Annotated in this window: 62 protein-coding genes (2 of these 62 cut by a window edge); 33 read left to right on the forward strand and 29 right to left on the reverse strand. The window is 69.9% G+C overall.

Annotated features, from left to right (window positions below; all coding sequences use genetic code 11):
* The 4 genes from ABD333_RS43055 to ABD333_RS43070 all read right to left on the reverse strand — a co-directional run.
* Positions 1-26 carry the 5' portion of an LLM class flavin-dependent oxidoreductase gene (locus ABD333_RS43055; protein ID WP_344548446.1) on the reverse strand. 970 nt of this gene lie to the left of the window's left edge, so the window shows 26 of its 996 coding nt (coding positions 1-26); it begins with the start codon at positions 24-26; the stop codon falls past the left edge of the window.
* Positions 27-237: 211 nt separating this feature from the next.
* Entirely contained in the window at positions 238-1,014 is a 777-nt protein-coding gene (locus ABD333_RS43060; RefSeq protein ID WP_344548447.1) for an ABC transporter permease, read from the reverse strand.
* Positions 1,014-1,949, reverse strand: a complete 936-nt coding sequence (locus ABD333_RS43065; protein WP_344548448.1) for an ATP-binding cassette domain-containing protein — start codon at positions 1,947-1,949, stop codon at positions 1,014-1,016. The genes ABD333_RS43060 and ABD333_RS43065 overlap by 1 nt, the downstream gene beginning before the upstream one ends.
* 37 nt (positions 1,950-1,986) lie before the next feature.
* A complete protein-coding gene (locus ABD333_RS43070) occupies positions 1,987-2,646 on the reverse strand; it encodes a DUF4097 family beta strand repeat-containing protein (RefSeq protein ID WP_344548449.1) in 660 nt (219 codons plus the stop codon).
* A 218-nt stretch (positions 2,647-2,864) separates the two neighbouring features.
* Between ABD333_RS43070 and ABD333_RS43075 the strand changes: the two genes are divergently transcribed.
* Complete coding sequence (locus ABD333_RS43075; RefSeq protein WP_344548450.1) at positions 2,865-3,605, forward strand: GbsR/MarR family transcriptional regulator; 741 nt, start codon at positions 2,865-2,867, stop codon at positions 3,603-3,605.
* Positions 3,606-3,776: 171 nt separating this feature from the next.
* Entirely contained in the window at positions 3,777-3,977 is a 201-nt protein-coding gene (locus ABD333_RS43080) for a hypothetical protein (protein ID WP_344548451.1), read from the forward strand.
* Positions 3,978-4,082: 105 nt separating this feature from the next.
* Here the strand turns inward: ABD333_RS43080 and ABD333_RS43085 are convergent, their stop codons facing one another.
* The 3 genes from ABD333_RS43085 to ABD333_RS43095 form a co-directional block, all read right to left on the reverse strand.
* On the reverse strand, positions 4,083-5,696 hold the full coding sequence (locus ABD333_RS43085; protein WP_344548452.1) for a hypothetical protein: 1,614 nt from the start codon (positions 5,694-5,696) through the stop codon (positions 4,083-4,085).
* Positions 5,697-5,767: 71 nt separating this feature from the next.
* The gene (locus ABD333_RS43090; RefSeq protein ID WP_344548453.1) at positions 5,768-7,180 is read right to left on the reverse strand and encodes an aldehyde dehydrogenase family protein; all 1,413 of its coding nucleotides are present in this window, start codon (positions 7,178-7,180) and stop codon (positions 5,768-5,770) included.
* 42 nt (positions 7,181-7,222) lie between these two features.
* On the reverse strand, positions 7,223-8,389 hold the full coding sequence (locus tag ABD333_RS43095) for an MFS transporter (protein WP_344548454.1): 1,167 nt from the start codon (positions 8,387-8,389) through the stop codon (positions 7,223-7,225).
* 113 nt (positions 8,390-8,502) lie between these two features.
* Here ABD333_RS43095 and ABD333_RS43100 point away from each other — a divergent pair, with 113 nt between their 5' ends.
* The 5 genes from ABD333_RS43100 to ABD333_RS43120 all read left to right on the forward strand — a co-directional run bounded on the left by ABD333_RS43100 (position 8,503) and on the right by ABD333_RS43120 (position 12,198).
* Positions 8,503-8,841 (forward strand): ArsR/SmtB family transcription factor, encoded by a 339-nt coding sequence (locus ABD333_RS43100; RefSeq protein WP_344548455.1) that lies wholly within the window; start codon positions 8,503-8,505, stop codon positions 8,839-8,841.
* Between the two features lie 117 nt (positions 8,842-8,958).
* Entirely contained in the window at positions 8,959-9,492 is a 534-nt protein-coding gene (locus ABD333_RS43105; protein WP_344548456.1) for a toxin-antitoxin system HicB family antitoxin, read from the forward strand.
* A 71-nt stretch (positions 9,493-9,563) separates the two neighbouring features.
* On the forward strand, positions 9,564-10,409 hold the full coding sequence (locus ABD333_RS43110) for a DUF4097 family beta strand repeat-containing protein (RefSeq protein WP_344548457.1): 846 nt from the start codon (positions 9,564-9,566) through the stop codon (positions 10,407-10,409).
* Positions 10,410-10,426: 17 nt separating this feature from the next.
* Entirely contained in the window at positions 10,427-11,392 is a 966-nt protein-coding gene (locus tag ABD333_RS43115) for an ATP-binding cassette domain-containing protein (protein WP_344548458.1), read from the forward strand.
* Entirely contained in the window at positions 11,389-12,198 is an 810-nt protein-coding gene (locus tag ABD333_RS43120; RefSeq protein WP_344548459.1) for an ABC transporter permease, read from the forward strand. Before ABD333_RS43115 ends, ABD333_RS43120 begins: the two co-directional genes overlap by 4 nt.
* Positions 12,199-12,347: 149 nt before the next feature.
* Here the strand turns inward: ABD333_RS43120 and ABD333_RS43125 are convergent, their stop codons facing one another.
* From ABD333_RS43125 to ABD333_RS43150, 6 genes are all read right to left on the reverse strand, one after another.
* Positions 12,348-13,298, reverse strand: coding sequence for a hypothetical protein (locus ABD333_RS43125; protein ID WP_344548460.1), 951 nt, complete (start codon positions 13,296-13,298; stop codon positions 12,348-12,350).
* Complete coding sequence (locus ABD333_RS43130; RefSeq protein ID WP_344548461.1) at positions 13,295-13,777, reverse strand: SigE family RNA polymerase sigma factor; 483 nt, start codon at positions 13,775-13,777, stop codon at positions 13,295-13,297. Before ABD333_RS43130 ends, ABD333_RS43125 begins: the two co-directional genes overlap by 4 nt.
* A 171-nt stretch (positions 13,778-13,948) precedes the next feature.
* Positions 13,949-15,127 carry an ABC transporter permease gene (locus tag ABD333_RS43135; RefSeq protein ID WP_344548462.1) on the reverse strand — a complete coding sequence of 393 codons (1,179 nt, stop codon included), beginning with the start codon at positions 15,125-15,127 and terminating at the stop codon, positions 13,949-13,951.
* Positions 15,124-15,831 carry an ABC transporter ATP-binding protein gene (locus ABD333_RS43140; RefSeq protein WP_344548463.1) on the reverse strand — a complete coding sequence of 236 codons (708 nt, stop codon included), beginning with the start codon at positions 15,829-15,831 and terminating at the stop codon, positions 15,124-15,126. The genes ABD333_RS43135 and ABD333_RS43140 overlap by 4 nt, the downstream gene beginning before the upstream one ends.
* Positions 15,828-16,808 (reverse strand): peptidoglycan-binding protein, encoded by a 981-nt coding sequence (locus tag ABD333_RS43145; RefSeq protein WP_344548464.1) that lies wholly within the window; start codon positions 16,806-16,808, stop codon positions 15,828-15,830. Before ABD333_RS43145 ends, ABD333_RS43140 begins: the two co-directional genes overlap by 4 nt.
* Before the next feature lie 506 nt (positions 16,809-17,314).
* The gene (locus tag ABD333_RS43150; protein ID WP_344548465.1) at positions 17,315-17,839 is read right to left on the reverse strand and encodes a hypothetical protein; all 525 of its coding nucleotides are present in this window, start codon (positions 17,837-17,839) and stop codon (positions 17,315-17,317) included.
* A gap of 152 nt (positions 17,840-17,991) precedes the next feature.
* Here ABD333_RS43150 and ABD333_RS43155 point away from each other — a divergent pair, with 152 nt between their 5' ends.
* The 8 genes from ABD333_RS43155 (at position 17,992) to ABD333_RS43190 (ending at position 26,772) form a co-directional block, all read left to right on the forward strand.
* Complete coding sequence (locus tag ABD333_RS43155) at positions 17,992-19,329, forward strand: sensor histidine kinase (RefSeq protein WP_344548466.1); 1,338 nt, start codon at positions 17,992-17,994, stop codon at positions 19,327-19,329.
* A complete protein-coding gene (locus ABD333_RS43160) occupies positions 19,326-19,985 on the forward strand; it encodes a response regulator transcription factor (protein WP_344548467.1) in 660 nt (219 codons plus the stop codon). Before ABD333_RS43155 ends, ABD333_RS43160 begins: the two co-directional genes overlap by 4 nt.
* A gap of 490 nt (positions 19,986-20,475) precedes the next feature.
* Positions 20,476-21,378: an ABC transporter ATP-binding protein gene (locus ABD333_RS43165; RefSeq protein ID WP_344548468.1), complete on the forward strand. Its 903-nt coding sequence runs from the start codon at positions 20,476-20,478 to the stop codon at positions 21,376-21,378.
* Positions 21,375-22,094, forward strand: coding sequence for a hypothetical protein (locus ABD333_RS43170; protein ID WP_344548469.1), 720 nt, complete (start codon positions 21,375-21,377; stop codon positions 22,092-22,094). Before ABD333_RS43165 ends, ABD333_RS43170 begins: the two co-directional genes overlap by 4 nt.
* Positions 22,091-23,206 (forward strand): sensor histidine kinase, encoded by a 1,116-nt coding sequence (locus tag ABD333_RS43175; RefSeq protein ID WP_344548470.1) that lies wholly within the window; start codon positions 22,091-22,093, stop codon positions 23,204-23,206. The genes ABD333_RS43170 and ABD333_RS43175 overlap by 4 nt, the downstream gene beginning before the upstream one ends.
* A 7-nt stretch (positions 23,207-23,213) precedes the next feature.
* Positions 23,214-23,882 (forward strand): response regulator, encoded by a 669-nt coding sequence (locus ABD333_RS43180; protein ID WP_344548471.1) that lies wholly within the window; start codon positions 23,214-23,216, stop codon positions 23,880-23,882.
* A 749-nt stretch (positions 23,883-24,631) separates the two neighbouring features.
* Positions 24,632-25,078, forward strand: coding sequence for a BP74-related protein (locus ABD333_RS43185; protein ID WP_344548472.1), 447 nt, complete (start codon positions 24,632-24,634; stop codon positions 25,076-25,078).
* A 1,232-nt stretch (positions 25,079-26,310) separates the two neighbouring features.
* Positions 26,311-26,772 (forward strand): hypothetical protein, encoded by a 462-nt coding sequence (locus ABD333_RS43190; protein WP_344548473.1) that lies wholly within the window; start codon positions 26,311-26,313, stop codon positions 26,770-26,772.
* Positions 26,773-26,878: 106 nt separating this feature from the next.
* On the opposite strand, the gene ABD333_RS43195 is transcribed toward ABD333_RS43190, so the two are convergent.
* Both ABD333_RS43195 and ABD333_RS43200 read right to left on the reverse strand, forming a co-directional pair.
* Positions 26,879-27,247 carry a dihydrodipicolinate synthase family protein gene (locus tag ABD333_RS43195; protein WP_344548474.1) on the reverse strand — a complete coding sequence of 123 codons (369 nt, stop codon included), beginning with the start codon at positions 27,245-27,247 and terminating at the stop codon, positions 26,879-26,881.
* 135 nt (positions 27,248-27,382) lie between these two features.
* Positions 27,383-27,598 carry a hypothetical protein gene (locus ABD333_RS43200; RefSeq protein ID WP_344548475.1) on the reverse strand — a complete coding sequence of 72 codons (216 nt, stop codon included), beginning with the start codon at positions 27,596-27,598 and terminating at the stop codon, positions 27,383-27,385.
* 662 nt (positions 27,599-28,260) lie between these two features.
* Between ABD333_RS43200 and ABD333_RS43205 the strand changes: the two genes are divergently transcribed.
* Complete coding sequence (locus tag ABD333_RS43205) at positions 28,261-28,752, forward strand: hypothetical protein (RefSeq protein WP_344548476.1); 492 nt, start codon at positions 28,261-28,263, stop codon at positions 28,750-28,752.
* Positions 28,753-29,557: 805 nt separating this feature from the next.
* On the opposite strand, the gene ABD333_RS43210 is transcribed toward ABD333_RS43205, so the two are convergent.
* Positions 29,558-30,457, reverse strand: coding sequence for a hypothetical protein (locus tag ABD333_RS43210; protein WP_344548477.1), 900 nt, complete (start codon positions 30,455-30,457; stop codon positions 29,558-29,560).
* Positions 30,458-30,468: 11 nt separating this feature from the next.
* Here ABD333_RS43210 and ABD333_RS43215 point away from each other — a divergent pair, with 11 nt between their 5' ends.
* Positions 30,469-30,672, forward strand: coding sequence for a hypothetical protein (locus ABD333_RS43215; protein WP_344548478.1), 204 nt, complete (start codon positions 30,469-30,471; stop codon positions 30,670-30,672).
* Positions 30,673-30,850: 178 nt separating this feature from the next.
* Here the strand turns inward: ABD333_RS43215 and ABD333_RS43220 are convergent, their stop codons facing one another.
* Positions 30,851-31,795: a TIGR03620 family F420-dependent LLM class oxidoreductase gene (locus tag ABD333_RS43220; protein WP_344548479.1), complete on the reverse strand. Its 945-nt coding sequence runs from the start codon at positions 31,793-31,795 to the stop codon at positions 30,851-30,853.
* A 76-nt stretch (positions 31,796-31,871) separates the two neighbouring features.
* Here ABD333_RS43220 and ABD333_RS43225 point away from each other — a divergent pair, with 76 nt between their 5' ends.
* On the forward strand, positions 31,872-32,462 hold the full coding sequence (locus ABD333_RS43225; RefSeq protein ID WP_344548480.1) for a TetR/AcrR family transcriptional regulator: 591 nt from the start codon (positions 31,872-31,874) through the stop codon (positions 32,460-32,462).
* 14 nt (positions 32,463-32,476) lie between these two features.
* On the opposite strand, the gene ABD333_RS43230 is transcribed toward ABD333_RS43225, so the two are convergent.
* The 3 genes from ABD333_RS43230 to ABD333_RS43240 form a co-directional block, all read right to left on the reverse strand.
* Positions 32,477-32,779, reverse strand: coding sequence for a hypothetical protein (locus ABD333_RS43230; RefSeq protein ID WP_344548481.1), 303 nt, complete (start codon positions 32,777-32,779; stop codon positions 32,477-32,479).
* Positions 32,780-32,966: 187 nt separating this feature from the next.
* A complete protein-coding gene (locus ABD333_RS43235; protein WP_344548482.1) occupies positions 32,967-33,251 on the reverse strand; it encodes a hypothetical protein in 285 nt (94 codons plus the stop codon).
* A gap of 544 nt (positions 33,252-33,795) precedes the next feature.
* Positions 33,796-35,127, reverse strand: a complete 1,332-nt coding sequence (locus tag ABD333_RS43240) for a hypothetical protein (protein ID WP_344548483.1) — start codon at positions 35,125-35,127, stop codon at positions 33,796-33,798.
* Between the two features lie 327 nt (positions 35,128-35,454).
* On the opposite strand from ABD333_RS43240, the gene ABD333_RS43245 reads away from it, so the two are divergent.
* The 3 genes from ABD333_RS43245 (at position 35,455) to ABD333_RS43255 (ending at position 36,813) form a co-directional block, all read left to right on the forward strand.
* Positions 35,455-35,670 carry a hypothetical protein gene (locus ABD333_RS43245; protein WP_344548484.1) on the forward strand — a complete coding sequence of 72 codons (216 nt, stop codon included), beginning with the start codon at positions 35,455-35,457 and terminating at the stop codon, positions 35,668-35,670.
* Between the two features lie 428 nt (positions 35,671-36,098).
* Positions 36,099-36,626: a hypothetical protein gene (locus ABD333_RS43250; protein ID WP_344548485.1), complete on the forward strand. Its 528-nt coding sequence runs from the start codon at positions 36,099-36,101 to the stop codon at positions 36,624-36,626.
* A 25-nt stretch (positions 36,627-36,651) separates the two neighbouring features.
* A complete protein-coding gene (locus ABD333_RS43255; protein WP_344548486.1) occupies positions 36,652-36,813 on the forward strand; it encodes a hypothetical protein in 162 nt (53 codons plus the stop codon).
* Between the two features lie 651 nt (positions 36,814-37,464).
* On the opposite strand, the gene ABD333_RS43260 is transcribed toward ABD333_RS43255, so the two are convergent.
* The gene (locus ABD333_RS43260) at positions 37,465-38,073 is read right to left on the reverse strand and encodes a hypothetical protein (RefSeq protein WP_344548487.1); all 609 of its coding nucleotides are present in this window, start codon (positions 38,071-38,073) and stop codon (positions 37,465-37,467) included.
* On the opposite strand from ABD333_RS43260, the gene ABD333_RS47730 reads away from it, so the two are divergent.
* The 3 genes from ABD333_RS47730 to rox all read left to right on the forward strand — a co-directional run bounded on the left by ABD333_RS47730 (position 38,044) and on the right by rox (position 40,770).
* Positions 38,044-38,139, forward strand: coding sequence for a hypothetical protein (locus tag ABD333_RS47730; RefSeq protein ID WP_410556348.1), 96 nt, complete (start codon positions 38,044-38,046; stop codon positions 38,137-38,139). The two genes, ABD333_RS43260 and ABD333_RS47730, sit on opposite strands and share 30 nt — an antisense overlap.
* Before the next feature lie 10 nt (positions 38,140-38,149).
* Entirely contained in the window at positions 38,150-39,031 is an 882-nt protein-coding gene (locus ABD333_RS43265; protein WP_425546965.1) for a GNAT family N-acetyltransferase, read from the forward strand.
* Positions 39,032-39,306: 275 nt separating this feature from the next.
* The gene (gene rox, locus ABD333_RS43270) at positions 39,307-40,770 is read left to right on the forward strand and encodes a rifampin monooxygenase (protein WP_344548490.1); all 1,464 of its coding nucleotides are present in this window, start codon (positions 39,307-39,309) and stop codon (positions 40,768-40,770) included.
* Here the strand turns inward: rox and ABD333_RS43275 are convergent.
* On the reverse strand, positions 40,760-41,386 hold the full coding sequence (locus tag ABD333_RS43275; RefSeq protein WP_344548491.1) for a TetR/AcrR family transcriptional regulator: 627 nt from the start codon (positions 41,384-41,386) through the stop codon (positions 40,760-40,762). The genes rox and ABD333_RS43275 overlap by 11 nt on opposite strands.
* Before the next feature lie 60 nt (positions 41,387-41,446).
* Here ABD333_RS43275 and ABD333_RS43280 point away from each other — a divergent pair, with 60 nt between their 5' ends.
* Together ABD333_RS43280 and ABD333_RS43285 are read left to right on the forward strand one after the other, a co-directional pair.
* Complete coding sequence (locus ABD333_RS43280) at positions 41,447-42,307, forward strand: hypothetical protein (protein ID WP_344548492.1); 861 nt, start codon at positions 41,447-41,449, stop codon at positions 42,305-42,307.
* 3 nt (positions 42,308-42,310) lie between these two features.
* Positions 42,311-42,946: a DUF2867 domain-containing protein gene (locus tag ABD333_RS43285; RefSeq protein ID WP_344548493.1), complete on the forward strand. Its 636-nt coding sequence runs from the start codon at positions 42,311-42,313 to the stop codon at positions 42,944-42,946.
* Between the two features lie 179 nt (positions 42,947-43,125).
* Here ABD333_RS43285 and ABD333_RS43290 read toward each other — a convergent pair whose 3' ends face one another.
* From ABD333_RS43290 to ABD333_RS43305, 4 genes are all read right to left on the reverse strand, one after another.
* Complete coding sequence (locus ABD333_RS43290; protein WP_344548494.1) at positions 43,126-43,386, reverse strand: hypothetical protein; 261 nt, start codon at positions 43,384-43,386, stop codon at positions 43,126-43,128.
* Positions 43,386-43,538, reverse strand: coding sequence for a hypothetical protein (locus ABD333_RS43295; protein WP_344548495.1), 153 nt, complete (start codon positions 43,536-43,538; stop codon positions 43,386-43,388). Before ABD333_RS43295 ends, ABD333_RS43290 begins: the two co-directional genes overlap by 1 nt.
* Positions 43,539-43,706: 168 nt before the next feature.
* Entirely contained in the window at positions 43,707-43,919 is a 213-nt protein-coding gene (locus ABD333_RS43300) for a hypothetical protein (RefSeq protein WP_344548496.1), read from the reverse strand.
* 55 nt (positions 43,920-43,974) lie between these two features.
* Positions 43,975-45,192 (reverse strand): helix-turn-helix domain-containing protein, encoded by a 1,218-nt coding sequence (locus ABD333_RS43305; RefSeq protein WP_344548497.1) that lies wholly within the window; start codon positions 45,190-45,192, stop codon positions 43,975-43,977.
* Between the two features lie 464 nt (positions 45,193-45,656).
* Between ABD333_RS43305 and cutA the strand changes: the two genes are divergently transcribed.
* Positions 45,657-45,986, forward strand: coding sequence for a divalent-cation tolerance protein CutA (gene cutA / locus ABD333_RS43310; RefSeq protein ID WP_344548498.1), 330 nt, complete (start codon positions 45,657-45,659; stop codon positions 45,984-45,986).
* Between the two features lie 22 nt (positions 45,987-46,008).
* Entirely contained in the window at positions 46,009-46,275 is a 267-nt protein-coding gene (locus ABD333_RS43315; RefSeq protein WP_344548499.1) for a hypothetical protein, read from the forward strand.
* 135 nt (positions 46,276-46,410) lie between these two features.
* Here ABD333_RS43315 and ABD333_RS43320 read toward each other — a convergent pair whose 3' ends face one another.
* Positions 46,411-46,758: an ASCH domain-containing protein gene (locus ABD333_RS43320; RefSeq protein WP_344548500.1), complete on the reverse strand. Its 348-nt coding sequence runs from the start codon at positions 46,756-46,758 to the stop codon at positions 46,411-46,413.
* A gap of 5 nt (positions 46,759-46,763) precedes the next feature.
* A complete protein-coding gene (locus tag ABD333_RS43325) occupies positions 46,764-48,179 on the reverse strand; it encodes an NsdA family TPR-like regulatory protein (RefSeq protein WP_344548501.1) in 1,416 nt (471 codons plus the stop codon).
* A gap of 144 nt (positions 48,180-48,323) precedes the next feature.
* Between ABD333_RS43325 and ABD333_RS43330 the strand changes: the two genes are divergently transcribed.
* From ABD333_RS43330 to ABD333_RS43345, 4 genes are read left to right on the forward strand one after another with little or no spacing between them, the layout of a single operon-like run.
* On the forward strand, positions 48,324-48,542 hold the full coding sequence (locus tag ABD333_RS43330; RefSeq protein WP_344548502.1) for a hypothetical protein: 219 nt from the start codon (positions 48,324-48,326) through the stop codon (positions 48,540-48,542).
* Positions 48,539-48,940: a hypothetical protein gene (locus ABD333_RS43335; RefSeq protein ID WP_344548503.1), complete on the forward strand. Its 402-nt coding sequence runs from the start codon at positions 48,539-48,541 to the stop codon at positions 48,938-48,940. The genes ABD333_RS43330 and ABD333_RS43335 overlap by 4 nt, the downstream gene beginning before the upstream one ends.
* Entirely contained in the window at positions 48,937-49,239 is a 303-nt protein-coding gene (locus ABD333_RS43340; RefSeq protein WP_344548504.1) for a hypothetical protein, read from the forward strand. The genes ABD333_RS43335 and ABD333_RS43340 overlap by 4 nt, the downstream gene beginning before the upstream one ends.
* Complete coding sequence (locus ABD333_RS43345) at positions 49,229-49,711, forward strand: hypothetical protein (RefSeq protein ID WP_344548505.1); 483 nt, start codon at positions 49,229-49,231, stop codon at positions 49,709-49,711. The genes ABD333_RS43340 and ABD333_RS43345 overlap by 11 nt, the downstream gene beginning before the upstream one ends.
* A 239-nt stretch (positions 49,712-49,950) precedes the next feature.
* Here the strand turns inward: ABD333_RS43345 and ABD333_RS43350 are convergent, their stop codons facing one another.
* On the reverse strand, positions 49,951-50,100 hold the full coding sequence (locus ABD333_RS43350; RefSeq protein ID WP_344548506.1) for a hypothetical protein: 150 nt from the start codon (positions 50,098-50,100) through the stop codon (positions 49,951-49,953).
* A gap of 293 nt (positions 50,101-50,393) precedes the next feature.
* Between ABD333_RS43350 and ABD333_RS43355 the strand changes: the two genes are divergently transcribed.
* A protein-coding gene (locus tag ABD333_RS43355; RefSeq protein WP_344548523.1) for a WD40 repeat domain-containing serine/threonine protein kinase crosses the window boundary here: on the forward strand, positions 50,394-53,774 show its 5' portion. The gene runs 180 nt beyond the window's last position; 3,381 of the gene's 3,561 nt are visible here — the first part of the coding sequence; its start codon is at positions 50,394-50,396; its stop codon lies off the right edge, out of view.

Consider the following 53,774-nt stretch of genomic DNA (forward strand, 5'->3'; position numbering starts at 1 on the left):
GCCAGCATGCGCAGCTCACCGGTCATCGGACCGCGAATCCGTCAGGCCGAGCATGTACCTCGCCGCCACATGACTGGACGGAAACAACTTCCCACTTCCGAGATTGTCGCACCGGCCGACCCTGCCCTGGGCGTGCCGAGCGGGTGAGAAGCCGGTCGGGCGTTCGGTGTGGTGGGCGGAAATGGTTCAGGGCCGTCAGACCGGGTGGTCTGACGGCCCTGGACGGCCCGTTCATGGTCAGGCCTTGTTGAAGGTGTGCTTGGCCCACAGGTAGGAGGCGACGGCGATGCCGGCGCACCAGGCGGTGGCGGTGGCCCCGCTGTTGCCGATGGGGGTGCCGAGCAGGAGGCCTCGGATGGTTTCCATGACCGGGGTGAAGGGCTGGTATTCGGCGAACCAGCGCAGGACGGTGGGCATGGAGTCGGTGGGGACGAAGCCGCTACCCAGAAAGGGCAGCAGGATCAGGGGCATGGGGGCGTTGCTGGCGGACTCGGGGGTGGGGGACTTCATGCCGAGGGCGACCGCCAGCCAGGTGATGGCCACGATGAACAGGGTGAGCAGGCCGGTGAAGGCGAGCCATTCGACGGCGGTGGCGTTGGGGCGGAAGCCGAGCGCGAAGGCGATGCCGATGACGGCGGCCATGCCGAGCAGCTGCTGGATGACGCTGCCGACGACGTGGCCGGTCAGGACCGAGGCGCGGGAGATGCGCATGGTGCGGAAGCGGGCGATGATGCCCTCGGTCATGTCGGTGGCGACCATGACCGCGGTGCCGGTCGCGGCGGTGGCCACGGCCATGAGCAGGATGCCGGGGACGACGTAGTTGACGTAGGCGTCGCGGCCGCCGCCGCCGAGTCCTTGCCCGAGGGCGCCGCCGAAGACGTAGACGAACACGATCAGGATGACGACGGGGGTCGCGATCAGCTGCACGGTCATGGACGGGTAGCGCAGCAGGCGCTTGAGCTGACGGCGGATCATGGTGGAGTTGTCGCGCATGGCGAGGGTGAGGGTGCTCATCAGGCTGCGTCCTTGGGGTTGCCGGTGAGGGTGAGGAAGACGTCGTCGAGATCGGGGGTGTGCACCGACATCTCCTCGACGTCGATGGCCTGGTCGTCCAGGCGGGTGAGCAGCTGCCGCAGTGATCGGACGCTGCCGTCGCTGGGGACCTGCAGGCTGAGCGCGTCGCCGTTCAGGAAGCCCGTGCCGAGTGCGCGCAGCGCGGCCTGGACGGCGTGTTCGTCGGCGAACCGCAGGGTGACGTGGCCGCCGGGGATGAGCCGCTTGAGTTCTTCGGCGGTGCCCTCGGCGATCAGGCGTCCGTGGTCGAGGACGGCGATGCGGTCGGCGAGTTCGTCGGCTTCTTCGAGGTACTGGGTGGTGAGGAAGATGGTGACGCCGCCGGCGACGAGTTCGCGGACGATCTGCCACATGGAGCGGCGGCTGCGCGGGTCCAGGCCGGTGGTCGGCTCGTCCAGGAAGATCAAGCGCGGGTCGCCCACCAGGGTCATCGCCAGGTCGAGCCGGCGCTGCATGCCGCCCGAGTAGGTCTGGGCGGGCTTGCGGGCGGCGTCGACCAGGTCGAAGCGTTCCAGCAGTTCGGCGGCCTTGCGCTTGCCGTCGCGGCGGGACAGGTGCTTCAGGTCGGCCATGAGGAGCAGGTTCTCCTCGCCGGTGAGCAGCTTGTCGACGGCCGAGTACTGCCCGGTGACGCCGATCGCGCCGCGCACGTCGTCGGGCTTGCGGGCCAGGTCATGGCCGGCGACCTGGACCGTGCCCGCGTCGGCGCCGATCAGGGTGGACAGGATCTGGACGGTGGTGGTCTTGCCCGCCCCGTTCGGGCCGAGCAGGGAGAAGATCGTTGCTTCGGGGACGGCCAGGTCGACGCCGTCGAGCACGACCTTGTCGCCGTAGGACTTGCGCAGCCCGTTCGCTGCGATGGCAAGGGTGGTCATGGTGGGGGCTCCTTGGCAGGGGGTCAGAGGATGCGGGTCAGAGGCTGCGGGCGGCGATGTCGCCGTGCGAGGTGGTGGCCTGGATGTCGAGCTCGGCGGCCCCGTCGTTCTTGAGGTCGTTGGTGATGCGGCCGTAGGAGGTGCCGGCGTCCAGGGAGGCCGAGACACCGGAGGCGGCGGCGACCGAGATGTCGCCGGACAGGGTGCTGAGCACGACCGTGCCGCGCCTGGCCTCGGCGATGCGGATGTCGCCCCGCTGGGTGCTGATCTCCGCGGGACCGCCCAGGCGGCCGATCTCGACATCGCCGTCGGTCGCGGTGAGGCGGACGCTCGCGACCTCGTCCAGCTTGATCTGGCGGTACGCACCGTCGAAGGCGACGTCGCCGAGGCGGCCGACGCCCCGCAGTTCGGCGGCGGCGGCCTTGGCCTCGACCGTCGAGCCGGCGGGCAGCTTGACGGTCACCTCGACCGATCCCGACGGGCCGAAGATCTGGCCGGCCGGGGCCGCGATCCGCAGCACGCCGTCGGCGTACTCGACCGTGGTCTGCTCGGCGGTCTTGACGTCGCGGCCCTTGGAGGCGTTGGCGGGCAGGACCTCCACCACGGTGTCGGCCCGGTCGGCGGCCAGGAACTGCACCCGCCCCGCGGGGATGTCCAGGACGGCGGCGATCGGGGCGGGGGTGTCGAACTTCTGCATCGTGCTCTCCTTGCGTTGTTTCGAACACTGGAAAAGCTACGTTGCATTCCAAATCTTGACAACCCGATCTTTGCGTAAGCTGACCATCGTCCCAGCTCAGAGTGCATAAATCATTGCAACGGCCTTGACGTTTAACGCAACAACCGGCACCTGATCGTTGCAACGTGATGAACGTTAACGCTATGGTGAAGGCAACACCGACAGAAAGGGGGCCCGCGATGCCGGGAGGCAGGCTCACCCAGTCCGAACGCCAGCAGATCGCGGCGGGACTGGCCGACGGACTGGCCTACGCCGAGATCGCCCGCCGCCTGGAACGTCCGACCTCAACGATCACGCGTGAGGTGATGCGCAACGGCGGCCCCACCGGCTACCGCGCCGACCTGGCCCACCGCGCCACCCAGCAGCGCACCCACCGCCGCAGGCAGAGCACACCCCAAGGCTCACAGACGCCCGCGCAGGTGGACGGACGCGACGCCCAGGTCGTCCACGACTACCAGGAGACCCTCACCACCGTCTTCATGACCTCGGGCCTGCCCAAGATGATGGCCCGCGTCCTCGGCTGCCTCTACACCACCGATTCCGGCAGCCTCACCGCCGCCGAACTCGCCCAGCGCCTCCAGGTCAGCCCGGCGACCATCTCCAAGGCCACCACCGCCCTGGAAAGCCTGGAACTCATCCGCCGCGAACGCGCCGAACGCCGCCGCGACCGCTACGTCGTCGACGACGACCTCTGGTACCAGTCGATGCTCCGCAGCGCCCGAGACAACGCCCTGCTCGTCGAAGCCGCGAAACAAGGCGTCACCATCCTCGGCCCCGGCACCCCCGCCGCCACCCGCCTGGAGAACATCGCCCGCTACCTCGACTTCGTCACCGAGTCGATCACCCGCGCCGCCGAACAAGCCCGCGAAATCCTCTACTCCAAACCCGACCCGGACGACCGCGCGCGTCCTCACGCCTAGGCCGCCGAAGTCGCCGGCCTCGGCGAGTGACACCGAGCGTCGGCGATCGGCCGTGGCCCCGTTCTGTCGAGTTCCGTCCCGGCACGTCTTGGTGAGCGGTATTGGTGCGGTTGGCCTCCCTCGTCGTGGGCAATGTGTAATCGACCGAATGCATACCGTGAAGGAGCGTTCATGCACACCCCCCGTACGGTGGTCCGGGCCGCAGCCACCACCACGGCTGCTGCCGCGCTGGCCCTGGCCGCTCTTACCGGCTCGGCCCACGCCAGCCCGGCCGCCCTGGCTGAACAGTCCCAAGCCCAACCCCCAGGGCCCAGCGAAGGCAAGAAGAAGGGCGGCCTGCTAGGCGGCGCTCTCATTCCCGGCCTCCTGTAGAGCTGTCGGCGCCACGACGAGCCCGGCGACGGCCCCACTCGCTCACGCGAGCGGGTGGGGCGCCGGTGCACCAGACGTGGCTCTGTCCGGTCCCTGCTGGGCGAATCAGTCGGCGTACGGGTTGACGAAGAGATGGATGTGCTTGCGGTGGCCGCCGAAGGCGTTCACCGCGGTCATCAGGGCTCGCCAGCCGTCCGGCGTCGCGGGGTACCGGTCGTTGACGAACGAGAATTCGACTTCGCCCCTGCTGTTCACGGACGCGTCGAAGTACGCGCCGATGCCGTGCTCATCGCGGACGTCCCAGTGGTACCCGGGGGTTTCCCGCACCTCGTACGACATATCGTCGTCGATCCGGTGATGCAGCTCGGTGTAAAGGCGGTCTTGGACCGTCTTGATGAACGCGGGCTTCGGCAGTTCACCGCCGGGGATCCCCAGTACGGCACCGGCGTCGCGGAGGGCCGCGGCCAGCCGGGCATCGGCGTCTCCCTCGGGGTCGGGGACGCGGCCTCGCTCCCATTCCTGGATGGAGTACGGCACGGGGCCGAGGTCACGGCCTACGCGGAGGTCGTACAGCGTGCTCATCAGCAGGTCGATCGAGCGCAGCTTCGGATCGTTCGCACGGTCCCGCTGGAGTGCCGCCAGCCGTTCGGCCGCCCGGGGGTCTGCTCCGGCGGCGCGGACGCGGAGGAGGGCGAGCGCCCTGTCGATGTCGCCGGCGTCGACGGCCCGGTCGACCATGGCGGCGGCCTCGTCGGGAGACGCGCGGACGATCTCGATGCGGTCCGGCCGGGACTCGAGGTCGGCGAGGTGTTCCGCCGCCCACCGTTCGGGACGGCGGCGCAGGACCGACAGGGCGTCGTCCAGCGCGCCGTCCCGGACGATCATCAGCTCGACCAGGCAGGACGTGGTGAACTGGTCGGCCGCGTTGGGGTGGTCCCGGAGAACGCGCATGGCGTCGTCCATCCGGCCGTTCTCGAGGAACAGGCCGATCAGGTGGCGCACGCCGTAGTCGCTCAGCGTCCCGGACTGCAGGCGGTACGCCTCGGCGGCCCCGGCGGCGTCACCCTGTCTGCGGCAGAGGTCCACGAGCCGGTGCGCCGCGCCGGGGCTCCGCTCGGCGAAGGCGCGAAGCAAGGCGATCGCCTCTCCGTAGCGGCCCTGACGTTCCATCTCCGCGACCAGGGGTTCGGCCGAGGCGTAGCCGACCTGGTCCGGATGTTTCCGGACGGCGAGGTCGGCCAGCTTCCGGTATCCCTTGTGGCGCAGGGCGAGGATGATCCGGTCCGACACGTAGACGCCGCCGGACAACACGTGGGCGCGCAGGTCGGTGCCGCGGTCCCGTTCGAGCAGCCACATGACCAGCCGCTCGGCCGCGTCCGGACCACCGGCCGTGGCTCGTTCCCGCAGCTCGTCGGTCCTGCCGTGCTCGGCCAGCACGTACGCCAGCGAGCGGGCGGCCAGGGTCCGTTCCGCGGGCGACTCCGCTCTTTCGGCGCAGTCGCGGAGCACGGCGATCGCGTCGTCCACCCGGTCGCGGGCGAGGAGCAGGTCGGCCACCTGCGCGGCCGCGGCCGCCTCGGCGATCCCGTGGTCGCGGAGGAGGGCCAGCGCGGCCGCGGGGTCATCACGTTCGACGTGCTCGGCGGCCAGGCCGTCGACACGACGGCGGGCGTCGCCCGGCCGGAGTCTCGTACGGAGCCACTGCCACGAAACGGCCACAACCAGCGCCTCGCCTCACATAGGTCCCGGCAATGACGCCATGGTACGAGCCGTACACATCCGGCACCGGCTCACGCGACCCGCGCCGGGGCGGTGAGGACTTGGATTTCGGTAAAGCGGTGAAGGCCCCAGGGTCCGTTGGTCACGCCGATCCCGCTCTGCTTGTGGCCTCCGAACGGAAGGTCTGGGCGCAGGCCGTTCCCGTGGGCGTTTACCGTGACCTGACCGCACTCCAGCCGCGACGCCACGTCCGCCGCTCTTGCGATGTCGTTCGTCCATACCGACGCGGTCAGGCCGTAGGGGGTGTCGTTGGCCCGGTCGATGACGTCGTCCAGGTCGCGGTAGGCGATGACGGGCAGGGCGGGTCCGAACTGCTCCTCGTCCACGATGCGGATGCCGTCCGCCACACCGGTCAAGATGGTGGGTGCGAAGAAGTATCCGGGACGGTCCAGTGCCCGTCCTCCGGCTGCGGCGACCGCCCCGTGTGCGACGGCGTCGGTGACCAGCTCGGAAACCCGGTCGAACTGCGGGCGATTGGCGATCGGGCCCAGCTGAACGTCGTCGAACCCGTTCCCGACACGCGCCGTCCTCGCGCGTTCCGCGAGAGCCTCCACCAGCTCGGCGTGGCGTCGCTCGTGCACGTAGACCCGTTTGATCACCATGCAGTTCTGGCCGTTGTTCATGAACGCGCCTGTGAAGACGTCGTCGGCGATCCGTCCAGGGTCGGCGTCTTCGAGCACGATGGCGGGATCGTTGCCGCCCAGCTCCAGGGTGACGCGCTTGAGGTCCCTGGCCGCGGCGGCGGCGACCTTCATCCCGGTCGCGACCGAGCCGGTGAAGCTGATCTTCCACGGGGTGGAGTGCGCCGTCATCCAGGCGCCGAGCGGGTCCTGCCCGCTGATGATGTTCAGCACGCCGGGCGGGAAGACCTCGCGCAGCATCTCTCCCATCGCCAGGGTGGCCAGCGGTGTGAACGGCGAGGGCTTGAGCACCACGGTGTTGCCCGCCAGCAGCGCGGGCGCGAACTTCCAGACCGCGAGGATGATCGGCAGGTTCCACGGAACGATCGCGGCCACGACGCCGGCCGGGCGGCGTACCACTTCGGCGAAGCCGCTCCGGTCGTCCTGGACGATCTCGCGCGGGAGCTCCAGGCCGGCGTAGTAGCGCAGCCACGCGGTGGCCCAGCCGATCTCCGCGTGCGCTTCGGGAAGGGGCCTGCCCTGCTCGGACGTGAGCAGCCGTGCGAGCCGTTCGATGTTGGACTCCAGAACGACGGCGGTGTCGAGGAGGGTGCGCCGCCGCGCCCTGTCGTCGAGTTTCCAGTGGCGGTAGGCCCTGGCCGCGGCGTTCATCGCGGCGTCCAGTTGATCTCTCCCGGAGTCCGGGGCCTGCGCGAAGACCTCGCCTGTGGCGGGATCGACGACGTCGAACGTTCCGTCGCCCGTCGCCGCCGCGCCGCTGATGGTCATGGTGAACCCGGTCATTGCCGTTCCTTACCTGTGACTGTTGAGGTGGGGGAGCCCGCGTCAGGCTCGTTCAATGGACTGATGCCGCTGCTCGGCCACCGGCCGGCGGGTCGTCGCCAGGGTGAGGGCGAACGCCAGTGCGGTGATCGCCGCGGCCGGCGGCCCGAGCCGGGCCGGAGCGATCCAGTTCTGGGCGAGCCCGCCCAGGCCGCCGCCGGCCGCGATGCCGACGTACACCGCCGCGGAGTTGAGGCCGAGCAGGACCGGCGAGGCGGCCGGCGCGTGGGCGACCAGGCGGTGCTGTTGCGGTATGACGGGAATGCCGATGCAAAGACCCCAGAGCGCGGCCCACGCCACGGCGGACGCCAGGTCGGCCATCATGACCGGGCTGACCGCCAGCACCACCGTCGCCGCGAGCAGCGCCACGGCCAGCACACGTTCGGGACGGTGTCGATCGGTGAGCGGTCCCGCGATGAGGGTTCCGGTCAGCGTGCCCAGTCCCCAGGCGAGCAGCAGCACGGTGAGCGTCGTCGCCGAGCCGCCGGTCAGGCCCTCCGTCGCGGCGGCCACGTACGGGTAGAGCATGTACGACCCGGCGAGCGCCGTCATGGTGACGACCAGGATGCCCAAGACCCAGGGTTCCTTGATGGGAGCGAGCCGGGCGCGGAACCCGGCGGCGGGCAGCGAGAGCTTGGGCAGGCCAACGGCGATGCCCAAGGCGGCGACGAGCCCCACTCCGGCGACGGCCCACAGGGTGAGACGCCAGTTGGTGCCACCGATGAGCGTGCCGATGGGAAGGCCGAGCGCGGTCGAGGCGCTCAGGCCGCCCATGACCAGCGCCAGCGCGCCTCCTCGCCGTTCGGAAGGCACCAAGGCCACGGCTGAGCTGGACGCCGCGGACGTGATGATGCCCGCGCCGGCCGCGGTCACGATGCGGGCGGCCAGAACGAACGTGTAGCTCGTGCCCAGCGCCGTGGCGGCGTTGCCGGCGACGAAGACGGCCAGGGCCAGCAGCAACGCGGCGCGCCGGTCCATGCCGCTCGTGGCCGCTCCGAGGACCGGGGCCGAGATCGCGAAGGTCAGGGCGAACACGGTCACCAGCTGGCCGACGACGGGAACCGTGACACCGAGATCCTCCGCCATCGCCGGCAACAGCCCGGCGATGACGAAGTTGTCGGTGCCCACCGCGAACGTGGCCAGTGCCAGGGGAAGCAGCCGCACGTACACGGTCGCCCCTTTCGTTTGACTGTTGGGCGATCATCAAACTAACGGTCCGTTTGATGATTGTCCAACTATCAAATGAACGCTACCGTGGACCCGTCGAACGGACGGAGGAGCCGATGCGCGAACTACCGCACCCGCCGGCGGGCGACATCACGCTGGCGCAGCTCATGCACGCGCTGTCCGACCCCGCGCGGCTGGAGATCGTCGCCCGGCTCGCCGACGGCGACGAGACCTGCCTGCCCCTCGGCACCGGCCTCGAACTGCACAAGTCCACGCTGTCGCACCACTACCGCGTGCTCCGCGAGGCAGGACTCACGCGCACCACCGTGGACGGACGGACGCGGCTGATCAGACTGCGGCGCGACGATCTGGACAAGCTGTTCCCAGGCCTGCTCGACGCCGTACTCCACGCCTTGACGTCACAGGCCGCCAGACGAGCCTCCGCCGCAAGCTGACAACCCACGCGATGTTGGGCCGTTCGCGCTGGTAGGGCGGTTGCGACGTCGGGGGCGAGGCAGGGTGACGTCATCTTGCGCTTGACGTGACGTCGTCGTGGCGTCATTGTTGGTGGCATGGACCTGATGCCGTACGTGGAGAACCTCCGTCGCGAGCTCGCCGTCGCTGCCGAGGCCGGCGGCCCGGACGCCCGCGCGCTGGCGGAGCGCCTCACCGGTGCCCTGGAGTCGGCCGCCAGGCTGACCTTGCTGGAGGCGCTGTCGGCGGCGGCGGACGAGATCACCCGTGATCTCGCCCCGGGTTCGGTCGACGTACGGCTGCGCGGCGGCGATCCGGCGTTCGTGGTGACGCCACCGCAGGCCGGGCCGTCCCTGGAGTACGCGTCTGACGGCGGCGCGGAAACCGCACGGGACGCCCCGCAGGCCGCGCCGCCGGTCTCGGAGGAGGGGGGCACCGCGCGGATGACCCTGCGGCTGCCCGAACACCTCAAGGTGCGCGTGGAGGAGGCGGCCGGGCGGCAGGGGATCTCGGTCAACGCCTGGCTGGTTCGTGCGATCTCCGCCGCGTTCGAGCCCGGCGGCGGGAGCGCTCCCCCCGACCGGCCGCAGCAGCCCCAGACCGGGCGCAGTTACACCGGCTGGGTGCGTTAACCGCCCCGCCACCACTCATTGCCCGGCCCGACGCCGGGATTTCGCACCGGACCCATGAGGAGGGCTTCGCCATGCCTGCTTTCGACACCCCCGAACCGATCACCGCCGATATCCAGATCTACATCGGCCAGGTCCGCGTCCACGCCGGCGACCGCGCCGACACCGTGGTGGAGGTGCGCCCCAGCGACCCGTCCACCGAGGCGAGCGTGCAGGCCGCCGAGCAGACGATCGTCGAGTTCTCCGGCGGACGGCTGCTGGTCAAGGGCCCCAAGCCCAAGGTTCTGGGCTACCTGCTGCCGTGGCGCGGCTCCATCGACGTGATCGTCGAGCTGCCGTCCGGGTCCCGTCTTGAGGCCGAGGGTGCCGCGGACTTCATCGCCACCGGCCCGCTCGGCCAGACCGTCCTGCACAGCTCCAACGGCGACCTGCGCCTGGAGGAGACCGGTCCGCTGGAGGCCAAGGCGTCCAACGGCGGCATCTTCGTCGACCGGGTGACCGGCGCCGTCGAGGCGACCTCCTCCGTCGGAACGATCCGGATCGGGGCCGTCAACGGCCACGGCACGATCAAGTCCTCCACCGGGTCCATCAGCGTCGGCGAGGCGAACGGCGACCTGCAACTGAAGACCGGCACCGGTGACATCAGCGTCGACCGCGTGGTGGCCGGCCTCTCCGCCAGGAGCGCGCACGGCCGGATCCGGATCAGCGCGGCGGTGAGCGGCGTCCTCCATCTGGAGAACGGCCACGGCAAGGTCGGCGTCGGCATCGCCGAGGGCACGGCCGCCTGGCTGAACCTGCACTCCAAGAACGGCGTGGTGCGCAACGCCGTGACCGCCGCCGAAGGCCCCGAGACCACCGACACGGTCGTCGAGGTGCACGCGAACACCAACTACGGCGACATCGAAATCCACCGGTCCTGAGCAGCTAGGAGCCCCCCATGAGCGACGCGATCACGGCCGAAGGACTGGTCAAGAGATACGGCGAGGTGGCCGCCCTGGACGGGTTGAGCTTCTCCGTCCCGACCGGGACGGTGCTCGCCCTGCTCGGCCCGAACGGCGCCGGAAAGACCACGACGGTACGGGTCCTGACCACACTGCTGGCCCCCGACGCCGGCCGCGCCACCGTCGCCGGATGCGACGTCGTCCGCGACGCCCCGCTGCTGCGCGCGCAGATCGGGCTGTCCGGCCAGTACGCCGCCGTCGACGAGCACCTCACCGGCGCCGAGAACCTGGAGATGGTCGGGCGTCTCTACCACCTGGGCGCCAAGCGCAGCAAGGCCCGCGCCCGCGAGCTGCTCGAACGCTTCGAGCTCACCGGCGCCGCGGACCGTCCGGTCAAGGGCTACTCCGGCGGCATGCGCCGTCGCATCGACCTCGCCGGCGCGCTGGTCGCCGACCCGCCGGTGCTGTTCCTGGACGAACCCACCACAGGCCTGGACCCGCGCGCCCGCGCCGCGCTGTGGGACACCATCTCCGAACTCGTCGCGGGCGGAAGCACGCTCCTGCTGACCACCCAGTACATGGAGGAGGCCGACCGCCTCGCCGACCAGATCATGGTCGTCGACCACGGCCGCGCCATCGCCCGCGGCACCGCCGACGAGCTCAAGGACCAGGTCGGCGGCAACCGCATCGAACTGACCGTGACCGACGCCGCCGAGCTGGAGACCGCCCGGCAGACCCTCGCCTGGCTCGCCGTCGGCGCGATGCGGACCGTCCCGGAATCACTCCAGATCACCGTTCCGGTCACCGACGGCCCCGAGTCGCTCCGCCAGATCCTCGGCGACCTCGCCGACGCCGGCGTCCGGGTGCGGGACGCCGGGCTGCGGCGGCCCACCCTCGACGACGTCTACCTCACCCTGACCGGGCACCGGACGTCCGGCACCGACCGGGAGGCCACCCGATGAACGCGCTCACCCTGCCCATCGTCGACGGCTGGACCATCGCCAAGCGCAACGCCCTGAAGATCAGGCGGTCACCGGACCTGCTCACCAGCACCATCATGCTGCCGAGCGTCCTCATCCTGCTGTTCGCCTACGTCTTCGGGAGCGTCATCGAGGTCCCGGGGATGTCGTACCGGGAGTTCCTGCTCCCCGGCATCTTCGTCCAAGCCGTGATCATCAGCGCGCAGACCACCGGCTACACGCTGACCCTGGACCTGCAGAAGGGCATCTTCGACCGGTTCCGTTCACTGCCCATGGCGCCGTCCGCGGTGCTGATCGGCCAGACCGTCAGCGACCTGCTCATGAACCTCGCCAGCCTGGTGGTCATGGCGGGGATGGGACTCGCCGTCGGCTGGCGGGTGCACAGCTCGCCCTACGAGGCCGTCCTCGGCTTCGGGCTGCTGCTGCTGTTCGCCTACGCGTTCTCCTGGTTCACCGCGACCGTCGCGCTGGCCCTGCGCACCCCGGAAAGCTTCAACAACGTCGCGACCATGGTCTCGTTCCCGCTGATGTTCGTCTCCAACGCCTTCCTCGACAGCTCCAAACTCCCCACACCGCTCCGCGTCTTCGCCGACTGGAACCCCATCTCCGCCTTCACCCAGGCCGCCCGCGAACTCTTCGGCAACACCAGCACGGCGATGAAGACCTCGGACGCCTGGCCCATCCAGCACGCCGTCCCGGCCTCCCTCCTCTGGATCGCCATCATCCTGATCGTGTTCATCCCCCTGGCGACCCGCCTCTACAAAAAGGCAGTCAGCGCCGGGGGTTGAGCAGCAACCGAACCATCAGTGGCGTTAGCGCACCGTCGGGGCGCAGGCCGAGCCGCGTGCCCCCGCGGAAGCGCTTGGAGCGGCCTGTCCCAGGCGCGGCGATACGGGGAACTGCCCGCGCTTGCAGTTCCCCGGTACCGCGCTGGTGGTCAGGGTGTTTTGACGGATTCGATCCGCAGTCCGCTCTTGACCTGCTTGATCCAGTCCTCGTCGCTCTCGCGGCCGGCGACGTGGACCGCTGCGCCGTCCTTGCACACCATGAGGCTGCTCAGTTCACCTTCTCGATCCCGATCGGCGCCGATGCAGTCGCTCACTCGCCGGATGAACAGGGTCTTGCTCTCCGAGCCCTGGACGGCCAGTTCCGCAACGGGCCCCCTCTCGCCGGAGTCGTTGGCGCTGCCCGGCTTGACCTTGGCCACCGGGTCCCCGGAGACCCTGAGGACACCCCGGGGGTCGATGAAGAAGGTCACCCGGCGCAGCTCGGGGAACGACGGGTCGGGGTCAGTCTCGCTGACCACCTCGTCCAGGGTGACGAACCAGTTGCCGACCCGCACCGAGTAGACCTCGACGTCACTCTCGCTGCCCGGCTCCTTGGGTTCCCTCCACAACTCCAGTTGCTGCCCGCTCGCGTCGGTCACGTTCCGGACGTACCGGGAACCAGTTTTGATGACGGTGGCGGCGTTCAGGCCGACGTTCAGGTCGGTGCCGTTGAATCCGGTCTCCATCTTGGAGAACCGCAGGCCCAGGCCGGAGGGGTAGCTGAACCGGACCTCGGTGCCGTCCTGGAGGACCACAGGCACGGTCGTGCGGCCGCCGCCATGGGTGGCGGGTGGCACGAACGGCTTCATGTTCGGCAGGACAGGCGTGGTGGCCGAGGCGGTAGGAGTGACCATCGGGTCGGCCTTGTCGTCTGTGGAGGTCGTTCCGCCGAAGGAGGCGAAGCCCAAGAGCACGGCCGCGGCGAGGCCGCCGGCGACGCCGGTGGCCAAGGCCTGGCGGCGGCGCTTGATCCTGCGGGAGGTGGCGTAGGCACGGTCCAGTAGATCGGCTGGGGCGGCATGGTCGGCCAGGGAGTGCAGTTCGTCACGCAGATCGTTCATCGGGTGAACACCTCCTCCACCGCCGTGAGGCGGCGCAGCCGGGCGAGGGCCTTGGCGGTCTGGCTCTTGACGGTGCCGACGGAGATGTCGAGGAGCCGGGCCGTCTCGGCCTCGGTGCGGTCCTCGAAGAAGCGCAGCACGATCACGGCGCGCTGGCGTGGGGGGAGTCGCAGCAGCGCCCGCTGAAGATCGAGCCGGACGGTGTGATCCACGGACGGACCGACGGGATCGGTACCCTCAAGCGGGCCTTCCCGGAACCGGCGACGTTGCCACCAGTCGACCTGCAGGTGGTACAGGACTTTGCGGGTGTAGGCCTCGGCGTTCCCCACCCGGTGGAGCTTGGCCCACGATCTGTGCGTACGGGCCAACGCCGACTGCACCAGATCCTCGGCCAGCTGCTGATCACCGGTCAGCAGATAGGCCGAGCGAAGCAGCGCCGGAGTCCGTGTTCGGACGAACTCCTCGAACTCTATGCTCATAGGGCGACCTCCTGCCCCCTAGATAGGTGCACCGCCCTCAATGGTTGCCCATCACTTCGAGGTTCCCTCTCGTACAGCGAGTGGTCGAGCCGGCGGCGGTCGTGGTGCTCCTCAACGCGCGGCTGACGGCCAGTGAGCGCTCCGCCCGCCCAAGACCCGACGGCGCGGGGGTCAGGTTGTGCGGAGGGCTTCGGTCGGGGGTAGGCGGGCCGCTCTCAGCGCGGGGAGCAGGCCGGCGACGGTGCCGATGGCGATGGCGGCGCCCAGGCCGCCGCCCCAGGCGAGTGCCGGGACGACCGTCGACCAGCCCTTCGTCGTGGCGTAGACGACCGTGGCGGACACGCCCAGCGCCACGCCGGCGGCGCCGCCGAAAGCGGAGAGCAGGACCGCCTCGGACAGGAACTGCAGCCGGATGAGGCCCCGGGTGGCGCCCAGCGCCCGGCGGAGGCCGATCTCCGATCGGCGTTCCAGCACGGAGATGACCATGGTGTTGGCCACCCCGATGCCGCCGACGAGCAGCGCCACCGCGCCGAGCCCGAGGAACAGCCCGTTCAGCGCCGACTCGGCCGCGGCCCGCGCTACCAGGGCCGCGGAGGGACGGCTGACGCGCACCTCGCCGGCGTTGCGGGGGTTGGCCGTCGGGCCGAGCAGCCGGTGGACCTCGGCTTCGTGGCCGGTACGGGCCCGTACGTAGATCATCGAGGGGTGCCCGTCGAAGTCGAGATACCGGCGGGCGGCCGGGTAGCCGACCAGCACCGAGGAGTCGATCTCGGGTGACAGGGTCGCCGGGGCGAGGACGCCGCTGACGTAGAACCACTGGCCGCCCACCCAGATGCGCATCCCCGGGTGGATCCGGGCGATGCCGAGCCGCTTGGCCGCCGCCGAGCCGAGCACGGCCACCGGCTGGGTGGCGGTGGCGGCGTTCAGATAGCGGCCCTGGGCGACGGTGGTGCGCACCGCGGCGGGCAGGTCCAGGCTCGCCGCGTTCACCGTCAGCCCGTTGGTCTGCAGGCCCGGGATGAGCGGGCTGCGGAAGGCGTCGGCCTTGGTGTCGCCGGTGCTCTGCACGGCCTCCACCGCGGGGATCCGCCCGATCATCCCGGGTGCCCGGAGCGGCAGCTTGGCGTCGTTGCCGGTCATCGACTGGCCCGGGGCGACGGTGAGCAGGTTGGTGCCGAGCTTGTCGATCTCGGCCAGGAGCCCGGCCTGGGACGAGGCCGACAGCCCGAGGACCGCCACCATCGCGGCCACGCCGATGGCGATGCCCAGTGCCGAGAGGGCGGCACGAGTACGGCGGGTACGCAGGCCGACGGCGGCGACCCGTGCGAGGTCGGCGGGATGCAGCCTCATGGGGACCGCCTTCCGGTGAGCTGGGGCCGCCGGGTGACGTCGGCGACGATGCGGCCGTCGAGCACCTCGATGCGGCGCGGGAGCCGGGCGGCCAGCTCCCGGTCGTGGGTGATCATGATGATGGTGGCGCCCTCGGCGTTGAGCTCGGTCAGCAGGTCGTGGACGGCGGCGCCGGAGACGCTGTCGAGGTTGCCGGTGGGTTCGTCGGCCAGCACGATCGCCGGGTCACCGACCAGCGCCCGGGCGATCGCGACGCGCTGCCGTTCGCCGCCCGACAGCTGCGGCGGCCGGTGGCCGAGCCGGTGGCCGAGTCCGACGCGTTCCAGCGCGGCCGTCGCGGCGTTCATGCGCTGCCGGTGGCGGACGCCCGCGTACAGCAGCCCGTCCGCGACGTTCTCCACCGCCGTGGCGTGCTCGGCCAGGAAGAACTGCTGGAAGACGAATCCGATCCGCTCGGCCCGTAGGCCCGCGAGGGCGCGGTCGGACATCGCCGCGGCGTCGTCACCGAGGATGCGCACCGTTCCCGAGGTGGGCCGGTCGAGTGTCCCCATCACCTGCAGCAGGGTCGACTTGCCCGACCCCGACGGCCCGACGATCGCGACCAGGTCGCCGCGGTGAACGGTGAAGCTCGCCTCTTCCAGCGCGATCACCGGCACCGCACCCGGATAGACCTTGCCGACGCGGTCCAGTTGAAGCACGGTCATGAGGCCGGCACCACCACGTTCTGCCCGGCCGCCAGACCATCGCCGCTGACCTGGACCGTACCCGCGCCGTCGTCGAACAGCCCGGTCGTCACGGGGACCAGCCGGTGCGCGCCGTCGCTCCCGACGACTTCGACCGCGTAGCCGCCGCCCGCCCGCGCCAGCAACGCGTTCACCGGCACCGACAGAACGTCCTTGGCCGTGTCGGTCACGATCGCGACCTCGACCGGCGCCTGGTCGAGCATGCCGGTCTCCCTCGGCTTGGACGGTCTGATCCGCACGTCGACGGTCGTGCTCTTGTCGCCCTTGGTGGCGACCCTGCCGACGGAGGAGACCACACCGGGGGTGTTCCTGCCGCTGGGCAACGAGATGGTCACCTTGTCGCCGACCGCCACCTCGCCCTGCCGCCCGGCATGCATCGAGATCGTGATCTGCCGCCGGGTCGAGGAGGCCCGGAGGATCACCGCGCCCCGCGCCGCCGCACCGCCGCGCACTGCGGTGATCTTGGTGATGCGCAGTTCGTTCTCCGGCGCGAAGAAGGCTTGGCCGCGGGTCAGGACCCCGGTCTCGGTCAGGCCCACCTTGTCCTGCAACTTCCGCAGGGCGTAGTACGTGCCGCTCCCGAAGTAGTCCGGGTCGATCTCGGCCTCGGTGGCGTACCCGAGGGCGACGAGCGCCGCGTTCAACTGCCGGACGTCGGCGCCCTCACTGCCCCGCACCAGGTCCCGGTAGACCGGAACGGCGCCGCGCAGCAGGACCACCGGCTCGCCGTCCACCCGGTACAGCACCCTGCCCTGGCGGATCACCTGCCCCACGGCGGGCAGCCTGGTAAAAGTGCCGGCGGCCTGATTGACGACCTCGTAGTCGCCCGCGTAACCGAGCGTCCCACTTTCCTGCGTACGGGCCGACAGGGTCTCCCTGGAAACCGGGGCCAGGCCAGTGGACCCGGCTCCCCGCAGCGGCGGATCGTCGTGTCGCATGCCGAACGGATCGGCGACAACGACCCCAGCCCCCGCCGCGACCAGGGCACCCGCGCACACAAGGACCACCGCCCCCCTCACCCGCCGCCGACGCCCCCACCCACCCCCAGACACAAGCGCAGCGTCAGACACAGGCTCTCGCTCGGGCGCCGCCGCGGGCTCTGGCCTGGCGTCAGACGCGGCGTCTGGTACGGACGTGGGCACGGGCGCGGGCTCTCGCTCGGGCGCCGCCGCGGAGCCTGGCGCGGACGCAGCATCAGGCCCGGCCTCAGACGCAGACGCGGGCGCGGGCCCGCGCCCGGGCTCTCGCTCGGACGCAGACGCAGACGCGGGTGCGGGCCCTGGCCCGGGCTCTCGCTCGGGCGCGGGCTCTGGCGCGGGCGCAGCGTCAAGCACGGCGTCAGACGCGGACGCGGGCCCTCGCGCGGGGGCGGGTGCTGGTGTGGGCTTGGGCGGGGCGGGTGCCGTGTGCTGGTCGGCGTTCGTGGTGTCGTGGTTGGTGGACATCAGTTCTCAACACGCATCGGGCCCTTGAAGCCGGTCTGCTTCTGGCACTTCTCCATCGCGGTGCGGTACCGCGGCGCCTCGCGGTCGACGTCCTTGAGGTGGAACGTGCCTGTGCCGTCAGGGTCAGGGAAGTTGGAAACGCCGTTGGACCGCATGCACGCGGCGAGCTTGACGGCGGCTTCGCGTGCCTGCGGGTCGATCTCGCCGGGTTGCGCCGGCAGCAGCGTCTTGCATTTGCCATCGGCGGCCTTGTACTTGGGGTCGTCGGGGTCCAGAGTGCTCGAAATCCCAACGCCCTTCCCGCCTGGGTCGGCCTCGGGGTCGGGGAAGTCCTTGAGTCCGTTGGCGCGCATGCACTTCGAGTATTCGACGTGCTTGGCCAACAGCTCCGTCTGAGAACCGGTCGCGGCTGGGCCGCCGCCCTTCTCCTTCTCGCCGCCGGAGCAGGCGGCGCCGGTGATGACGAGGCCGAAGAGCGCCGTCGTCACCGCCGCGATGCGTATCGCCGTATATGTGGCTGCCATGTGTTTTCCTCACTGCTCGGGCCACTGGTGTTGCCAGAAGCCGTTCTACGCAGGAGGCGCTAACACGGGCTCAACACGAGCCGTTATATCGCTGTTAGGCCTGATGAGGCATGCTTGGCCCCGTGTTCCACCTGCCACGACGTACCGTCCGGATGCGTCTCGCGCTCCTGTACTTCGGGGTCTTCCTCGCCTCGGGCGCGATCTTGCTGCTCGTCATGATCGCTCTGTACCAGGGCAGCTCGGCCTCGTCCCCGGTCGACCCGGGGACCGTCCCCGGCACGCCGAGGACTCCCGAGCCGTTCAACGAGGGCGGGGAGGAGTCGGAGTTGCGCCGGCTCGTGGTCGCCGCGGGTTTCGCGCTGGCGTTCATGGCGGCGGTGTCGCTGGTGCTCGGCTGGCTGGTGCCGGGCCGGTTCCTGCGGACGCTCCGCACGATCACCGCCGGCGCCCGCCGGATCTCGGCCACGAGCCTGCATGAACGGCTCAACCTGTCCGGCCCCGACGACGAGCTGAAGGAGCTGGGCGACACGTTCGACGACCTGCTGGCCCGGCTTGAGCGCTCGTTCGAGTTCGAGCGGCGGTTCGTGGCCAACGCCTCGCACGAGCTGCGTACACCGCTGGCGACGATGCGGGCGTCGCTGGACGTCGCGATGGCCAAGCCGGCCCCGCTGCACCCGCAGACCGTCACGCTCGCGGACCGGATCAGGCACGAGCTCGACCACGTCGACCGGCTGCTGGAGAGTTTCCTGACGCTCGCGCGCGCCCAGCACGCTCCCGTCGCCGACGAGACGTCGGTGGCGCTCGGCGCCGCCGCCACGGCCGCGCTCGAACGCCGGGAAGCCGCCATCACCGACCTGCGGCTCCGGGTGGAACACGAGACCAGCCCGCAGGCGCGGGTGCGGGGCAGCGAGACCCTGCTGTCCCGGCTGGTCGAAAACGTGATCGACAACGCCGTGACCCACAACCGGCCCGGCGGCTGGATCCGAGTCCGGACCGCGGCAGCCGGAGCCGTCGCCCAGCTGATCGTGGAGAACGGCGGGCCCGTCCTCGCTCAGGACGACCTCGCCGAGCTCACCCGCCCGTTCCGCCGCCTGGGCGCCGACCGCACCGGCTCCGACCGGGGCAGCGGCCTCGGATTGTCGATCGTCGAAGCCATCGCCGAAGTCCACGGCGGCACGGTCGCCCTCGAAGCCCTGCCCGGCGGCGGCCTGCGAGCGACCATCACCCTGCCGCTAGCGCCCACACCCAACACCACGCTCAACACCACGTCCGACGCCACCCCCAACACCACGCCCAGTGCCGCGTCCGGTGCCGCACCCAACGCCACCTCCGACGCTGCGCCCAACGCCACGTCCAGCGCCACGCCTAACGCCACGCCCAGTGCCGCGCCCGACGCTGCGCCTAGCGCCGCGCCCAGTGCCGGTGCAGGGCCAGATGCCGCGTCCGACGCCGTGTCGAGCGTCGGGCCGGTTGCTGGAGGGGGCGCATGAGGGTGCTGGTCGTCGAGGACTCACGCACGTTGGCCGATGTGGTGGCCGAGGGCCTCCGCGACCAGGGGATGGCCGTGGACGTGGCGTACGACGGTCTCGACGCGGCCACCAAGCTCGACGTGCCCTATGACGTGGTCGTGCTCGACCGTGACCTGCCCGGACTGCACGGCGACATTCTCTGCAGGATGATCACCGAGGCGGAGCGGCCGGTCATGGTGCTGATGCTGACCGCGGCGGGCTCTCCCGGTGACCGGGTCAGCGGCCTGAGCCTGGGAGCCGACGACTACCTGGCCAAGCCGTTCCACTTCCCCGAACTGGTGCTGCGGGTCCGGGCGCTGGCGCGCCGCCGTCCCGCCGCCCGCGCCAGGATCCTGCGCGCGGCGGGGATCGAGCTCGACCCCTTGCGGCGCACGGTCATTCGAGACGGGCGAACGCTCGGCCTGTCGGTCAAGGAGTTCGGTGTCCTGGAGGCGCTGCTGCGTGCCGCACCCGCGTTCCTCAGCGCCGAGGACCTGCTGGAACAGGTCTGGGACGAGCACGCCGACCCGTTCACCAACACCGTCCCGGTGACGATCGGCCGGCTGCGGCGCAAGCTCGGTGACCCGCCGGTCATCATGACCACCCCCGGCGTCGGCTACCGCGTCACCGACTTGTAGGCGGTCGCGACCGCCTGGACGCCGTCATGGCGTTGTTCGGGAGACCGTCACGGGGTGTCAGTAAGAGTCCTGCAACCAGGTGCAGGCGCTTTAGTTCCGGAGCGGCAGGTCGACCGGGTCCGGGCCGAGCTGCCGGCGCGCCTGCGGGAGAGCGGATCGAGCCGCCCGCGTTCGGCCACTGACCTCCCTTGTGGGCCGGCATCATCGCCACACCGATCGAGTCCTGCCACATCCTGTGGAGCGATCAAGAACACGGCCCTGCGAGCCAGATCCCCGAGGCCGTTCAGCTGCGGACCGCCACAGGTCAGGTCTGGATCGCCGACCTCGAACGCGCCCCGCTGGACGGCGACACTCGCCGCGCCTACGGCTCCCGGGTCCGGACTTTCCTCGCCTTGCACCTCTCCTCCTTGGGTGGGTCCGACTGGGGGGTGAGGTTGGGATTCGACTGGGGGCTGAGGACTGGGAGAAGGCGGCGGCTGATGCTTTCGGTATGCCGAAACGTGTGACGGCCGCGATCGCGGTCGAGAAGATGACGAAGGGCTACGGGCGGACAGTCGTGGTCGACGACTTGTCGTTCACGGCCAGGGCGGGCGCGGTGACGGGGTTCTTCGGGCCCAATGGCGCGGGCAAGACGACCGCGCTGAAGGTCGTCGTCGGGCTGGCCCGGGCGGACGCGGGCGGCGTACTGATCAATGGAGCACCGCCCGGACGTCTCGACGCGCGGACGGTCGGGGTGGCCATCGAACCGTGCGGGGCGCATCCGGGCCGCAGTGGCCGGGCGCATCTGCGGTCCCTCGCGGCGCTCGCCGGGCTGCCGATGCGGCGGGTCGCGGAGGTGCTGGAGATCGTGGCATTGGAGGGGGCCGCCCGGCGGCGCGTCGGCGCGTACTCGATGGGGATGCGGCAGCGCCTCGGCCTGGCCGCCGCGTTGCTCGGCGATCCCGACATCCTGGTCCTGGACGAACCGGCGAACGGCTTGGACCCGCAGGGCATCCGCTGGCTGCGGACGCTCGTACGGGAACGGGCCGCGTCCGGCCGTACGGTCCTGCTGTCCAGCCATCTGCTGAGCGAGGCCGCGAGCACTGTGGACGATGTCGTGGTGATCGACCGGGGACGGCTCGTACACTCCGGGCCGTTGGACGAGCTGGAACGGGCGGCCGGGCGCGGGGTGTCGGTGTTGTCGCCCGAGCCCGACCGGTTGGCCGCCGTGCTCGACGCGGCGGGTGGCACAAGTGAACGGCAGGCCGATGGGACCTTGCTCGTCGAGGGTTTGGACGAGGCTCGGATCGCCGATCTGGCCGGTCGGGACCGTATCCCGGTGCATCGCCTCACGCCCTGTACGGCTTCGCTGGAGGACGTGTTCCTCGACCTCACCGAAGGGAGCAGGGCATGATCGGGCTGCTCAGAGGTGAGCTCATCAAGACGATGACGACGCGTACGGTGTTCGGCTTCGCGCTTGGCGGGATCGCGTTCACTGTGCTCAACGTGCTGATCGTCGCGAAGGCATCGGGACCGCTCGACGAGCTGCCCGAGAAGAAGGAGGCCCTGTCGGCTCTGCCGATCCTGCTGCTGCTCTGGGGGCTGGTCGGCGCGGCGGGGGAGTACAAGCACCGTACGGCCGCGCCGGCGGCGCTGGTCGGCGGGCACGGCAGGGCGGTGACGTTGCTCGCGAGGATCGTCGCCTACGCGCTGACCGCGCTGGTCCTGGGCGGGCTGATGGTCGCGGTGTCGCTCGGCCTGGGGCTCCCGCTCCTCGCCGGGCACCCAGGCCCGGATCTGGGGGCGGCCGATGTCACCGCGGTCGCGACGGGGAATTTCGTCGCCTTCGTCCTTTCGGCGGTCATGGGTGCGGCGATCGGGGCCCTGTTGCGCAGCCCGGTGCTGGGGGTGGTACTGCTATTGATCGTGAACTTCGCCGTGATTCCGCTGGTCGCGGGCTCGCATGAGGCGCTGACCAACCTGACGCCGTTTGGCGCGGCCGCAGTCCTGGCCCGCATGTCGCACAACACGACCCTGTCGGTCGCCTCGGCGGGCTGGGTGCTGCTGGCCTGGACGGCGCTGCTGGTGGCGGTGGCGCTCGCCTGCGAACAGCGGCGCGACCTGGCGTGAGAATCCCCGAAGCGTTCGGTACGGCGCGCCGCCTGGTGGTGGCACGCCGTACCGTCCTGTTCGACATCGCGCTGGCCGTGGTCACCACGACCGTGGAGCTCGACCGGGTCGACACGCTGCGGATCCTGCCGATCGCCCTCACGCTGGCGGCGGGTGCGGTACTGCTGGCGCGCAGGCGCTTCCCGCTGCAGGTTCTGGTGGTCACAGCCGTTCTGGTGTGGGGCGTGGCGGCGGTCGGCGAATACCCGGGCGGCGCACCCGTCCTGGTCGCCCTCGCCTCCGTCGCCGAGACACGGGACAGGCGCATGTCGGTGGCGGTCGGCATCCCGACCGCGTTCTTCCTGCAGCTGGCCAGCATCTGCTCGCCGCCGCTCACCGTCGGGGCATGGGCGGTCGGCGCGTACGTACGGACCCGCCGGCAGTACGTGGCGGCCCTGGAGGAACGGGCGGCGCAGCTGGAACGTGAGCGAGAACAGCTCGACCGGATCGCCGCGCAGAACGAGCGCACGGTCATCGCCCGGGAACTCCACGATATCGTCGCCCACTCCGTCACGGTCATGTTGCTGGGCGTACGCGGCGCACGGGACGTCCTGCCGACCGCCCCGGACGTCGCGGCCGACACGCTGGGGCGGGTCGAGGAGACCGCCGAGGACAGCCTCGCCGAGCTGCGCCGTATGCTCACGCTGCTGCGCGACCCCGGCGGGACGCCCCAGCTGCGGCCCCAGCCGTCCCTGTCCCAGCTCGACGGCCTGGTCGGCGGCTACCGTGACGCCGGGATGCCCGTGACCCTGGCCGAGTCGGGCGAACGGCGTCCGCTGCCTGGGGGCGTCGAGCTGTCGGTCTACCGGATCATCGAGGAGGCACTGACCAACGTGCTGAAACACGCCGAGCCGACGCGGGTGGAGGTGCTGCTCGCGTTCGCCGCCGACCGGCTGACCGTGACCGTTCACGACGACGGCCGCCCGCCACGTACGGCGGCCGGTTCCGGTGGTCACGGGCTGACCGGCATGCGCGAACGCGTCACGGTCCTCGGCGGCGACCTGACCGCCGGACCGCAGCCGGGCGGCGGCTTCACCGTGACCGCCCGCCTTCCGATCGGAGACGCTCGGTGACCTGCTCATGACCATCCGGCTGCTGCTCGTTGATGACCAGGAACTCATCCGTACCGGCCTGCGGCTGTTCCTCGGCACCCAGGACGGGCTGGAGGTCGTCGGCGAAGCGGCCGACGGCGACGAGGCCCTGGACGTCGCCGCCGCCACCCGCCCCGACGTGGTCCTCATGGACGTCCGGATGCCCCGCGTCGACGGCGTCGAGGCCACCGCACGGCTGACCTCGGCCCCGCTCGACCCCCCGCCGCGCGTGCTGGTCCTGACCACGTTCGACCTGGACGAATACGTCTTCGGCGCGCTGCGGGCGGGCGCTGCGGGCTTCCTGCTCAAGGACGCCTCGCGTGAACGGCTCGTCGAGGCCATCCGGGTGGTCCACGCGGGCGACGCCCTGCTGTCCCCGTCCATCACCCGCCGACTCATCGAGGACTTCGCCTCCCGTACGTCCCCGCTCCGCCCCCCGGAAGCCCTCCTGGCGGCTCTCACCCCCCGCGAACGCGAGGCCCTCATCCTCGTCGCCCGAGGACTGTCCAACACCGAGATCGCCGCCCACCTGGTCGTCACCGAGGCGACGGTCAAGAGCCACGTCGGCAGCGTCTTCGCCAAGCTCCATCTTCGCGACCGCGTCCAGGCCGTCGTCTTCGCGTACGAACACGGCCTGGTCAGCCCCGGCACCCGCTGAATTCGGCCGGGCGTGCGACGTCGTTCGCGAAAAATGATCGTTACGTGCCGATAATTCGGCTTCGCCGCAGATCGCCATCGGCGGGACCGTACAGGACGAAGGTGAGCTCACCGCCGCGAAGCGGCGCAGGCGCTCAAGGAATGGCATCCCGTCACCACATCGCGGCCCGCGCCGGAACGGGGGCGGCGACGTCGAAGAGGCGGAGGGCCGCCCGGCGGTCTGAGCTGTCGCGTTCCCTCCCTGCTCCTCGACCGCCGCGGCGGGCGTCTGTCGACCCGGGCTGTCGACCAGCTCATGGACGAACTCGCCACCGACGCCGACATCGACGACGCGGGTGCCCTCGCCCTGTCCGCCCACACCCTCGCGACCAACCGCGTCGAGGCTTGGTGTCGGTGACGGCGGTGTGCGGCTAAGGCACGTACGCCGCCTGCCACCGCTGATCGCGCGCACGCCGCCCGGCGCCACGGTGGCGCGTGCCGTCGAACCTCGCTGCCGTCGCGTTGCGCGGCCGGAGCGGGGACCCTTCATCCGCCTGCTACAACGGGGCCGTCACACGTTGCAGCCCGTCGGTGACAAGTCTGTCGGCGTTGCGGCCAATGCGGGGGTCATGTCCTTCGGGATACCTATTGTGACTGTCCATGTGCGATGCGTTGCATTGCTCGTGTCGCCGCTCTGCTCCGGCCCGCGCAGGCCTTCAAGGCGCCGATGGCGTGCGTGCAGGTCGAGCTCGACAGTCACCGGAGGTATCCATGCGACGTGGCCTTCTCAAAACCGCCGCGCTGACGGCAGCCGCGATGCTCACCCTCACCATGACCCAGCCGGCGCACGCTCATGGGACGGCGCACCACGCCGTCGCCGATGAAGCCCTTTTCGAGATCACCGACATCACCCGCGAGCGCTTCGTCATCAAGCTCACCGATCCCGCTGAGATCAAGCACGCGAGAGACCTGGTGAACGGCGAGACCACAGATCGACCCCACGTCGTCGGGCGCATCATCAAACGCAGCGCCCCCTACAACCCTCGATGGAGCTATCACTTCAACCCGGCCACCATCGACTTCTTCGATATGGCCATCGAGGTCTGCGACGCGACGATCCCCTACGTCGAAGACCACCTGGACGAGACGGGCGGCGCGTTCCTGCCCGGCTTGGTGTGGTGCCCGTGGACATCGCGCCTGGTACGAGAGATCAGATGAGCGGTTGTCACCACCCGCAGGCCAGGTGACCTGGCTGCCAGTCTCCTGGCCCTCCGTCCCGGCCAGGCGCCGGGACGGTGTCGGGGTGACATGCCGTAACCGCGGCCGCAAGACCACCGACTACGAATCGGACAAGACCTTTCGCGGTGCCCATCGCCGGCGAACGGATCGAGTGGGGTCACCGCCCACCTGCTCCAGAGGGGGCGACAAGATCGGTAACCTGCGGGTCACCGTCGTGGGCGCCGATCCAGGCACCCGGTGCGCTCTTGGACGAAGACGAGCCGCTCGCCCCCCGAGCGGGTTGGCTGCCCTCAGTTGGTCGTTGAGACGTGACCGAGGCGTTCGGCACGTCCGGGTGATCGTCTTCGGCCACCAGGTATCGGCGGTCTGCAAAGTGAGCGCGCCAGGGGAAGGTGATGACACCCTGACCGTCCGCCAGGGCAGAACGCCACCATCAACAGTGATGCCCGAACGGCCGATCGCCACCTCACCGAAGGTCAGGGTGCGTCCGGCTCGGTAGTCGTCGACGAGCGGCGACTCCACGGCGCGTTCGGTACGTTCCGCCAGCTCGTGCAGTGCCGACTCGCGATACCGTCGGGCGCTGACCGACGTCCCGTCCCGGCCGTTGAACACCAGCGCGTCCATCTCAGGGGTGCCCTCCGCGTCGCGGAACGTGGCCGCCACGGACTCGACCTGCGCCCACGACAGGACTTGAGGGGCGACTGGTCGGTGATCCCTCGCGGGTAGCAGAACAGCTGCCCGGAGAACGGAGACTCGATCCGCATCACGATCATGGAAAGCAGCAAGCCCACCACGAGACCGCCGAGCACCACGAGCGTTCCGCTGATGGGATCGAATTCGGTCAACACGACGCCGGTCGGGACGATGACGGCGGTCGGCAGCCATGGCAGAACGTTCAGCAGACCGTCCTCGTAGGCCGTCATACCAGATCGGGGTGTCGGTAAGACTCGTGCAACCAGGTACACGCGATTGAGTTCGCCCAGGTCAGCAGCACGCTATTGATCGGTAGGGAAGCGTCCGACGGCGTCTTCGAGGTCGGCGTGGGTGGGCAGGGTGTACCGACGGGTGGTGTCGAGGCGGGCATGGCCGAGTAGGCCTTCGGCACTACAATGCCGAGCTTTCGGTTAGTGCTCCGGCTTCTTGGCTGTCCACTCCCCGTCGGCTCTAATCGTGACCGTATCCGGCATGATCAGAGAGGGCAGGTTCGGGACATGCGCAGAAGGATTCTTCCCATCGCACTCGCCGCGGGCGTGGCGGTGTCCGCTTTGCCGGCGCAGCAATCCGCCGGCGCCGCCTCGACGGATTCCGCGCGGGTCGACGCGTCATCGTCCGGTCCGGCCGAGACGCTGGGGAACGGTTGCCGCCGGGTCTACCCCGGGAACTCGCCGAGCAGCGGTGCCTACGCGCCCGTCCGCATCTGTGTGAGCGGCACCAGCTTCCTGGTCACCGGCTGGGTCTACGACCGGAAGTCGGACAAGCGCCGGGCATGTGCCAGCCTCAAGTACGAACGCAAGTCCCACGCGGGCTGGAAGAAGCAGACCGTCTACATCGGCTGCGCCAACGGCAAGGGCAAGCGCAAGAAGATCCACTGGGATCACGCGAGCGCCCGGAAGCCGATGGTGGCCGCTTGCACTGCCAACATGAACGGCCGATCCTGCACTCGATACCTCTAGCGGACAGCGACACGGCCGCGTCTTGCAGCCGATCTTCGCCCCTGGTGGCGGAACCTGACCCGGAGGCCGGTCCGGTGCGGTGCGTATCGGACCGGCCTTCGGCTCGTCATGGGGTCGGTGGTCTCTCTTCTGCCATCGGGCGCAGCTGCGGCAGGAGGGAGTCGAGCCTGGCGCACAACGCGGCGTCCGGCCGCAGCGTGGGCAGGCGGTGCTCGTTGTCGTGCAGGAGGCCCAGCCGCTTCATGAAGTATTTGATCGGTATGGGGTTGGTGTCCCAGAACACCGCCCGGTTGAGGGTGAACAGCGCGTAGTGCAGCCGTCGCGCCGTGGCGAGGTCGTCCGCGGCGACGGCTTCACAGAGCCGGTTAACGGGGGTGGGCGCCAGGTTGCCGACGGCGTTCATGAGGCCGGCGCCGCCAATGGCGAGCATCGGAAAGGACAGCTCCTCGCGACGCGCTCGACAGCCTGCTGTCACCTGGCGTCGGCATTGATATCGGCCGTCGCGGCAAGGGCTACACCAACGGCCAGCACCGCGCTCAGGCGCTTCTGGACGCTGGCGTACGCCGCACCTTGGTCATCCTCTGGGACCCCCCGACTGCCTCTTGAGCGCCTAAGGCGGAGCTGGTGGGGCGGGCTCGGCGTACCGCCGCTGGATGTGCGGGGCGAGGAACTCGGTAAAGAACTCCTCGGGGTTATTGAACGCTCGCGTGCGCTCTTCTTCGTCCTCCGCCGGGGGCTCGTCCTGCGGACCGCCATCCTCAAGCAGGTCGTCGTCGGGTTCGTCGCCGAGCTCGGGCGGCGTCCAGCTGTCGAGGTCGGCGCTCATCGGTGGCGCTCACCCTCGGGCTTCATCGTCGGGGACCTCCTGCAACTGGTGACGGGCCATCTCGGTGGGCGGGGCGCCAGCACCCGGCGATCGACGAAAGATCCCTTAGCGCTCCATCAGCGGCACCGCTGACGTGGGCGGACTCACCCGGGTGTACCTGGTTGCACGAGTCTTACCGACACCCCAGATCGCTCGGCATGCCGAACCCGTGTTCGTCCGCGAGCCGATCGGCCCGCCGACGATTCTCCGACTCCGCACGCCGCCTCTTGGCCTTCCGCATGCCCGCTATCGTCCATGAGTCGCTCAGGCCGCGCCAGTGCACTGCATATGGTGCCGCCCGGTCCGGGCTCCGCCGCGAAATCCACATGGGGCCATTCGCCGCGCCACAACTCCCGCAACCGCCATGGCAGCCGAACGACGACGGAGGGCCGAAAGCCGAGGTCGGCAGCGGTGTAGGAACGTGGCGACGACGCGTTGCTCAACCCAGTGCTGTACGGCCGTACCGCACTGGTTGCACCTCCCGGAATTTCTATCGGCCAATCGCGGTAGCGCGATTCAACCGCTCGTTCGATGTGCCGACCGGAGCCTGGCCCATAGCTTTTACCTGCAGCACCTGTTCGATCGTGACGAATTCGTTCGCGACGATAGATAGGAGCATCGAAATGAAGACCAGGCAGACGACCCTCCCCGACGCCAACCCGAAGGCAACGGTCATGCGGAAGACGCTCGCGGCAGCGGTCATTGCGACGGCGGCGGCCGGTGTGATGGCATCTTCTCCGGCGGCTCACGCCGCGGCCGGCACGGCCGCGTCCACGCAATCGGCCACCCAGACCGTCAGCGCCACGCCAGGCGACCAGGTATCCGCACCCGCGAAGAAGCGCTACCGGGTAACCATTCGGCAAGCGCGCTCCGAAGGGGTGGTGGGTCTGACGCGAGGCGGGGTGGTCATCACGGGGATCACCACCGACCACTCGTGCCGGGACGGGGCCTCGTACACCAAGGTCACCGCCGGGCGCAAGGTAGTGCGGCTCGGGTATGCCTGTGGTTCCCGGACGGGATTCCAGCGCAAGCTCCCGGTCCGTGCGCTCAAGATCCAGGTGTGTACCGTCCGTCCTGGAAAGTGCTCCGCGCCGGTGTCGATCCGCTTTCGGTAGCCAAGCTCCAGTAACCAACACACGACGCTGACCGCATGGACCGCCGAGCGCAGGCGGCCTCGATCACGCTGACGCCATCGGCCGGCCCAAACACCATGGGCCGGCCGATGCGCCTTCTGCCGAGATCGCGCCATCCGCGAAGACCCACGCCTCCGGACCGTAGGTTTCCTCAACCACGACCGTGTCCACCGCCCGCCGCCCGCACGACGGAAGCGAACAAGAACGAGAACGTCGAATGCTTAGCCGCTAATCAGCGGCACTTGAACCGGCGTTGGGAGCCGTACGTGTGGTTGCCGGCCGGCCACGTCGCCATGTAGGCGCGGTAGGTGTAGGTAGAGCCTTTCTTGCATCCCTTGCTCAGGGATGCGGCTCCGCTGCCCCAGCACTTACTGGTGGTGAGTGTCTGCCACCCGTACCAGCGCTTGCGCTGGAGCACGCCCGTGTATTGCGTTGAACGCTTGCAGCCGGATGATGACCAGACGGTGACGTGCACGGTACGACCGCTGAGGTACGTAGGGTTGGGTCCCCTATTTGCATTGGCTGCGGGCGCGGTGGAAATGCTGGCCTCGATCGAGGCCTCGGCGGGCGTGGCTGCCGCGACAGCCGTCCCGCCGGGCTCGCCTCCGTTCCAACCTCTGCGGTATGTGGACTGACCGTGAACGCGGTGGCCGACGTGTTCCTCGGGTAGCTGCGTGATCCGCACACCTGAGGGATCGGGATCGGCGAGCCTGCCATGCGCCAAGGACGTCGCGGGCAGGCGGGCGCAGGCCTGGTGGACGCCGGGGGCAGCCGCCGTCGCCGGCCGTCACGTGCCTGGCGGGGCTGACAGGAGTTGCGCCAGGGCGTTGCGCAGCGGTGGTGAGTCACGTAGCTGCAGGAAGCGTCGCAGGACCGGCACGGCATCGCGGTAGCCGCGTAGGCCAAGGCCCAACCCCTCGGCATGGTTCATCGCGTGGAGGATCGCCTCGGCTCCGTCCAGCAGCGCCTCGTCTGGATGCGGTGCCTGGATCGCGGCACGCAGGTCACAGCTCACCGCGACCGTTCCGGCGTAGTAGCTGGGGAGCGGGGCTGACTCGCCGGGTACGGCGTGCCTGAGGAGCCAGGCCTTGATCACCGACCTTGAGGTGCCGCACAGGGCCCGGACGGGATAGACGCGAGCCCATTCGGTGGTCCGGCGGGCGATCCACCACAGCGTCATATCGGGCTCGGGCATCCGTTGGAGGATCTCCACGACGGCCGGGCTGAAGGAGTCTCCCAGTATGGCGAGGGCCGAAAGACAGTCCAGGTCCTCGGGCTCGGCGACTCCTTGCAAGAGCGCCAGGCCGACTTGAACGGGCTGCCGGTCCTCACCCGTTCTCACCAGCCGACGCCCCAGATCACGCAGCCGCCCGCGGTCCACGTCGCAGGTCACCGGCTGCAGGACGCTGGGCAGCCGGTACCAAGACGGGCAGGAGTCGACCAGGGCGAGAGTCCGGTAAAGCCGGGCGTAGTCGGACACACCATCGAAGTAGGCCCCGATCGCCGTCCTGGTCTGCCGGGCTCCGGCTTGGCCGGCCAGGAGTGACCGATCACGGCCGTAGTAAGCAACGTGATCGGGGAACGGGCGCCCCTGGTCAGGTAGCGGCCCGTCCGGATGCTGACGCAGCAGCCGCTTGGCGTGTTCGTACAGGGAGAGCCCGCCGTCGTGCGGCGGACCGGCGCTCATCGAGCCGGGCGGTGACCGCCCTTCCTGTTGATCATCGCCCCATCATGCCCCGGAACGTCGGCTTGGTCGAGGTCGCCTGGCAGATAGGGCCCGCCGGTTTGCGTCGGCGGGCCCTTGTGGTCGGTCAGGTGATCCAGCTGGCGCAGTCGGTGACGGCCACCCATCGATGCGAGGAGATGCTGTTGTCAATCAAGATCGGGAAGATCGGGCCGTAGTAGAGGTTGTCCGTCAGGTTGTCGGCGTACTTCTCACCCCGGGCGAGGTGCCGAGGAGTAGGAGAAGCCCTGCCGGTTCATGCAGTCCTTGATGAGCCGCTGTTCGGCATCGAAGATCCGCAGCTCCTCGACGTTCGTGAGATCACGCTCCGGAACGATCGCCGTCTTCGGAATCGGGTCACGCTCTGGTTCCGAGCAGGGCGGGTGCCAGCTTCTCCAACTGGCCGAGCATGGCCGGTAGGTCGTCGGCCACCGGTGTGATGAGTACATGGTCGGCGCCGGCGTCCAGGTGTTCGCCGATCCGGCGTGCGATGGCCATCTCGTCGCCCCAGGCGTGTGTCGCGTCGATGAGGCGGTCGCTCATCTGGCCGAGGTCCTCCTCTGTGAAGCCGAGCCGCCGGAAGTTGTCGGTGTAGGCACGCAGGCCGGCGCCCTGCCGGGTGCTCTCACGCAGCTTGCCGCGCGCCGTGGCCGGGTCTGTCTCCAGCAGTACCGAGTGCTGCGGGATCAGCAGTTTGCCCGGCCCGAGGATCTCGCGGGCGAGTGCGGTGTGCTCGACGGGGACATGGAACGGCTGGGCGCCGTCGGCATGGTCGCGTGCCAGCGCGAGCATCTTGGGTCCGATGGCGGCCAGGACACGTGGGAACGGCGCGTCCGGCACGATGGAGATCTTGGCCATGCCGGGCGGCATGGGCGGCCCGGCGTTCATCTCGTCAAGGTAGTCACGCATCTTCCGCAGCGGCCGCCATTCGTGCGCGCCTACCGACTGGGCCTGGAAGGGATGGCCGACGCCCACTCCCAGGATGAACCTGCCTGGGTAGGCGTCGGCGAGCGTGGCAGCGCCACCTTGCAGGGTGGCGCCGTGCCGGGCCCAGACATTGGCGATCCCTGTGCCCACCACCATCCTGCGGGTCACCGCCAGGTAGAGGCCGTGCTGGGCGAACGTGTCCTTGCCGCCCACGGTCTCGCCCGCCCAGACCGAGCCGTATCCCAGCGCCTCGATCCTGGCGATCGCGCGTCGTTCCACGTCGGCGCCCACCTGCCCGTACGCGACCTTCTTGAGCCACACTCCGACTCGTCCCAGCCGTAGCCGGGCGTCACGTACCACCGCGTCGTTGCCCATGGGAGTTCCCTTTCCGCCTTTAAGATGAGGGTGCCTCCGAATATACGGAGGCGCCCTCCGTTTAACAAGGAGCCCCATGGACGACGCACCTGCGCGGCCGATGCGCGCGGACGCGCGGCGCAACTACCAGCGGTTGCTCGCCGCGGCCCAGGCCCTCGTCTGCGAAGAGGGAACCGACGCCTCGCTGGAGGAGATCGCCCGGCGGGCCGGGCTCGGGATCGGGACGCTCTACCGGCATTTCCCCACGCGCGAGGCACTGCTGGAGACCTTGCTCCGCGAACACTTCGAGGCGATGCGCGCCCGCGCGGAGCAACTCCTGCGGGCGCCGGATCCCCTCCAAGCCCTCATCGGCTGGCTGCGCACGTTCAGCCGGGGAACCAGCGCCTACCGGGGACTGGCCGACTCGATGATGGCGGCCCTGCGGGACGAGACGTCGCGGCTCCATGCCTCATGCCAGGGCATGCGCGGGGCCGGGCAGGACCTGCTCGTCCGTGCGCAGGCGGCGGGTGCCGTGCGGCCCGACGTGACGACACTGGATCTGTTCCTGTACGCCAACGCGGCCGCGTGGGCGGCCGAGCGGGTGCCCGCAGATCCCGAGGTCGGCGAACGGTTCCTGAGGACCATCATCGACGGCCTGCGCACGCGGACGGACGAGGACGCATCGTGAAATCAGCCCGCGTTCTACCGGGTAGCGGCCGGGACGAGCGGGTCGAGTCGTCCGTCTGTCAGGTCGAACACGTGCAGCCCTTGCTTGCTGGTCACGGCCAGGGCTTGCTCGTTCGGCAGCCAGCAGCAGTCCATCGGGTTCCTGCCGTCCTTCAAGTTCGCGTAGAGCCGGATCGTTGTCTCGATCTCGCCGCTGGCGGCGGCCCAGATACGTACCGTGTGGTCACCGACCGAGGCCAGGCGAGTGCCGTCGGGTGAGATGCCGAGCAGGCGGTTGGAACCATCGATCTTCCGGCTTGGCAGGTCCGGGGCGGTCATAGGACCGTGGCCGCCGACACGGCCGGATCGTCTCCGATGCGCAGCCGCAGGCGACGACGAAGAAGTGATCGTCGTGGACCTGCGCGAGCAGCCGGCCGATCTCCAGGCCCGCGAGGAGGCTGGGTGCAGGAATTAGCGGTGGCCCGGGGAGCGGTGTTGGCCGCGTGCGGACGGTTCTAAGACCGGCTCATCGGTCGGCTGTGGTTGCGGGCTCGACGGCCGCGGCTCCGGCGGCGCGTAGTTGTTGCAGGTCGGGGATGTGGTTGTAGAGGGTGCCGACGGAGATGCCGAGGAGTTTGGCGATGGAGGTGACCGAGCGCCCGGGGTCGGGGAGTAGGTCGCGGGCGGCTTTGAGGAGCCCTGCGTCGACGACGGTGGGGCGTCCGCCGGTGCGGCCGCGGGTGCGTAGGTCGGCGACCATGGTGATGAGGTCCTTGAGGGAGCGGCCGTAGCGGTCCAGGGAGGGGACCACCAGGGTGTCGCTCGCCTGCAGGAGGCGTGGCAGGCTTCGAGCTCGGGTCGGTCGGCGCTGCGGCCCTTGGGATACCGGTAGCGATCAAGAACTTTTCGTCGGATACGGCTCTGAGCTGCGGAGGCACTTCGGCTGCGTTGGCCTGTGGATGTACCGGGATAAGGGACCCTTATCCGGCACATCGCCGCCCATCCGGGTGGTTGACCTGCGGCTCCACCTCCACGACGACCGAGTGACTCGGACACGTTATCCGGTACATGCGGACAATCCAGCGATTCCTTCGACCGGACTACCGAGACCCCGGATCGGGACGGCCAGACGCTGCGATGGCCAGCCTGAAATCGGTGCCATGGGTGCGGGTCGAGCGGCGCGGTGGTGCTGGCGTTCGATGCCTTGCGTGGGAAGGAAGTGCGCGGCCGTGTCCAGGCGGTCGGCGGGTGCTGTCGGCCCCGAGGACGACGTCCCGCTGAACGGGCGCGGACGCTCGTTCAGCGGGACGTGGATGGGTGGTCAGGTGCGTTCGTTCATGGCTGCGGTCTGCTGGTCAGCAGGTGCAGGTGCCGGTGTTGTTGGTGCCGGGGACCCCGCCGGCGCCGACGAGGCCGTCGAGGCCGTTGACGATGCTGATGGTGTCGGCGCCGTCGTTGATGGTCCCGGTGTTGCCGGCACCGCCGGCGCCCTGGGCGCCGCCGTTGCCTGCGGCGCCGCCGGGACCGGCGCATCCGGTACCGCCGTTGCCGCCAGCGCCGCCGTTGCCGCCCTTGCCGCCGGTGGCGGTGATGGTGTCGCCGCCGGCATCACCGTTGATGCTGCCGGTGTTGCTGATGCCGCCGGCTCCGCCGGCACCGCCGGTGCCGCCTGCGCCGCCGGGCTGCACCGCGCTGGAGCCGTTGCCGCCCTTGCCGCCGACGGCGCCGTTGCCGCCGATGCCGCCGTTGGTCTTGAGGGTGTCGTTGCCGGCACCGCCGTTGAGGGTCCCGGAGTTGCCGATGCCGCCGGCTCCACCGGCACCGCCGATGCCACCTGCGCCGCCGCCGTGACCGCAGCCGCCCAGACCGCCGACTCCAGCGGTGCCGCCGGCGCCGCCGTTGGCGGTGACGTTGTCGGTGCCGGCATCGCCGACACCACCGTTGAGGGTTCCGGAGTTACCGACGCCGCCGGCTCCGGCGGCACCGCCGATGCCACCTGCGCCTGCACCACCGGCGACCGGGCCGCTGTTGCCGCCTTTGCCGCCCGCGCCGCCGTTGCCGCCCTTGCCCGCGTTGACGGTCACGGTGTCGTTGCCGGCATTGCCGGTGATGGTCCCGGCGTTCCCTGTGCCGCCGACCCCGCCGACACCGCCGTTACCGCCGGCACCACCGGCGCCGCTCAGCAGTCCGGCCCCTCCGACGCCGCCGTTACCGCCGTTACCACCGGCGCCGCCGGTGACGGTGACGACGTCGGTGCCGGCACCGCCGTCGACGACGCCGGAAGCGCCGACGGCCGGGCCGCCGGCGCCGCCGGCGCCGCCGTCACCACCGGCACTGCCGGCCGGGGTCCCCACCGTGCCGCCTGCACCGGCCGCACCGCTGGCGCCGATGGCGCCGGCGGTGCCGGTGAGGTTGATGGTGTCGTTGCCGGCGAGCGCGTCGATGGTGCCGTTGACGGGACCACCGGTCACGGTGATGGTGTTGGCGGACGCGGTGCCGGTGAGGGTCTGCCCGGCGGCGATTCCCGCGGTGCACACGAAGTTGTTCCCGGTCTGGGTGCACCCGGGCGGAAGAGCGGCGTGAGCCGCGGGAGCGGCCATCAAGGTGAACCCGGCCACGGTGGCCATCCCGATCAGGGCCCGGCAGGTCCGGCGGGTCATGGTCATGCGTGCTGTCGATCTCATCATCAGCCTCCACCCTGGGGTGGATCGTGCCGTGATCTGGCGGTGTGCGGACGGGCCGCTGCGCCAGACCACAGCTGCGGAGAATCCCGGCAGGATGGCGGATGCGAAACCCGGTTCGGCGGAGCTAACCGCGCTCATTGCGGTCGCATCACGCCACCGGGGTCCCGAGTGACATCACCCAACGTATATGCTCCGCTTCACCGCGTATAGGTGGCGTGGGTGAGGTCTGACGACTAAAAGGTTAGATAACCGACGCGGAGCCGATCCGGCCCGTGACCTCGACGACGCTGGACTTCCCCGGGTCTCACAGCCCAGATCGAGGTGCTGCAGATGCTGCTCGACGAGGACGACCCGCTGGTCGACCTGGTACAGCGAGGCACCGAGTGCGACGCCGAAATGTACACGCTGTGCATCCCCGACCCCCACCGCGCCGACGCGGCCCGGTACTGCTGGCAGACCGACCGCATCGAGAGCGGCCACCCGGTGTTCGTGGAGCTAGAGCTCGGCGGTCTGCGCGCTGCTGCACGAGGTCCTCGGCGCTGCTGACGTCGCCCAAGCCGGCGGAGTCCGCATCACCAACGCGCAATCCGCTATCCAGTGGTCACCGTAATACCGGAGGCATGGCCGATCGAGGTCCAGGACCCGGTCGTCGATGTGGTCACCATCGGGACCGCCGTGGACTTCCCGGTCAGCCGCTCGCGCGTTCGCCGAACTGGCCGCCGCCATCCAGCACCTGCGCGCGACCGGCACCCTGCCCCTTTTCCCGACATCCGGCCCGTCGACCACCGCGGAGCAGCCATGAGATCCCATCCCGGCCCGCGAGGAGGCTGGGTGCCGGAATCAGCGGTAGTCGCGGAGCGTGGTTGGCCGCGTGTGTAGAGGGGCCGAGGAGGAGTGGTCCGGGTTTGGAGTGCTAGCGGGGGGCGTACCTGGAAGAGGCGGCCGCTGAGTCCTCGGGCTCCGCCGTCGATCAGATGCTCAACCATGCTCTCGAACGGTTCGGCGGGACCGGCCTGCACCTGGATGCGGGGGCCACGGGGGTGTGTACGGCATGCGGTGGCAGCCGCCGCGAGCACGGTCTCTTCGTCAAGCACGTGCGGAGGTTGAGCGACGAGGACGGCGTCAGCGCCCACGGACGTGTCGGCGCCATCGAGGTGAAGACCCACGCGCTCCCGCTGGCCAGCCACCCGGACGACCGGCCCAGCCCGCGTCGTGCGAGCACCGCCGCGCACGCCGTGCTGGTGCGCGCCCTGGTCGATTGGTCGGCGGCCCTACCCGTGCAGGTCCGGGCCCTGGAGGTTGCCGAGCGCACTGCGGCGGAAGAGACCGGCGAGGCAGGCGGCGCACTGGGCGTGCGGCTCACGGTGCGCGACCACGCCGACGTCGCTGCCGTGCGCGCCGAGGTGATCGTGCCTATCGAGCCGGACGGGTGGTCGGGCCTGCGCGGCCTGGGCATGGTGCCGACGGGCCACGACCTGGCGATGGGCGTGACCCGCCCATGACCCGGCCCGACACCATCCCCGCGCCGTGCTCACCACCGTCCCCCTGCCGATCGGCCCAGGCCGCTCAGTCACCTCCATCGCCAAACTCCTCGGCGTCTCCGTCGGCACCCTCTACAACCACATCCCCGACCTGCAACAACTACGCGCCGCCGGAGCCCAAGCCACCGCACTGTCTGCTGGCCACTAGCGCGCCCAAGCCCAGTCCAGCCGCACCCGTACGGCCAGTCACGATCACCGCGCCCGCCCGAACTGCTAACCGTGACTCTCCGCGCGGCTGATCCTCACAACCCGATACCGAGCTTGACCAACCGCCGACCAACCCATATCCGCCCGAATTTCGGCGAGTTCTACGGCAACCCCCTGATTCCCCAGAGTTCGCGCGGAACCGAAGGAACCTCAGCGAACCCAAAGGTGGCTTTGGCCCTTGGTGGGCGTCTTCGATCCTTGGGTTCGCGGTGAACTTCAGGGGCGTGGTAGGGCGCCGCCGGTTCGCCGGGCCCAAGGTACGCCCCCGGGAAGCGGCCGGGCGGTGCCGGGCCTCAGCGGGCCGGCACCGCCGCTTCTGGTCGCCGAAGGCGTCGGCACAGCTCACCACCCCCACGGCGCACGGTGGCCGCGGGCCTGGCCCGGGCCGCGGCCGGGCGCGTCGTCCCTCGACTTCACGACCGCAGGCGAAGACCTCGGCGACGATGAGGACCCTTCACGCTTCCCGAGGTTCGCTCATCCCGTGTCCTCACCTCGCAGGGCGGCGAGATGGGCCAGGCCACAGGCCAAAAGGGCAGCGGTTCGATCGGCCCGTGGATGCGGGAACCGCGGGGTTATTCCTCACCTCGCGGGCCTACCGTCGGGTCGCTGCCGGAGTGGGCGTCGGTGACTGCGGGTGGTTCCAGTCGATTTCCACGCGTTCGGGGTCGGAGGTCGCTTGGGTGCAGGCGAACTGGCGAGTGCCGGCACCGATGCGGCCAGCCTGGAGAGGGTCCAAGGGCGATCGCACATCGACGGTGACCGGTGTGACGCCTTGGCCATCGTCGGCCTGCCCGACGCGTGCCCGGATGGCGTACACCCGGTCTCCGTTGATCCTGGTGTGAGTGGCGTCGATGTCGAGCACCGTTGCCGTGCAGGCGACCACGGCCTCATGGTCGGCGATCGGGTCCAGATCCCCCGCCATGAGCAGGATCATCGTCCCGACGCCAACACTTCCACCACCGAAGAGGCAACCGAAGATCACAAAGAACCACCAGATGTCCTTGAAGTGACCCCGCAGATGCCCAATGCCCGCGACCAGCCCGGCGATGACAGCGGGCATCCCCAGGAGCACGAAGAGCAGACCGAACAAGATCACGAGCACATCCCAGGCAGTACGGCAGCCGCTGACGCCCGCGCCGGCCTGGCCGCCGCCGGCTGCGATCAGGTCGAGGTGATCTGCGGCGACGGTGCCGACGGCCATCCCGATCGCACACCCTACGACCGCATCACCGTCACAGCGAATGCCCCTTCGAGCAGTCATGAGTGATCATGTGGGCATGGATTCGGTACGGATCAGGCCTTTGACACCGGACGATCTGCCCGGTGCGGAGCGCGCTTCGGCGGTGACCTTCCTCGAAGCCGATCGCCTCAGCCGACGGTGGGACGAGCCCGAGCCGGAACCGCCCGACGCCGCGGCGTCGCGCCGCTGGATCGACACCATCGGCTACCTGCTGTCAGTGGACCCAGGTGGCTGCTGGGTGGCCGAAGACTCCGGCACCATCGTGGGCTTTGCGATCTCCCAGAACCGGGGAAGGGTGTGGTATCTGGCGACCTACGGCGTCCTGCCCGGCCAGCAAGGCAAGGGCATCGGCCGACGCCTGATGGACGCGGCGCTGGCGCATGCCGACGGACGTCCCGGCCTGTTCTCGGCGACCACGCATCCGGCCGCGACCCGCCGGTACCGGCTGGCCGGCTTCACCCTGCATCCACAGATGCGCATGGTCGGACGTGTCGACCGCTCCACCCTCCCCGCGATCAGCGGACTTCGCCAGGGACGACCCGAAGACCTGGAATGGATGGACCAGCTCGACGTGAGGTTGCGCGGCGCAGGCCACGGCCCCGATCACCTTCACATGCTGGAGGGCCTGCGCCTTGTCGTTTCCGACGCATCCGGCCGACGAGGGTACGTCTACATCGACCACGACCGTGACCGCCCCGCGCTTCTGGCCGCCGCAGACATCGCCACCGCCGAAACACTCTTGTGGGAGGCACTCGCCTCCACACGCGACCAGACATTGGTCAACTGCATCACCACCGCCAACCACTGGGCCGTGGACGTCGGCCTGGCCGCCCGACTCGACCTCGCCCAAGAGGGCTACCTGGCACTGCGCGGCATGGCAGAACCCACCCCTTACCTCGCCAGCGGCCACTATCTCTAGGCCGATCATTTCGACCACCGGGGTTGCTTGTTGCTTAGGTCTGACCTTGCGCATGCCCGTGGCGATCCGTTCCAGCACGGGTGTGGCTGGAAAAGGGTTGGACGGGGGGATGGTCGGGCTTGTAGCTTGCAACCGACCGTGACGCTGTCCGAGGAGGTGAGACCCATGAACGCTGTATCGATGTGGGTGCTCCTCCTTCCCATCACGGCCGGGCGATTGACGTAGGTGTCGCCGGGAGCGCCTCGCCAACAAGGCACTCCCGAAAGGCAACACCTATGCACTTCACTTCCGAGCCGTTGTCGAACGATTTCGACGTGGTCATTGCCGGGTGCGGGCCGACCGGTGCGATGCTGGCCGCTGAGCTGCGGCTGCACGGCGTGCGGGTCCTCGTTCTGGAGAAGGAGACCGAGCCCAAGTCGTTCGTCCGCATAGTCAGCCTGCATATTCGCAGTCTCGAACTGATGGCGATGCGCGGGCTGCTGGAGCGCATTCTCGAACGCGGACGGCGGCGTCCGGTCGGCGGTATCTTCGCCGCCATCGCCAAACCCGCGCCCGAAGGCCTGGATTCAGCGTACGCCTATCTGCTCGGCATCCCGCAGCCGGTCATCGATCAGCTTCTCGAAGAGCATGCGGTCGAACTGGGTGCGCAGGTCCGGCACGGTTGTGCGGTGGTCGACTTCGAGCAGGACGACGAGGGTGTGACCGTCGAACTCGCCGGCGGGGAACGGCTGCGTTCGCGCTATCTCGTCGGCTGCGACGGCGGGCGCAGTACGGTGCGCAAGCTGCTCGGCGTCGGATTCCCCGGCGAGCCCTCGCAGGCCGAGACGCTGATGGGCGAGATGGAAGTGGGCGTGCCGCAGGAGGAGATCGCCGCCAAGGTGGCGACCGGTCAGCGATTCTGGCTCAGGCCCTTCGGCAAGGGCATCTATAGCGTCGTAGTCCCCGCCGCGGGAGTCAGCGATCGCGCGCAAGCGCCCACTCTCGACGATTTCAAACAACAGTTGCGCACCATCGCCGGAACCGATTTCGGCGTGCACTCCCCGCGATGGTTGTCCCGCTTCGGAGATGCCACCCGGCTGGCCGAACGTTATCGGGTCGGACGGGTGCTGCTGGCCGGCGATGCGGCGCACATTCATCCACCCATCGGCGGACAGGGCCTCAACCTGGGCGTGCAGGACGCGTTCAACCTCGGCTGGAAACTGGCCGCACAGATCCGCGGCTGGGCGCCGGAAACTCTGCTCGACACTTACCAGGCCGAACGTCGGCCGGTCGCCGAGGACGTGCTGGACAACACCCGCGCCCAAACGGAACTGCTGTCCACCGAACCGGGCGCGCGGGCCGTGCGCAGGCTGCTCACCGAACTGATGGACTTCGACGAGGTGAACCGCCATCTGATCGAGAAGATCACCGCGATCGGCATCCGCTACGACTTCGGCGAAGGCCCCGACCTGCTCGGCCGCCGCCTGCCCGACCTCGGCGTGAAACAGGGCCGCCTCTACGGTCTGCTGCATCGCGGCCGCGGCCTGCTCCTGGACCGCACCGAACGCCTGACCGTCGACGGCTGGTCGGAACGGGTCGATTACCTCGCGGATTCCGCTGCGGAACTGGACGTTCCGTGCGTTCTGCTACGCCCCGACGGCCATGTCGCCTGGATCGGCGACGATCAGCAGGACCTGAACGACCACCTCTCCCGCTGGTTCGGCAATCCGAAAAACCGCGCGTCGCAGGTCAGCGAATAACGTCACTGCCTGAATCGTCCGGGGCGGCGATCAGGGCGAGTGCCGCTTCGAGAAGTGCGGAGTTCAGCGCGGGGAGCCGGTCGGGGGGTTCGGACAGCAGGAACGTCCACGCGAAGACGGGGCCGACCAGCAGGGCGTTGAGGACGGCCAGGTCGGGGCGGGTGGTGAGCTCGCCGCGTGCGACCGCGCGGTCCAGGATCTCGGTGAGGGTCCGGCGCTGGGCACCGAGGTACTTCGCGTCGAACCGTTCGAGCAGTGCGGGATCGGCGTGGATATCGGCCAGCAGGCCCGGAACCGTCCCCGGCGGTGGCGAGGCCATGCTGTCCGCGATCTCGGCGAGCACGGCGGCCAGGTCGGCGCGGAGTGATCCACGGTCAGGCGCCACGGCCAGGAACTGGCCCGGCACCAGGACGTCAAAGATCATCTCTTGCTTGGTGGCGTGCCGCCGGTAGATCGCCGCCTTGCCCACGCCGGCCCGCGCGGCCACCTCGCCCATCGTGAGCCGCGCGTAGCCGACCTCGGTCAGCAGGTCCAGCACGGCGGAGGCGATGGCGGCATCGACGCGACCGTCCCGGGGACGGCCTCCCTGGTTTCGGGCTTGCTTCGGAGCAGACATGCGTGCATCATACGGAACTACGAGTATCGAAACTGTTGGTTCCGTAACCGGAGGGATGACATGAACGACTTGCTGGCGACGAGATCGCCTGATCCGAGTGCGGTGGCGGCCCCACCGCGAATGTGGGCGCTATGGTCAGCCGCTGCTCTGGCGGCGACGGCCGCGATGCTGCACACGTTCGTGCAGGCCGATCCGACCATTGACGCGTTGATGGCCGGCGACGCCGACCCCGAGTCCCAGCAAGGGCTGCGGATGATGTGGCACGGGATGTCGGCGATCGCCTGGACCTATCCCGTCGTCCTTCTGCTGCTGCGGCACAGGCCGGCGACGGTGACCAGGCCGGTCCTCGGCTGCGTCGCGCTTCTGAACGGCTCGCAGGCGGTGCTGTTCGCGGCGACCGCGCTGTGGGTCGATGGCGCGTCCTGGCCGGCTTCGGTGCCGGAATGGGCGCTGCACGGTCCGGTGGCGGTCCTGGCCTGGCTCGCCCGGCCGTCGAACGGCCCGAAGCCGCGGGCTCGACGTACTCGCGGGCGGCTGGTGCTGCTGTGGTGCGCGTTGATGATCGCCGCGCTGAACGCGATCTTCCACACCGTCTCCGGAACCCTCCAGTCATGGCCGGACGCGCTGCTGGACAGCGACACCGCCTCCGGTCCCAAACTGACCCTCTATTCGATGTGGCTGTTCAGCTGCGTCGTGTTCTGCGCCATCCCGGTGACCATGGTGTGGTCTCGGCGGACGTCGGCGGCAGCGGCCCGCTTCCTCCTCAGATACCTCGCGGCGCTGGTGGCCGCCCTGGGCGTGTCGTGGGCCGGCGCGATCGCGTTCGGGCTCGGACCGGACCTGACACCGGTCGGACCGGTCTCCCTCGGCCTCCTGGCCACGCTCACCGCCCTGAGCGCACCCACCGCTGGAGGTGAATGACGGATGCGGATCCCGAACGCCGCCCACGCCGCACAGCCGTGGCGGATTCACGAGTTCATCCGCGACTTCCGGATCGAAGACGTGTGGTCGTTCCGTGCCCCCGGCGCCGGGCCCGACGACTTCCCCGTGATGCTCGACGCACTGAAGGCGGCCTATGACAGCCGGAAGGAGCCCGCCGCGACCCGGTTTCTGTTCGCGGTGCGCTGGAAGCTCGGCGCGCTGCTCGGCTGGGACGCCCCTCAGGCGGGCCTGGGCAGCCGGGTCAGCTCGCTGCGTGACCGCCTCCCACGCGACCTCGCGCAGACCGCGAACGACGCCACGCCTTGCAGCGACCCGTTCACCGATGTGTACCTGCTCGACAACGAGGCCGCCCGCGAATTGGCCAACAGGACCGTCCACACCATCATGCACCTGGGCTGGGTACCGACCGACGGCGGCGGATACGAACTGCGCATGGCGGCCCTCGTCAAAGCCAACGGACTGTTCGGACGGCTCTACATGGCCCTCATCGCACCGTTCCGCTACCTGATCATCTACCCGGCCCTGACCCGCCGATGGGAACGCGCCTGGCAAGACCGCACCCACCTGCTCACCAAGACGAACCCTGACTCCGCGAGCGGGAGACCGGGGCAGGGCTGAACGTGGTGAAGCACTGCGACCACCGGCGAGCCTGTCTCCCACCGCAAGGAGGAGCATGCTTCCGGCCGGTTCCGACAAGGCGCCCGGCCCTGCGCGCACCGCCGCGCACGCGACGCCCCGTCCTGACGTCGGGGTTGGCCGCGGCCCCGGGGTTGGGAACGTCACCCGGGCCGCGGGATCTATCCGATCTCCTTCTCAACGACGCCGGCCGCGTGCGGGATGTCGTCGACTCGCGCGAACGGCGGCCACACGTAGCAGCCGCCCTTCTGCCACACGAATCCGTCGCCGTTGACGCCGATCTCACGGCCACGGCCCAGCCGGACACGTGCCGCCCACATCCACGCACCGTCCTGCGACACATGCCGGCCACGCGATCGCAGCTCCGCCGCGAGCGCCTCGATTGCCAGGCTGCGGCGCAGGACCTCCGCACGCGACAGCATCAGTGAGCGGCGCCGAAGTAGAGCGCCTGCCACCACTCTTCGGCCAGCCTGTGCCACACCCGCGGCGTCTCGTGCAGCTCGGGGGCTCCCCGCATGACGTCCGTACGGCGGACTGCGAACGCGCCACCGATCAGCACGAACTCATAACTCACCGCACAGCACTGGAAGCAGGTCGAGTCCAGAACACGTGCCGGGTCGAACGCTCGATAGACCGGAAGCCAGTCCAGCTCCGCAGCGCCGGTGAGAGACCGCGGAAAGTGCATCGCCACGTGCCCCTGCAACTCCGCGCAAGGAATGTGCCGCTGGCCCGGTCGTAGCGCTCATCGCCGCTCAATCTCACCGAGCTTGGCACGCAGCTTCTCGGCCGTGTCGGCGTCGACCGCGGTCACGCTGTGCTCAACAAGCCGCCGGGTGGCCGGGTCATGTACGGGATAGCGGGTCGCCCACCACCGATCACGGTCGGTCGTGATGATCGACCAGCCGGGGGATTCTCCTCGTAGTCCCCGCTTGATCTCGTCTGTCGTCGCACTCACGACCACGGACGGTAAGAGTCTGTGACACGGACATGTTCACCAGCGTCAACTTGGCCTAGTGCGGGATGCCCATGCGGGCCGCCATGCCTCGTAGCTCGCGGCCGCCTGCCTCGGCACGGGCACGGCTCAGCAGGACCGCGACCGCGTCGCGCACGGACTTGTTGTTGCGAATCCACTGCGGCGCCGCCTTCTCGGCGCGCTGCAGCCACCGCACCGCCTCAGCGCGGTTGCCGCGGTCGCGCGCCAGCCCGCGGCCGACGTCTGCGAGGAATGCCGCGTGGCGCCCCGGCTTGCCGGTGAGCTTGTCCTCGTCGACCTGCTTGGCGAGCTCAAGCACCGCGCCGCCGTGTAGCCCGCATTCAACACCTACCGCGACGTCCCATACGCCGACGTTCGTAGCGGAGAACGACATCCAGTTTTCGTCAGGGGCGTCGTCCACGCGGTCGGCCAGGGCGCGCGCCTCGCCGAGCCATCCGGCCGCCGTATCACTGTCGTGCTGCACAGCCGCGGCGAGTGCGGCGGACAGGCTGAGCATCCCGAGCACCTGCCTGGAGTGCGGGTCACGGGCCGCTGGCTCAAGTGCCTCGGCGGCCTTCTCGGCGGCGGCGAGCGTGCGGTCCCATGAGCCGGCCCGGGGCATCGTGTGGATCCTGCAGAATGACGCCTCGCCGAGCTTGGCCGGGTCCTCAAGGATGGTCGCCGCCTCCATGGCCCGCATCGCCGCCAGGTGCGCCAGATCCGGGTAGCCGAGATCCTTGGCCGTGAACGTCGCGGCCGTGCACGCCTGTACGAGCGCTTCGAGTGCGACTCGGAACGCGGCCTCGTCAGCCGGCTCAGCGACGTGCCGGTGCAGCTCATCGAGCAACGCGGGGAGCGCTTCGCCGAGCTTGGCGTAGTCGCACGCCTGATGGAACGGCTCGACGCGTTCGACCTCGGCGACCAGTTCGGGTAGCGGCCGAGCCCGGTCCACGCCGGGCTCAGTGAGCGTGTTGGTTGCCAGCGCGCGCCGGATGGCGGGGACCGCGCCGTGCGGCTCGGACTGCACAGGGTCCTTGGTGAGGTGGGGGCCGCCGACGATGTCCGCTTCGGACACTCTCAGCGCTGAGGCCAGGGCAGCGATGTGCGAACGGCGGTCAAGCGCCCGCTTACCGTTCTCCACGTAAGACAGGAATCCCTTGCTGAGACCCGACAGTCCGGATACCTCTTCGAGGGTCATCCCGCGCCAACGGCGCAGGGTCTTGAGCCGGGCGCCGATAGTAATCTCATCGAACATTCGGCCTCGCACCTCACCCTAAGTAGGTCGCACTCCTCAGGCTACGGCGCGTGTGCGGTGCACGCAGTGACGAGCCTACGCATCCGCCCCTCCGACTGCCCCGCGAACGCCATACCATCCCCGGCGTGACGATCACACTGGTGCAAGCGCCGGTCGAAGTCCGGGAGATGGGCGGGAAGCTGCTCGGCGTCGCCAAGCTCGGTCCGGGTATCCGCGAGGGATCCGGCGCGACGATCGCGTCCGAGGTCGGCGGGCTGACCGTCCCGGCCCGGAAGACGTACCGGGTGATCGGGGCCGACAGGCCCGGTCACGGTGACCGGGGACGGCATAGGCCGCATCGAGTTGCGGCTGGGGTCCTGAACGAGACTCGCGCTCCGTTCCCTCGGTGTGAGGGTGGCGGATCGCTGTCTCAGCGTCGACCGAGCGCGAGCATGGATTCTGATGAATCGGGGGAGGCGTAGCGCATGGGCGAGTACGTACAAGTTCAGACCTCGATCCCCTCGCGCGAGAAGGGCCTGGAGATCGCTCGGTCGATCATCGACGCGCATCTCGGGGCCTGCGCTCAGGTCGTCGGACCCATGCTGAGCACCTACCGATGGAAGGGCGAGGTGCGGGTCGACGAGGAGTACCTCCTGTTGGTGAAGACGACCGCCGAGCGATACCCCGACCTGGAGGCGCACATCCGCGGGATGCACAGCTACAGCGTGGCCGAGATCATCTCCGTACCGATCAACTCGGGGTTGTCGTCGTACCTGCAATGGATGGACGAGGAGACGCAAGCTCCAGGCGGGTAGACCGGATGCCCTCCCTCAGTTCGTGGGATCGCGGGGAGCGCTGTTCGCTCAGCGCGGCGCCGAGCTCGGCGAGCCGGTTCATGGCGTAGGTCGCCTTGCTGATCTTGACTGCTTCGATGGATCGTTCGCCGAAGCGGACGCCCTCCTCGATGCCGCCGATCTCGACCAGGGCCAGCCCGATGCTGGCCAGCATGCGGCCGGTCTTCTTCTGCGCCGGATCGCTCGCGAGCAGTCCCGGCGCAAGGCGTACCGGGTGACGGCAGGCTGCGGTGACGGCAGGCCGCGGTGACGGTGCCCGGTAGCGGGATCGGCCGCGTCGAGTTGCGGCTGGGGTCCTGAACGAGACTGGCGCCCCGTTCCCTCGGTGTGAGGGTGGCGGGGCGCCGGTGCATCGCCGTTTCAGGGTACGCCCAAGGCCGATCGCCTACCGGGAAACCTCGATGCCGATCGCGAGCACGCCGAGCTTCTCCTTCTCCGGCGGGTAGATCTCGCGGATGACCTTGAGCAGCTCTTCACGGCTCTCGCCCAGGTCGCCACCGATCTCGCGCGGGTCTTCGCTGTCCAACATCGCCTCGAATGAGGGGTACTCCGTCACCCGCGTGACCCTCGTCATGAGCCGCTTGTCACCGGAGACGAACGCGAGGTCTTGCCCAGCGTGGATCTTCCGCATGCTCGTGTAGCCGACGCGCACCTCGACCGTCTTGACGCCTTCCTCGATCAGGTCCAGATACGGGCGCCGGATGTTCAGCTCGGACTTGCCGGTGTCGCTCATCGTCATCACCTCGCTTGGACGGCGTGTCGGTAGGTCTCCTGGAAGTCCCGGACGGCGGGCAGCTTCGCATGCCGCACCCCGAGAACCTGGTAGAGGTCTCCTGCCCGCGACCGGACCGAGTCCACCAGTCGGGGCGTCGCGAGCGCCTCCATGCCCAGGCCGGCCGCAGTGTCGGGCTCGCCGAGCTCGACGGCGGCAAGGGCGAGGTCGACGCGCGCGATCGCCTCTCGGCTGGGCGACCGTTGCGCCTCGGGCAAAGCCCGCTGCGCGTCGAGCGCGGCCTGAGCGTGCTTCTTGGCCTTCGCGAAGTCGCCGCGATCCGCGTCGCCGAGCCAGATGTACGCCGACGCCGGATACGACGTCATTGCGAGCGAGGCGAGGCCGCCCGTGTCCACGGTGAACCGCAGCGGCGCTCGCGCCGGAAGCCGGTCGTACAGGTCTTCCGCGTCGCCCAGCATGGCCTCACAACCCTCACGCTGCCTGAGCCGGGCGTGCGCGCGGGCGGCCTGCGCGCGTAGCCGTATCGCTAGCGGATGTCTCTGGGGCGCCTTCAGGATGCCTCGCTGGGCGGCGTGCAGCGCGACGGCGGGCCGGTCGGCGTAGATCGCGATCGACGCCATCGCGTCGGTGGCCCACGCGCACAGCTCATCGTGGCCGGCCTGGTCTGCGTGCTCGAAGGCGTCGATCGCCCACGCTTCGGCGGCGAGCGGGTCACCGAGGTCGTGAGCGAGCCAGGCCAGCGCCTCGGAAAGCCACGCGGCATAGACGTAGAGATCCCGCCCCTGCTTCAGGGTATGCGGCCCGTCGATCAACTCGGCGACGCGATGCCGGTAGGTGCGCGCCATGGAGAACAGATCCGTCGGCGCGTCCCGGCTGTAGAGGCCATCGAGCTCGGTCACGACTGCTTCGAGGTGGGAGAAGACCCCGGGGCCGAGCGCGGTGACGCCAGCGCGCCGGGTGAATTCCATCGCCTCGGCCGCAGCTTCGGGCAGCACCCGGCGCACTACCTCGGGAGCGATGGCGGCAACGCCCAGCTTCAGGGCATCACGGCGTTTCGTCGGCCCAGACCCTTCGAGCGAACCTGTCAGAGCCTCATCGCCAGCATCGGCAGAAGCGTTGGCCAGAGCCGTGGAGGTGACGTTTCCCACCAGCGGCGACGCCTCGCCCGGGCCGAACAACTCGGCCTCGCTCTTGCCCGTGACTCGGACATAGAGCGGCCGGTAGATCGGGCCTGGCACGTGGGTGCCGCGTTCCCATTGCTTGATCATGTCGGCGAGGCTTTCGACGCTGGGCAGCCTTGCCGCGTCCGGGCCGGCCGCGTGGCGTAGGAGGATGGCCCACTTCTCCCGCGAGCGGCGGGGAGGTGCCTCCCGCTCGGCGCGTAGACGCGCACCGATGGCTTGTTTGTCGGCGGTGGTCATTTGCGATGCACCCTTCGCCGTGCCCGTCAAGGGGAGGCATCCCCTCCCCCCACCTCCCCATCCTCCCGCTAGTTCTGTGAGCTGCGCCACGAATTCACTTGCAGTGACCGAATCACCACCCGCATCGCAACGGAGACGGTCACGGTGACCCCGACGAACAACGACACGCAGCAGACCAAGGCTGCCCTCCGCAAGGAGTTCCCCGGATGGTCGATCATCACGACGAATCGCGACCGCTGGTGGGCGACCCGCAACCCCGAACGCGACCCCAAGGTCCGGTGGCTGGTCGATCACAGCGTGACCGCGGTCGACGCCGACACTGCCGAGGAACTCCGCGCCAAGCTCGGTGAGGTGAACCGGTGAGTAACAGCGGCCCCCACTTCCCCGAGGGCGTCCGGGAGGACGAGGCAGCCCGGCAGCTCGCCACGGCGGCGGAGGCGCCGAAGGCGACGCCGTTGACGATGCTGCCCGTCGTACTCGGGGCGTTCGAGGAAGCCGGCAAAGAGCGGCTCCATGCCCGCATCGTGGACCTGGTGCTGTCGTTCGTCCAGGACGAGGCCGAGACCAAGCTTGGCGGCGAGCCGGAGATGGACGCGACGGCGGCGCTGAGGCGTGCGTTGTCGAGGGTGCGGCCGATGTTTGCCCGGCATCTGGGCCGTCAGGGGTATCTGCTGGGCACCGCCGATGAGGTGAGCCGGGATGCCGAACGACGGGTGCATCGGATTGCGGCGTCGGGGCCGCACGGCCCGGACGCGACGTGATGCTGCCGGAGATCGCGCGGCGCCGGGCGGCGGTCGAGGCGCTGGCGGCCGAGCTGGAGGGCCGTGGCTGGCACACCGAGGGCCGCGGGGTGCAGATGTGGGTGTGCGCGGTGCCGTTGGGGCCTGGGCGTGAGGTTGGCGCCTATTGGGATCGGTTCGTGTGGCGCCGTGGGTCCTACGTCGGGGCGGACATCGCCCCAGTGGACGACATGGTGGCCGCCGCCGACCTGATCTGCCAGCAGCTTCCCAGCCCCCAGACGCAGGAAGGGAAACCTTGTGGTCGATCGTGTGAACGTTGACCGGGACCAGGTCCGCGCGGAGTGCGAGGCGTTGATTATGGCGGGTGTGTCCGGGGCGGTCGAGGGGCCGCTCCGCTACTTCGAGCGGGTGAAGGTCGCGCCTGGGTGGGCGGTGGCCGGGCCGGTGATGGCCGAGGTGTTCGCGGACGCTATCCAGCGGGACGCCGTCGCGGCGGGCGTGGTCATCGCAGGTGTGGCGGACGTGGGGCGGCTCGCGCCGTCGGAGCGGCACGGGTACGCGCGTCTGATGGCCCTGGGGATCCCGGCTGGCACCCGGGTCAAGGGCCGCCGGATCCATCGCGCCATGCTGCGCCATGCCCGCACGTACGTCAAAGCGCGGGCACGCGGCAGCCACGACGAAGCCGGCGCCATCCTTAGCCGGATGGGCGAGGAGCAGCTCGGGCAGCTGGTGTTCATGCTGTGGGCGACCGCTTTACAAGCCCGGCGCGCCGCGCTGACGGACATGAGGTAAGGCTCCCGCGGCCCCTGGTGAAGTTCCCCACCCCGGGCCGCGGCCCACCCGTGAGGAGGACCGGGGCAGCGGGAAGATCCGGCCGGGCGGCGGATAATCGTCGCCGGTGCCTTCGGCGATCCGCTTTTCGGGGTTCGGAGTGAATCGGCCCGTCTTTAACGAAGCTGCCAGGAAGTACACGCGATCGCGTTGATGCTGGTCAGCGCTTGTCGGGCGGGATTGATCTGTCGGGTGCAGCGTTAGGAGGGCTGCGCCGGAAGCAGGTACTGCTGCGCGGTCGCGGAGATCTCCGCCAGGGCCAGACTCGACGGGGTCAAGCCAGCGGCCGACCGTTCCAGCGCCACGGCCACCAATACCCCCGCCCGGCGTACGGCATCCAGCCCCTCCACACTCGATCGTCACAACGAGAGCAACCAGGTCATTAGGACGCAGCATCCACCGCCGGTGTTCCGGCAGCCCGGCCGTGAGGGGATCTCCCTTGTAAGCGTGATGGCCGCCCCGCTTGGGGGTCGGCACGTTGGGTGTCGTGGTCGATCGTGGGGTCTTGCCGGGGCTTGGGGTGGCTGTGGCCGGATGGGGTCAGCGGATCGGGGTGGGAACCATCGGTGGCGCGATCGTCGTCAGATGATCAAACCCTGTTCCGGGGTGGCCGCTGCGGTGTGGGGAGTTGCGCGCGTTGGCTGTGCCGTTGTTGCCCGGTGATCCCGTGCAGTTGGGCCCGTACTGGCTGGCGGGGCGGCTGGGCGCCGGCGGGCAGGGCGTGGTCTATGAAGGCTATGACGCGCAGGGCGCCCGGGTCGCGGTCAAGGCGCTGCACGCCGAATTCGTCGGTGACGGGCATCGGGAGATGCTGCGCCGTGAGGTGCGGGCGCTGGGTCAGGTGGCGTCGTTCTGCACGGCCAAGGTGCTCGGTGCCGATCTGGACGGCCGGGTGCCGTATGTGGTCAGCGAATACGTGCCGGGCAGGGATCTGGCCGCCGCCGTAGCCGCGAATGGACCCTGCGGGCCGGACGGGCTGCTGCGGCTGGCGATCGGCATGGCGACGGCGCTGTCGGCGATCCACCGCGCCGGGGTGGTGCACCGTGACCTCAAGCCGGCCAACGTGCTGCTGGGCCCGGACGGGCCTCGCGTGATCGATTTCGGGATCGCGCGGATGGAGGAGATGTCGCGCAGCGTGTCGGGGGCGCTGAAGGGCACGCCTCGCTGGATGGCGCCGGAGGTGTTCGGCGGGCGCCGGGCCGGGCCGCAGGTCGACATCTGGGCGTGGGGCGCGGTGGTGCTGTTCGCCGCCACCGGCCGGCCGCCGTTCGCGGGTGACAGCCTGCCGGAGGTGATGCACCAGGTCACCCACCATGAGCCGGACACCGGCCCGTTGGACGAGCCGTTGCGTTCGCTGGTGCGGGCCGCGCTGGCCAAGGACCCGGGGGGACGTCCGTCGGCCCGCGATCTGCTGCTCGGGCTGATCGGAGGCGAGGATCTGGGGGACGGACGGCGGGCGGCGGCCGAGATCGAGGCCGAGCCCGCCGCCGAGGTGTCGCTGGCCGAGCTCGCCGAGGATGCCTACGGGCGCCTGCCGGAGGCGGCGCGGCCGGCGGTGCCCGGAGTCATGCTGCGCATGGTCGCGCCTGGGCAGGACGCGGACGAGACTCTGCGGCGCGCCCGCGTGGGAGAGCTGGCCAGCGACGAGAGCGGTCGCCAGGGCGGCGGCGAGAACGGCGGCGAGCCGTTCGACCTGATCCTGCGGGAGTTCACCGCGGCCGGGGTGCTGGTGCGCGACGGGGACGAGCTCGCGATCGCCAATGCGGCGTTGCTGCGGGCCTGGCCGCGGCTGCGTGAGTGGGTGCAGGCCGAACGCCCTGGCCTGTCCGCGCAGGTGGCGTTGGCGGACGCGGCCCGGTTCTGGGACGAGCACGGCCGCAGGCGCGGCGATCTGTTGCAGGGCACGGCGCTGGAGCGCGCCCGGGATTGGGCCGCCGCCGGTCGCCGGCTGCTGGTGCTCAATCCCGTGGAACGCCAGTTCCTTCAGGCGGCCTCCGCCCTCGTCACCCGGCGCGCCCGGGCCCGCGCGCTGCTGAGCGCCCTCCTGGCCGTGCTGCTGATCGTCGCGATCGGCGCCGTGGTCATCACCCTCCAGCAGAGCCGCCGCCTCACCGAGCAGCGCGACGCGGCCGTCTCGGCGCGGCTGGCGACGCTGGTCAACGACCTGCGCCGCGCCGATCCGCGGCTCGCGCGCCAGCTCGCCATCGCGGCGATGCGGCTCGGCGACCCCGTCGAGGCCCGCTCCGCGCTGCTGACCGTGGCCCATCAGTGGGAGGACGATCTGACTCCCATTCCCGGCTTCGAGAAGGGCGCCCCTGAGACCTTCGCCGCCGACAGGTCGGTTCGGCTGCTCGCCTACGCCAAGAAGGGGGAGGCGACGGTCACGGTCGTGGACCTGGACAAGCGGACGGTCGTCAGCACCTACACGGCACCCGCCGCGGTCGTCTCGGTGGCCATGTCCCCGGACGGCAGCACCGTGCTGGCCCGCACCGCGAACAACAGCGCGCACGTGCTCGACAGCAGGACGGGAACGCCGCGCTTCGCGCACCAGTACTGCAAGTGCGGCGAATACTGGTCGCTGACCGAGCGCGGAGACCACATCGTCATCAAGGACGACGGCTATCTGGCGAGCAAGTCCGTGCGCGTCCTGGACGCCCGCACCAATCGGTGGATCTTCCGCAAGGAGGCCGTCGCCAGATTCGGTTTCTGGCTGTCACCTGACCTGCGTTGGGCGGCGCTCACCGATGGCGGCCGGGACGGACGCCTGACCTGGACCGACCTGCGGACCCGCAAGACCGTGCCCGGACCGACGTTCGGCCTCACCGACCGCGAAAGGCTGGACAACGTCGTCTTCAGCCCGGACGGCCGCACCATCGCGGCAGCCGTGGGCCGCAAGGCCGGGGGCGGCGAACTGCGGACGGCCAAGGCGGACTTCGGTTCGGAGTCCAGTGCCTACGGCGAGCTGGGAGAGGTCGATCCCTCCGGCTTTGTGCACTTCAGTTCAGACGGCAGCCTGGTGGCCTCCAGACGCAACGTCTGGTCCGTCCAGAGCAGACGGCCGGTCATGGAGTATTCGACGAGCACCGCGGACTGCGAATACGGCAACTTCGGCTTCGGTCCCGGTGACACGAGCCTGCGCTGCCTGTCCAGGCCCGGCATGGTCCGTTCGCTCGACATCAGCGCGTTCACCCGAGCGAGTTTCAACATCGACCGCGCGGTGGGATCGGCCCTGTTCACCGCCGACGGGCAGACCCTCGCGGTCACCACCGGCGCCGGCGGCGCCAGCACGCGGGCGGTCGAACTCTGGGACGTGCGACGCCAGGCTCGACGCTCCGCCGGCATCGAGATACCGGCCCACGGCCGCTTCAACCCCGGGATTCTGGCACTGAGCAACGACGCGCGACACCTGGTGACCCGCGGCGCGGACGGCGTGCTCCAACTCTGGGACACCGGCACCGGCTCCAAAGTCATGGACCAACCAGGCAAGACCGCGGACCTGGCGGCCATCGCTCCCGACAACCGGCATCTGGTGTTCCAGGTTGGAGAGCCCTCCGGTGCGCGGAGCATCCAGCACTGGCGGCTGCGGCCGCTCGGGCTCATCAAGGAGATCAGGCTGCCGAAGCCGAGCCGCCTCAACACCCAGGAGCTGACGGGACTGTTCTTCCACCCGAACGGCCGCTCGGTGGTCTCCGACCATTACGGTGTGATCGAATGGCCGTCCGGGCGGTTCCTGGCACGGCGGACCACGCCCGGTTTCAGCGTCGTAGGGGTGACCGGGGACGGTACCCAGACGATCATCGATGACGGCGTCGACCTCGGCTTCTGGAGCCTGCCGTCCTGGCGGCCCGCCGGACGCGACCTGCCGACCGGAGACCACGTGACCCAGCGGCCCCTGGTGGCCGTCCGCGGCGACCTGATCGCAACCGCGGTGCCCAACGGCGGGCGCTATCCCCGGATTCGGCTCTGGGATCTCGATCGCAAGCACCCTCTGGTGCCGCTTCCCGGACACGACGGCGAGATCCTC

The organism is Actinomadura fulvescens, assembly GCF_039533225.1.
GTDB classification, from domain to species: domain Bacteria; phylum Actinomycetota; class Actinomycetes; order Streptosporangiales; family Streptosporangiaceae; genus Spirillospora; species Spirillospora fulvescens.

Coding starts and splice junctions, on each gene's coding strand:
- ABD333_RS43060 (WP_344548447.1), bottom strand. CDS start 1,014: ATGAGCACCCTCACCCTCGCCATGCGCGACAACTCCACCATGATCCGC.
- ABD333_RS43065 (WP_344548448.1), bottom strand. CDS start 1,949: ATGACCACCCTTGCCATCGCAGCGAACGGGCTGCGCAAGTCCTACGGC.
- ABD333_RS43070 (WP_344548449.1), bottom strand. CDS start 2,646: ATGCAGAAGTTCGACACCCCCGCCCCGATCGCCGCCGTCCTGGACATC.
- ABD333_RS43075 (WP_344548450.1), top strand. CDS start 2,865: ATGCCGGGAGGCAGGCTCACCCAGTCCGAACGCCAGCAGATCGCGGCG.
- ABD333_RS43080 (WP_344548451.1), top strand. CDS start 3,777: ATGCACACCCCCCGTACGGTGGTCCGGGCCGCAGCCACCACCACGGCT.
- ABD333_RS43090 (WP_344548453.1), bottom strand. CDS start 7,180: ATGACCGGGTTCACCATGACCATCAGCGGCGCGGCGGCGACGGGCGAC.
- ABD333_RS43100 (WP_344548455.1), top strand. CDS start 8,503: ATGCGCGAACTACCGCACCCGCCGGCGGGCGACATCACGCTGGCGCAG.
- ABD333_RS43105 (WP_344548456.1), top strand. CDS start 8,959: ATGGACCTGATGCCGTACGTGGAGAACCTCCGTCGCGAGCTCGCCGTC.
- ABD333_RS43110 (WP_344548457.1), top strand. CDS start 9,564: ATGCCTGCTTTCGACACCCCCGAACCGATCACCGCCGATATCCAGATC.
- ABD333_RS43115 (WP_344548458.1), top strand. CDS start 10,427: ATGAGCGACGCGATCACGGCCGAAGGACTGGTCAAGAGATACGGCGAG.
- ABD333_RS43120 (WP_344548459.1), top strand. CDS start 11,389: ATGAACGCGCTCACCCTGCCCATCGTCGACGGCTGGACCATCGCCAAG.
- ABD333_RS43125 (WP_344548460.1), bottom strand. CDS start 13,298: ATGAACGATCTGCGTGACGAACTGCACTCCCTGGCCGACCATGCCGCC.
- ABD333_RS43130 (WP_344548461.1), bottom strand. CDS start 13,777: ATGAGCATAGAGTTCGAGGAGTTCGTCCGAACACGGACTCCGGCGCTG.
- ABD333_RS43135 (WP_344548462.1), bottom strand. CDS start 15,127: ATGAGGCTGCATCCCGCCGACCTCGCACGGGTCGCCGCCGTCGGCCTG.
- ABD333_RS43140 (WP_344548463.1), bottom strand. CDS start 15,831: ATGACCGTGCTTCAACTGGACCGCGTCGGCAAGGTCTATCCGGGTGCG.
- ABD333_RS43145 (WP_344548464.1), bottom strand. CDS start 16,808: ATGCGACACGACGATCCGCCGCTGCGGGGAGCCGGGTCCACTGGCCTG.
- ABD333_RS43150 (WP_344548465.1), bottom strand. CDS start 17,839: ATGGCAGCCACATATACGGCGATACGCATCGCGGCGGTGACGACGGCG.
- ABD333_RS43155 (WP_344548466.1), top strand. CDS start 17,992: ATGCGTCTCGCGCTCCTGTACTTCGGGGTCTTCCTCGCCTCGGGCGCG.
- ABD333_RS43160 (WP_344548467.1), top strand. CDS start 19,326: ATGAGGGTGCTGGTCGTCGAGGACTCACGCACGTTGGCCGATGTGGTG.
- ABD333_RS43165 (WP_344548468.1), top strand. CDS start 20,476: ATGCCGAAACGTGTGACGGCCGCGATCGCGGTCGAGAAGATGACGAAG.
- ABD333_RS43170 (WP_344548469.1), top strand. CDS start 21,375: ATGATCGGGCTGCTCAGAGGTGAGCTCATCAAGACGATGACGACGCGT.
- ABD333_RS43180 (WP_344548471.1), top strand. CDS start 23,214: ATGACCATCCGGCTGCTGCTCGTTGATGACCAGGAACTCATCCGTACC.
- ABD333_RS43185 (WP_344548472.1), top strand. CDS start 24,632: ATGCGACGTGGCCTTCTCAAAACCGCCGCGCTGACGGCAGCCGCGATG.
- ABD333_RS43190 (WP_344548473.1), top strand. CDS start 26,311: ATGCGCAGAAGGATTCTTCCCATCGCACTCGCCGCGGGCGTGGCGGTG.
- ABD333_RS43200 (WP_344548475.1), bottom strand. CDS start 27,598: ATGAGCGCCGACCTCGACAGCTGGACGCCGCCCGAGCTCGGCGACGAA.
- ABD333_RS43205 (WP_344548476.1), top strand. CDS start 28,261: ATGAAGACCAGGCAGACGACCCTCCCCGACGCCAACCCGAAGGCAACG.
- ABD333_RS43210 (WP_344548477.1), bottom strand. CDS start 30,457: ATGAGCGCCGGTCCGCCGCACGACGGCGGGCTCTCCCTGTACGAACAC.
- ABD333_RS43220 (WP_344548479.1), bottom strand. CDS start 31,795: ATGGGCAACGACGCGGTGGTACGTGACGCCCGGCTACGGCTGGGACGA.
- ABD333_RS43225 (WP_344548480.1), top strand. CDS start 31,872: ATGGACGACGCACCTGCGCGGCCGATGCGCGCGGACGCGCGGCGCAAC.
- ABD333_RS43230 (WP_344548481.1), bottom strand. CDS start 32,779: ATGACCGCCCCGGACCTGCCAAGCCGGAAGATCGATGGTTCCAACCGC.
- ABD333_RS43240 (WP_344548483.1), bottom strand. CDS start 35,127: ATGATGAGATCGACAGCACGCATGACCATGACCCGCCGGACCTGCCGG.
- ABD333_RS43245 (WP_344548484.1), top strand. CDS start 35,455: ATGCTGCTCGACGAGGACGACCCGCTGGTCGACCTGGTACAGCGAGGC.
- ABD333_RS43250 (WP_344548485.1), top strand. CDS start 36,099: ATGCTCAACCATGCTCTCGAACGGTTCGGCGGGACCGGCCTGCACCTG.
- ABD333_RS43260 (WP_344548487.1), bottom strand. CDS start 38,073: ATGGCCGTCGGCACCGTCGCCGCAGATCACCTCGACCTGATCGCAGCC.
- ABD333_RS43265 (WP_425546965.1), top strand. CDS start 38,150: ATGGATTCGGTACGGATCAGGCCTTTGACACCGGACGATCTGCCCGGT.
- rox (WP_344548490.1), top strand. CDS start 39,307: ATGCACTTCACTTCCGAGCCGTTGTCGAACGATTTCGACGTGGTCATT.
- ABD333_RS43275 (WP_344548491.1), bottom strand. CDS start 41,386: ATGTCTGCTCCGAAGCAAGCCCGAAACCAGGGAGGCCGTCCCCGGGAC.
- ABD333_RS43280 (WP_344548492.1), top strand. CDS start 41,447: ATGAACGACTTGCTGGCGACGAGATCGCCTGATCCGAGTGCGGTGGCG.
- ABD333_RS43285 (WP_344548493.1), top strand. CDS start 42,311: ATGCGGATCCCGAACGCCGCCCACGCCGCACAGCCGTGGCGGATTCAC.
- ABD333_RS43290 (WP_344548494.1), bottom strand. CDS start 43,386: ATGCTGTCGCGTGCGGAGGTCCTGCGCCGCAGCCTGGCAATCGAGGCG.
- ABD333_RS43305 (WP_344548497.1), bottom strand. CDS start 45,192: ATGTTCGATGAGATTACTATCGGCGCCCGGCTCAAGACCCTGCGCCGT.
- cutA (WP_344548498.1), top strand. CDS start 45,657: ATGGGCGAGTACGTACAAGTTCAGACCTCGATCCCCTCGCGCGAGAAG.
- ABD333_RS43320 (WP_344548500.1), bottom strand. CDS start 46,758: ATGAGCGACACCGGCAAGTCCGAGCTGAACATCCGGCGCCCGTATCTG.
- ABD333_RS43325 (WP_344548501.1), bottom strand. CDS start 48,179: ATGACCACCGCCGACAAACAAGCCATCGGTGCGCGTCTACGCGCCGAG.